Source organism: Prevotella sp. khp7 (assembly GCF_900109055.1).
Taxonomy (GTDB): Bacteria; Bacteroidota; Bacteroidia; order Bacteroidales; family Bacteroidaceae; genus Prevotella.
Genome location: NZ_FOIV01000001.1, coordinates 288,357 through 346,027, shown reverse-complemented (window position 1 = coordinate 346,027; position 57,671 = coordinate 288,357). Strand labels below are relative to the sequence as shown.

The 57,671-nt window shown below is 46.0% G+C and carries 49 protein-coding genes, 8 tRNA genes, 1 other RNA gene and 1 pseudogene (2 of these 59 cut by a window edge); 45 read left to right on the top strand and 14 right to left on the bottom strand.

Annotated features, from left to right (window positions below; all coding sequences use genetic code 11):
• The 15 genes from BMX82_RS01480 to BMX82_RS01410 all read left to right on the top strand — a co-directional run.
• Positions 1 to 1,233, top strand: the 3' portion of a protein-coding gene (locus BMX82_RS01480) for a hypothetical protein (protein ID WP_255396523.1). It extends 1,005 nt beyond the left edge of the window; the window shows 1,233 of its 2,238 coding nt (coding positions 1,006-2,238); the start codon falls outside the window, past its left edge; its stop codon occupies positions 1,231 to 1,233.
• Positions 1,230 to 1,739 (top strand): D-Ala-D-Ala carboxypeptidase family metallohydrolase, encoded by a 510-nt coding sequence (locus BMX82_RS01475; protein ID WP_091765448.1) that lies wholly within the window; start codon positions 1,230 to 1,232, stop codon positions 1,737 to 1,739. Before BMX82_RS01480 ends, BMX82_RS01475 begins: the two co-directional genes overlap by 4 nt.
• A 119-nt stretch (positions 1,740 to 1,858) precedes the next feature.
• Complete coding sequence (locus BMX82_RS01470; protein ID WP_091765445.1) at positions 1,859 to 2,071, top strand: hypothetical protein; 213 nt, start codon at positions 1,859 to 1,861, stop codon at positions 2,069 to 2,071.
• A gap of 426 nt (positions 2,072 to 2,497) precedes the next feature.
• Entirely contained in the window at positions 2,498 to 4,516 is a 2,019-nt protein-coding gene (locus BMX82_RS01465) for an AIPR family protein (protein WP_091765442.1), read from the top strand.
• A 7-nt stretch (positions 4,517 to 4,523) separates the two neighbouring features.
• On the top strand, positions 4,524 to 5,678 hold the full coding sequence (locus tag BMX82_RS01460) for a DNA cytosine methyltransferase (protein ID WP_091765439.1): 1,155 nt from the start codon (positions 4,524 to 4,526) through the stop codon (positions 5,676 to 5,678).
• Entirely contained in the window at positions 5,679 to 6,860 is a 1,182-nt protein-coding gene (locus BMX82_RS01455; protein ID WP_091765436.1) for a DNA cytosine methyltransferase, read from the top strand.
• Complete coding sequence (locus BMX82_RS01450) at positions 6,857 to 7,831, top strand: HNH endonuclease (protein ID WP_091765434.1); 975 nt, start codon at positions 6,857 to 6,859, stop codon at positions 7,829 to 7,831. Before BMX82_RS01455 ends, BMX82_RS01450 begins: the two co-directional genes overlap by 4 nt.
• A 7-nt stretch (positions 7,832 to 7,838) precedes the next feature.
• A complete protein-coding gene (locus tag BMX82_RS01445) occupies positions 7,839 to 9,896 on the top strand; it encodes an AAA family ATPase (protein WP_255396522.1) in 2,058 nt (685 codons plus the stop codon).
• A 3-nt stretch (positions 9,897 to 9,899) separates the two neighbouring features.
• Positions 9,900 to 12,032 (top strand): LlaJI family restriction endonuclease, encoded by a 2,133-nt coding sequence (locus tag BMX82_RS01440; RefSeq protein ID WP_091765431.1) that lies wholly within the window; start codon positions 9,900 to 9,902, stop codon positions 12,030 to 12,032.
• 2 nt (positions 12,033 to 12,034) lie between these two features.
• Entirely contained in the window at positions 12,035 to 12,697 is a 663-nt protein-coding gene (locus tag BMX82_RS01435; RefSeq protein WP_091765428.1) for a hypothetical protein, read from the top strand.
• An 8-nt stretch (positions 12,698 to 12,705) separates the two neighbouring features.
• Positions 12,706 to 13,239 (top strand): very short patch repair endonuclease, encoded by a 534-nt coding sequence (locus BMX82_RS01430; protein ID WP_091765425.1) that lies wholly within the window; start codon positions 12,706 to 12,708, stop codon positions 13,237 to 13,239.
• Between the two features lie 13 nt (positions 13,240 to 13,252).
• Positions 13,253 to 13,507 carry a hypothetical protein gene (locus BMX82_RS12845; RefSeq protein ID WP_143058288.1) on the top strand — a complete coding sequence of 85 codons (255 nt, stop codon included), beginning with the start codon at positions 13,253 to 13,255 and terminating at the stop codon, positions 13,505 to 13,507.
• Entirely contained in the window at positions 13,508 to 13,900 is a 393-nt protein-coding gene (locus BMX82_RS01425) for a (deoxy)nucleoside triphosphate pyrophosphohydrolase (RefSeq protein WP_091765422.1), read from the top strand.
• Positions 13,901 to 14,196: 296 nt separating this feature from the next.
• Positions 14,197 to 14,571 carry an A1S_2505 family phage non-structural protein gene (locus BMX82_RS01415; RefSeq protein ID WP_036912413.1) on the top strand — a complete coding sequence of 125 codons (375 nt, stop codon included), beginning with the start codon at positions 14,197 to 14,199 and terminating at the stop codon, positions 14,569 to 14,571.
• Positions 14,572 to 14,672: 101 nt separating this feature from the next.
• Complete coding sequence (locus BMX82_RS01410; protein ID WP_143058287.1) at positions 14,673 to 15,374, top strand: hypothetical protein; 702 nt, start codon at positions 14,673 to 14,675, stop codon at positions 15,372 to 15,374.
• Between the two features lie 53 nt (positions 15,375 to 15,427).
• On the opposite strand, the gene rho is transcribed toward BMX82_RS01410, so the two are convergent.
• The gene (gene rho, locus BMX82_RS01405) at positions 15,428 to 17,395 is read right to left on the bottom strand and encodes a transcription termination factor Rho (RefSeq protein ID WP_091765413.1); all 1,968 of its coding nucleotides are present in this window, start codon (positions 17,393 to 17,395) and stop codon (positions 15,428 to 15,430) included.
• 164 nt (positions 17,396 to 17,559) lie between these two features.
• Between rho and yihA the strand changes: the two genes are divergently transcribed.
• The 18 genes and pseudogenes from yihA to gldE all read left to right on the top strand — a co-directional run bounded on the left by yihA (position 17,560) and on the right by gldE (position 29,943).
• Positions 17,560 to 18,162, top strand: a complete 603-nt coding sequence (yihA, locus tag BMX82_RS01400) for a ribosome biogenesis GTP-binding protein YihA/YsxC (RefSeq protein WP_091765410.1) — start codon at positions 17,560 to 17,562, stop codon at positions 18,160 to 18,162.
• Positions 18,163 to 18,273: 111 nt separating this feature from the next.
• Complete coding sequence (abc-f, locus tag BMX82_RS01395) at positions 18,274 to 20,070, top strand: ribosomal protection-like ABC-F family protein (protein WP_091765407.1); 1,797 nt, start codon at positions 18,274 to 18,276, stop codon at positions 20,068 to 20,070.
• Positions 20,070 to 20,684, top strand: a complete 615-nt coding sequence (gene recR / locus BMX82_RS01390; RefSeq protein ID WP_091766206.1) for a recombination mediator RecR — start codon at positions 20,070 to 20,072, stop codon at positions 20,682 to 20,684. The genes abc-f and recR overlap by 1 nt, the downstream gene beginning before the upstream one ends.
• Positions 20,685 to 20,708: 24 nt before the next feature.
• Complete coding sequence (locus BMX82_RS01385) at positions 20,709 to 21,137, top strand: hypothetical protein (protein ID WP_255396521.1); 429 nt, start codon at positions 20,709 to 20,711, stop codon at positions 21,135 to 21,137.
• Positions 21,134 to 21,958, top strand: a pseudogene (locus BMX82_RS01380) (glycosyltransferase family 2 protein); the annotation flags it as partial. The gene BMX82_RS01385 and the pseudogene BMX82_RS01380, both read left to right, overlap by 4 nt.
• An 8-nt stretch (positions 21,959 to 21,966) precedes the next feature.
• Positions 21,967 to 22,482, top strand: a complete 516-nt coding sequence (locus BMX82_RS01375; protein ID WP_091765401.1) for a GNAT family N-acetyltransferase — start codon at positions 21,967 to 21,969, stop codon at positions 22,480 to 22,482.
• Between the two features lie 98 nt (positions 22,483 to 22,580).
• Positions 22,581 to 22,654, top strand: a tRNA-Asp gene (locus BMX82_RS01370).
• A 29-nt stretch (positions 22,655 to 22,683) separates the two neighbouring features.
• A tRNA-Asp gene (locus BMX82_RS01365) sits at positions 22,684 to 22,757 on the top strand.
• 151 nt (positions 22,758 to 22,908) lie between these two features.
• Complete coding sequence (gene glmS, locus BMX82_RS01360) at positions 22,909 to 24,753, top strand: glutamine--fructose-6-phosphate transaminase (isomerizing) (protein ID WP_091765398.1); 1,845 nt, start codon at positions 22,909 to 22,911, stop codon at positions 24,751 to 24,753.
• An 88-nt stretch (positions 24,754 to 24,841) separates the two neighbouring features.
• On the top strand, positions 24,842 to 25,984 hold the full coding sequence (locus tag BMX82_RS01355; protein WP_091765395.1) for a hybrid sensor histidine kinase/response regulator: 1,143 nt from the start codon (positions 24,842 to 24,844) through the stop codon (positions 25,982 to 25,984).
• A complete protein-coding gene (gene nspC, locus BMX82_RS01350; RefSeq protein WP_091765392.1) occupies positions 25,984 to 27,099 on the top strand; it encodes a carboxynorspermidine decarboxylase in 1,116 nt (371 codons plus the stop codon). The genes BMX82_RS01355 and nspC overlap by 1 nt, the downstream gene beginning before the upstream one ends.
• A gap of 135 nt (positions 27,100 to 27,234) precedes the next feature.
• Positions 27,235 to 27,307: transfer RNA gene (locus BMX82_RS01345), tRNA-Gly, on the top strand.
• A 52-nt stretch (positions 27,308 to 27,359) separates the two neighbouring features.
• Positions 27,360 to 27,441, top strand: a tRNA-Leu gene (locus BMX82_RS01340).
• Between the two features lie 24 nt (positions 27,442 to 27,465).
• A tRNA-Leu gene (locus BMX82_RS01335) sits at positions 27,466 to 27,549 on the top strand.
• Between the two features lie 14 nt (positions 27,550 to 27,563).
• Positions 27,564 to 27,636 (top strand) — tRNA-Gly (locus BMX82_RS01330).
• 31 nt (positions 27,637 to 27,667) lie between these two features.
• A complete protein-coding gene (locus BMX82_RS01325) occupies positions 27,668 to 28,210 on the top strand; it encodes a hypothetical protein (protein WP_036912385.1) in 543 nt (180 codons plus the stop codon).
• Between the two features lie 5 nt (positions 28,211 to 28,215).
• Positions 28,216 to 28,629, top strand: a complete 414-nt coding sequence (locus BMX82_RS01320) for a single-stranded DNA-binding protein (protein WP_091765388.1) — start codon at positions 28,216 to 28,218, stop codon at positions 28,627 to 28,629.
• 3 nt (positions 28,630 to 28,632) lie between these two features.
• The gene (gene gldE / locus BMX82_RS01315) at positions 28,633 to 29,943 is read left to right on the top strand and encodes a gliding motility-associated protein GldE (RefSeq protein ID WP_036912379.1); all 1,311 of its coding nucleotides are present in this window, start codon (positions 28,633 to 28,635) and stop codon (positions 29,941 to 29,943) included.
• Positions 29,944 to 29,954: 11 nt separating this feature from the next.
• Here the strand turns inward: gldE and prmA are convergent, their stop codons facing one another.
• Entirely contained in the window at positions 29,955 to 30,809 is an 855-nt protein-coding gene (gene prmA / locus BMX82_RS01310; protein WP_091765385.1) for a 50S ribosomal protein L11 methyltransferase, read from the bottom strand.
• A gap of 130 nt (positions 30,810 to 30,939) precedes the next feature.
• Between prmA and BMX82_RS01305 the strand changes: the two genes are divergently transcribed.
• The 5 genes from BMX82_RS01305 (at position 30,940) to BMX82_RS01285 (ending at position 37,258) form a co-directional block, all read left to right on the top strand.
• Entirely contained in the window at positions 30,940 to 31,917 is a 978-nt protein-coding gene (locus BMX82_RS01305) for a hypothetical protein (protein WP_051949797.1), read from the top strand.
• A gap of 41 nt (positions 31,918 to 31,958) precedes the next feature.
• Positions 31,959 to 33,515: an OmpP1/FadL family transporter gene (locus BMX82_RS01300; protein WP_091765382.1), complete on the top strand. Its 1,557-nt coding sequence runs from the start codon at positions 31,959 to 31,961 to the stop codon at positions 33,513 to 33,515.
• 133 nt (positions 33,516 to 33,648) lie between these two features.
• Entirely contained in the window at positions 33,649 to 35,259 is a 1,611-nt protein-coding gene (locus BMX82_RS01295; protein ID WP_091765380.1) for a thiamine pyrophosphate-dependent enzyme, read from the top strand.
• Complete coding sequence (locus tag BMX82_RS01290) at positions 35,256 to 35,828, top strand: indolepyruvate oxidoreductase subunit beta (RefSeq protein ID WP_036912369.1); 573 nt, start codon at positions 35,256 to 35,258, stop codon at positions 35,826 to 35,828. Before BMX82_RS01295 ends, BMX82_RS01290 begins: the two co-directional genes overlap by 4 nt.
• Positions 35,829 to 35,941: 113 nt before the next feature.
• On the top strand, positions 35,942 to 37,258 hold the full coding sequence (locus BMX82_RS01285; RefSeq protein WP_177172006.1) for an aminotransferase class I/II-fold pyridoxal phosphate-dependent enzyme: 1,317 nt from the start codon (positions 35,942 to 35,944) through the stop codon (positions 37,256 to 37,258).
• Between the two features lie 150 nt (positions 37,259 to 37,408).
• Here BMX82_RS01285 and BMX82_RS01280 read toward each other — a convergent pair whose 3' ends face one another.
• The 3 genes from BMX82_RS01280 to BMX82_RS01270 form a co-directional block, all read right to left on the bottom strand.
• Positions 37,409 to 37,828 (bottom strand): hypothetical protein, encoded by a 420-nt coding sequence (locus tag BMX82_RS01280; RefSeq protein WP_051949795.1) that lies wholly within the window; start codon positions 37,826 to 37,828, stop codon positions 37,409 to 37,411.
• Complete coding sequence (locus BMX82_RS01275) at positions 37,828 to 38,688, bottom strand: sigma-70 family RNA polymerase sigma factor (protein ID WP_036912365.1); 861 nt, start codon at positions 38,686 to 38,688, stop codon at positions 37,828 to 37,830. The genes BMX82_RS01280 and BMX82_RS01275 overlap by 1 nt, the downstream gene beginning before the upstream one ends.
• A 108-nt stretch (positions 38,689 to 38,796) precedes the next feature.
• Positions 38,797 to 40,284 carry a trypsin-like peptidase domain-containing protein gene (locus BMX82_RS01270; protein WP_091766200.1) on the bottom strand — a complete coding sequence of 496 codons (1,488 nt, stop codon included), beginning with the start codon at positions 40,282 to 40,284 and terminating at the stop codon, positions 38,797 to 38,799.
• Positions 40,285 to 40,600: 316 nt separating this feature from the next.
• Here BMX82_RS01270 and rnpB point away from each other — a divergent pair.
• Together rnpB and BMX82_RS01260 are read left to right on the top strand one after the other, a co-directional pair.
• Positions 40,601 to 40,969: RNase P RNA component class A (gene rnpB, locus BMX82_RS01265), an RNA gene on the top strand.
• A 30-nt stretch (positions 40,970 to 40,999) separates the two neighbouring features.
• On the top strand, positions 41,000 to 41,923 hold the full coding sequence (locus tag BMX82_RS01260; protein ID WP_081911119.1) for a YihY/virulence factor BrkB family protein: 924 nt from the start codon (positions 41,000 to 41,002) through the stop codon (positions 41,921 to 41,923).
• Between the two features lie 41 nt (positions 41,924 to 41,964).
• Here the strand turns inward: BMX82_RS01260 and thrC are convergent, their stop codons facing one another.
• The 3 genes from thrC to thrA are packed head-to-tail and all read right to left on the bottom strand — an operon-like array spanning position 41,965 to position 47,052.
• Positions 41,965 to 43,269 (bottom strand): threonine synthase, encoded by a 1,305-nt coding sequence (gene thrC / locus BMX82_RS01255; protein ID WP_091765373.1) that lies wholly within the window; start codon positions 43,267 to 43,269, stop codon positions 41,965 to 41,967.
• Between the two features lie 26 nt (positions 43,270 to 43,295).
• Positions 43,296 to 44,558, bottom strand: a complete 1,263-nt coding sequence (locus BMX82_RS01250; RefSeq protein ID WP_036912360.1) for a cofactor-independent phosphoglycerate mutase — start codon at positions 44,556 to 44,558, stop codon at positions 43,296 to 43,298.
• A gap of 31 nt (positions 44,559 to 44,589) precedes the next feature.
• Entirely contained in the window at positions 44,590 to 47,052 is a 2,463-nt protein-coding gene (gene thrA / locus BMX82_RS01245) for a bifunctional aspartate kinase/homoserine dehydrogenase I (RefSeq protein WP_091765370.1), read from the bottom strand.
• A 180-nt stretch (positions 47,053 to 47,232) separates the two neighbouring features.
• Between thrA and BMX82_RS01240 the strand changes: the two genes are divergently transcribed.
• On the top strand, positions 47,233 to 49,026 hold the full coding sequence (locus BMX82_RS01240; protein ID WP_091765367.1) for an ABC transporter ATP-binding protein: 1,794 nt from the start codon (positions 47,233 to 47,235) through the stop codon (positions 49,024 to 49,026).
• Here the strand turns inward: BMX82_RS01240 and BMX82_RS01235 are convergent.
• The 5 genes from BMX82_RS01235 to BMX82_RS01215 all read right to left on the bottom strand — a co-directional run bounded on the left by BMX82_RS01235 (position 49,023) and on the right by BMX82_RS01215 (position 53,367).
• On the bottom strand, positions 49,023 to 50,870 hold the full coding sequence (locus tag BMX82_RS01235) for a DUF4842 domain-containing protein (RefSeq protein WP_081911117.1): 1,848 nt from the start codon (positions 50,868 to 50,870) through the stop codon (positions 49,023 to 49,025). The genes BMX82_RS01240 and BMX82_RS01235 overlap by 4 nt on opposite strands.
• A gap of 365 nt (positions 50,871 to 51,235) precedes the next feature.
• A tRNA-Glu gene (locus BMX82_RS01230) sits at positions 51,236 to 51,307 on the bottom strand.
• Positions 51,308 to 51,348: 41 nt separating this feature from the next.
• Positions 51,349 to 51,435 (bottom strand) — tRNA-Ser (locus tag BMX82_RS01225).
• A gap of 109 nt (positions 51,436 to 51,544) precedes the next feature.
• Positions 51,545 to 51,910: a hypothetical protein gene (locus BMX82_RS01220; protein WP_091765364.1), complete on the bottom strand. Its 366-nt coding sequence runs from the start codon at positions 51,908 to 51,910 to the stop codon at positions 51,545 to 51,547.
• Positions 51,907 to 53,367 (bottom strand): aminoacyl-histidine dipeptidase, encoded by a 1,461-nt coding sequence (locus tag BMX82_RS01215; protein ID WP_036912346.1) that lies wholly within the window; start codon positions 53,365 to 53,367, stop codon positions 51,907 to 51,909. Before BMX82_RS01215 ends, BMX82_RS01220 begins: the two co-directional genes overlap by 4 nt.
• Positions 53,368 to 53,434: 67 nt before the next feature.
• Between BMX82_RS01215 and BMX82_RS01210 the strand changes: the two genes are divergently transcribed.
• From BMX82_RS01210 to BMX82_RS01195, 4 genes are all read left to right on the top strand, one after another.
• Positions 53,435 to 53,638, top strand: a complete 204-nt coding sequence (locus BMX82_RS01210; RefSeq protein WP_036912342.1) for a hypothetical protein — start codon at positions 53,435 to 53,437, stop codon at positions 53,636 to 53,638.
• A gap of 45 nt (positions 53,639 to 53,683) precedes the next feature.
• Entirely contained in the window at positions 53,684 to 54,295 is a 612-nt protein-coding gene (locus tag BMX82_RS01205; RefSeq protein WP_091765361.1) for an OmpH/Skp family outer membrane protein, read from the top strand.
• A 74-nt stretch (positions 54,296 to 54,369) separates the two neighbouring features.
• The gene (locus BMX82_RS01200) at positions 54,370 to 54,993 is read left to right on the top strand and encodes a xanthine phosphoribosyltransferase (protein ID WP_091765358.1); all 624 of its coding nucleotides are present in this window, start codon (positions 54,370 to 54,372) and stop codon (positions 54,991 to 54,993) included.
• Positions 54,994 to 55,004: 11 nt separating this feature from the next.
• Positions 55,005 to 56,315: a nucleobase:cation symporter-2 family protein gene (locus tag BMX82_RS01195; protein WP_091765355.1), complete on the top strand. Its 1,311-nt coding sequence runs from the start codon at positions 55,005 to 55,007 to the stop codon at positions 56,313 to 56,315.
• Positions 56,316 to 56,368: 53 nt separating this feature from the next.
• Here the strand turns inward: BMX82_RS01195 and BMX82_RS01190 are convergent, their stop codons facing one another.
• Positions 56,369 to 57,671, bottom strand: the 3' portion of a protein-coding gene (locus BMX82_RS01190; RefSeq protein WP_091765352.1) for an endo-1,4-beta-xylanase. It continues 596 nt past the right edge of the window; only the last 1,303 of its 1,899 coding nucleotides appear in the window; its start codon lies off the right edge, out of view; its stop codon occupies positions 56,369 to 56,371.

Genomic DNA, 57,671 nt, shown 5'->3' with positions numbered 1-57,671 from the left:
GTGCCCGACATCTACAAGCCCGCCGTGGCCAGCTGCGTGTTCCCCGCCCTGGGCGCCCATCTGCACGGCGTGAAGTTCCGCTACTGGGACAACGTCGACCACGAGGCCACGTTTATGAGCATCCTCATCGGCCGCCAGTCGATAGGCAAGGGCTCTATCAAGAAACCCATCGACTATATCATGGAGGACATCCGTCTGCGCGACCTGCCCAACCGTCAGCGAGAGAGCGACTGGAAACAGAGAAACCCCGGTGCCCGACAGAAGAAAGACGCCCGCCCGCAGGACATCTGCATCCAGATGCTCATCGACAACCTCACCGACGCGGTGTTCAACCAGCGCATCGTCGATGCCCACAACAACGGCCAGCGCTATATCTACACCATCGTCGACGAGATAGAAGCCCTGAAGAAAGTGACGTCGAGAGGGTCGGCCGACGAGGTGGGACTGCTCATCCGCAAGGCCTTCGACAACTCGCTCGCTGGTCAGGAGCGCGTGGGAGCCGACTCCGTGTCGGGCATCGCCCCGCTGAGGTGGAACTTCAACGCCTCGACCACGCCGCCCAACGCCCGCAAGTTCTTCTATAAGATGGTGAACGACGGCACGGTGAGCCGCCTCGACATCGCCACCATCATGCGCAGCGACGACGAAGACGACGAGGCACCCATACTGGGCATCTACGACCACAGCTTTGCCGAAGAGCTGAAACCCTACATCGACCGCCTCGACGCGGCGAGCGGACTGATAACCTGTCAGGCGGCGAAACGGCTGTCGCTGGAGATGCGGCGCGAGAACAGCGACACCGCCCGTCTCTACGAGAGCGAAGCCTACAGGGTGTTCTCCTACCGCGCCAACGTCATCGCCTGGCTGAAAGGCATGGTGCTCTACGTGGCCCACGGCTACAAATGGTCGAAAGAGATTGCCGAGTTCGTGCGCTGGTCGCAGCAGTACAACCTCTGGAACAAGATGCTCTATTTCGGCAAACAGCTCGAGCGCGAACTGCTCAGCGAAGAAGAGATCGAACGGCAGTCGGGCCCTCAGAACCTCCTCGACCTGCTGCCCGACGAGTTCACCACCGAACAGTATCTCCAGATGCGCCAGAGCCAGGGCCGCAGCGGCAGCGGCGAGTCGACCCTGCGCTGTTGGGCCAGCCGAGGCTATATCGTCTTCGACGACGTGAGCCGCACCTATTGCAAGACATCCGAATACAAAGTTAAAACCCACAAACCACAATGAACAAGACAAATCTCATCCGACTGTCGGAACATTTCACCCTCGCCGAACTGTGCAAGACCAGCCACACCACGGCCACGGGCAACACCCCGCCACCCGCGGCGATCAATAACCTGAAGAACCTCTGCGACAACTGGCTCGAGCCCCTGCGCCACAGCTATAACACCCGCTACGGCGACCCCGACGAGCCCCTGATCATCAGCTCAGGCTACCGCTCGCCCGAAGTGAACCGCAAGGCAGGCGGCTCGCCCACGAGCAACCACACCACAGGCTGCGCCGTCGACATCCGCTGCCTCGGCCTCGAACAAGCCATCCGCTACGCCGCCATCCTCCTCGACCTCGCCGACACACGAGGGCGTGAGTTTAAAGGCGCTCAGGCTTCCGAGGGCACCCTCGAGCCCGACTTCGACGAACTCTTCATCGAGCGCAGTTCCCGCGGCACCTACTGGCTCCACCTCGCCGTCCGTCCCACCGCCAACCGCCACAAAACCGCCTTCGTGCAGACCTAACCCCAGAGGGTGTGAAAGCACCCTCTTTTTTAATTTTTTCAAATCTAATGCCCAAATATTTGACGGTTTCAATAATAATCACTACCTTTGCAAGCATCAATAATTAAATTAAAAATAAAATGGAAAAGAAAAATTCAATCGACCGTCGCAATATCGACGAGCTGACAGAAGAATTGTCTAATAAGTACGGCGAGAAATGGAATAGTATTATGAACAAGAAGGTAAGCGAACTATCTCGTAGTGAGTTTGTAGATTTACTCAAAACCGTTCTTAAAGGCATAAAGGAAGTCCGCGCCAAGAAAGATCAAGCCGAGGAGAAGGAAGAAATGTAACACCGATGATGCCATAAAATGATTACAGGTATCGAGAACCATCATAAGTAACCCAGAAGGTGTGAAAACACCCTCTTTTTACATTTTTCAAATCCAATGCCCAAATATTTGGCGGTTTCAATAATAATCGCTACCTTTGCAAGCATCAATAATTAAATTAAGAAAAAACAAATATGAGGAATTAGAAAAATCGAGTCTTGAGCATCCTTGACTAGGCTGAAGAAGCAGAACTACCACCTCAGCAAATAGCATCAGTCAGACAAGGCAACGGGTGTTCGCGCTCTCCATAATGGGCGTGGACTGAATGGTTGTTGTCTGTTGCGGCTGTGGTAGGCCCTGCTTCTCATCAATCTATCTTTTCACGCCCTTCTAAGAGAAATCTTGGGAGGGTGTTTTTTCTCTGAGCAATAATTAAGAACTAATGATATGGATATAAAAGAGTTTGCGCAAGAGCTAATCGATAATGTAAACATGTCAGTGGAGATGACTGGCAGTGATTACGACCAAGAGCTAGCAACAAGTATCTTGGAATATATGGAAGACAATGGTGAGGTGAATGCCCCAGAGATTTGTTCATTCCAGAAAACCCGTAGTAGAATCACTGCTTACGATTATAATGATGAGGCTGAATCGCTCGATTTGTTTTATCTTATAAAAGCCAATACCTTGTTAGGCAAAGTAAATAATAACGAGATACATAAAGGCTTTAACTATCTGATGTCATTTTATCGCGAAGCGATGAACGGACAGTTGTTTAAGAACGATGATGTTGCTCCAAGTGACGAAATAGTAGAAGTCGCAAAACTGGTTCAAAGTACAAAAGGTCAGATTAATCAATTGCGTATTTACGTAATTACAGATGGACTTACTGACCCTTCTGCTGTGCCTGCAGCCGTAGAGAGTGACGACCTGGATTATGTGATTGAGTATAATGTTTGGGATATGCAGCGTGTTTACCAGCAGCACAATATTCGCGCTGGTAAGGAGAAAGTTGAGATTGATTTCCCAACTACATACAACACAGAGTTACAATGCTTAAAGATGAGCGAGCAGAATTTGTTTGTTGATGCCTACCTTGCCATTATCCCTGGTATTACTTTGGCTAAGATATACAAGCAATATCAGCAGGTTTTACTTGAAAAGAATGTGCGAACCTTCCTTCAGTTTAAGGGTAAGGTTAATAAGGAGATACGTAAAACATTACGTGAAAAACCAGATATGTTCTTCTCGTATAACAATGGTATTTCTACCACAGCTAGTGATATAGAGACAAAAGAAAGAGACGGTATGTTATATATAACCCGTCTTTTTGACTGGCAGATAGTAAACGGGGGACAGACAACAGCCTCAATAGCTGCATCCTTAAATGATAAGGAAGTGGATCTTAGCAAGGTTTTTGTTCCTATGAAAATCAGTGTTATTCGCGATTCAGAGCATGATTCAGAACTTATAAAATCAATCTCTATTTCGGCTAATAGTCAGACTGCAATTAAAAACTCTGATTTCTCCGCAAACGATCCGTATTTGGTTGACCTTGAGAGATTCAGTCGCTCAGAGTGGGTTCCTAATGGTAATAACAAACCATTCTGCAAGTGGTATTTTGAGCGTACCCGTGGTCAGTATCTTGACCAACTGGCTCAGCTTAATGGCTTTGATGAGAAGAGCTTTAAGATAGAATATCCCAAGAAGCAGAAGATAACTAAAACTGATATTGCTAAATACGAAGTAGCATGGAAGCAAAGACCTTATGAAGTTTGTTGGGGAGCTGAAAAGAATTACAAGTCATTCGTGGCAGAGATAAAGCGCGAGAAGCCAACAATCTCTGCAGTTTATTACAAAAAAATAATTGCGAAAGGTATTCTTTTTAATGCCATTGATAGTATTGTAAAGGCTCAGAACCTTGGTGGTTATAAGGCTAATATGAATGCTTATCTTATGTCTGCAATCTCTTTTCTATCGAAAGGTAATCTTGATTTAACTTATATTTGGGAGAATCAGAAGATACAGAACGAGGTGCTTTCAAAAGTTGAATCATTAATTCCAATGGTATGGGAGCATATTACAGGAGGAGCAACTGGCGGTAACCAGTCGTCAAATGTGGGTGAATGGACTAAGAAAGCAGATTGCTGGAGCAAGCTAAAAGTCAAGTTGGGTGAGATTGACAAGTTTGATGATGATCTGATGCAGCCTGATACCAATGATGACGGATCTTATTTGAACGAAACCCAGCAGAGTCGTATAAAGGAAGCCGAAGCTATAGAACCCAATTATTGGTTTGAATTGGCTAATTGGGCGAAGAAAAACAATCAGCTTACACCTATAGAACGTAAAGCTGCATTTAATTTTGGTACAATGAAGTCGCGTAATCGTGGCATCACATCATTGAAACAAGCTCAAACTGCATTGAAAATTGTGGAGAAGGCTAAAGAATTAGGATTTGAATAATAGAATAATGACAGATTTAAATATACAGAATACAGAAGAGAATATTGATAAAGAAGGAATTTCATGGGTTGATCGTGAATTCTCTCGACCTGATGCTACAATACGCTTGGCTACTTCATTTAGTGGCATAGGAGCAATTGAGTATGCACTAAAAAGGTTAGGAATAAATACGAAGATTGTTTTTGCTGGAGATATAGATGCTAATTGTAAAAAGTCCTATTTTGCAAATTATACTATTAGGGAGAACCAATGGCATACGGATATTCACGAATTAGATGCAACCCAATATAAAGGTAAAGTTGATTTGTTTGTAGGTGGTGCGCCTTGTCAGGCGTTTTCTATTGTAGGTGAACAACGTGGTTTCGAAGATACGCGTGGTACTCTTTTTAGAGAGTTTGCTCGTATAGTTAAAGAATGCCAGCCCAAAGTGTTTATTTTTGAAAATGTACAAGGCTTGTTTAAGCATGACCAAGGCAGGACCTGGGAAGTAGTTTACAATACATTTAAAGATTATTGTGGCTATGACGTTCACTTTCAATTGCTTAATGCAAGAGATTATGGAATACCCCAAACGAGAGAGAGACTATATTGTATGGGTTTCCGTGAAGAGACGGAGTTTAAATATCCAGCCCCAATACCTCTGAAATATAAGATGTACGATTTCCTTGAAGACTATACTGACTCAGATTATTATGATTCAGATAAGAATGCAAAATATCTGAGTGGTGATAAAAAACACCTTAAAGAATTGCGGATACATCCAGAGAAGGAACGCTTTAATGATTTTGTATTCCCAGTCCGTGAAGTTGAGGATAAGTATTATCTTTCAGAGAAGGTTGCAAAGTACGTTTTGTGCCCAGGAACCAAAACGTTCAAAACTCCTATTAAGACAGACCTGGAAATTGCTAGACCACTGTTGCATTCAATGCATAAGATGCACAGAGCCGGTGTCGACAATTATGTCACCTATAATAAGGCTAAAGGTATTGATGGCTTGCGTAAATTAACTCCTAGAGAGTGTTTCCGTTTAATGGGATTTAAAGATGATTTCAAACAGGTGGTAAGTAATACCGCTGCATATATGGAGGCGGGTAATAGTATTGTAGTCGACGTTCTAATTGCTTTGTTAAAGCAGATGGACGTTACAAAGTATGGCATATAAATGGTAAATAAATATTCAGATATACAAAACACAAAGGCCAATATTGACGTTGCTAATGATTGGCGAACAATGAAATTCTCTCATCCAGAGAGAACCATAAGGCTTGGCACTTCATTTAGCGGAATTGGTGCAATTGAACAATCTTTCTGTCGTTTGGGCTTAAATTGCCAAATAAAATTTGCTGGAGATATTGATGCGAATTGTAAGGAGGCTTACTTCGCAAATTATCCTATTACGGAAGATAGATGGCATACAGATGTTCACGACTTTGATGCTAAAAAGTACAAAGGTGAAATTGATTTGTTTGTTGGCGGCGCGCCATGTCAGGCATTCTCACTTCGTGGGAAACATGGTGGCTTTGAAGATACTCGTGGTACGCTGTTTAGAGAGTTTGCTAGGATTGTTAAAGAGTGTCAACCCAAAGTTTTTATCTTCGAGAACGTGAAAGGTATGCTTAGCCACGATAAGGGTAGAACATGGCAGGTAATTAAGAATACTTTTGAAGAGTATTGTGGCTATGATGTATATTTCCAAGTTTTAAATGGAAAGGATTATGGTATACCACAGAGTCGTGAGAGGCTTTATTGTATAGGGTTTAGAGAAGAAACTGATTTTAAATATCCAGCACCTATTGCATTGAAAAAATCAGTATATGACTTCCTGCAGAAATCATTTGATCCAAAATATCTGTTGAAGCAAAAAGGGGTTAATTTCATTACGCGTAGCGTAAACCACCAAAAAAGTTATACACAGGTGAATGGTGATATTATGCTTTGCCAAAAGAGAAATCAACAGTTTAACTGGCATGGTGATTTTGTTTTTCATCCAAAATTGAAGTCAGATACATTGACTCCTGAACAGGATGAACACTTGTATAGAGTAGCAGATTACGAAGAGAATTATTATATAATGCATAGACCTGAATTGTATGCTTTAAAGAGCCTCACTAAAAATGAGGCATGTATGGAAAAAATGTCATTAAGTGATATTGATGTTAACTACGGAAGATTTAGAAAGTTCACACCGAGGGAATGTCTGAGGATGATGGGCTTTGACGATTCTTTCAAAATTGTAGTCTCTGATACTGAAACCTATAAACAGGCAGGCAATAGTATTATTGTCGATGTTTTAATGGCAATTCTAAAAAAAATGGATATAACTAAATATGGTGTAATGTCATGATTATTGATGGTAGAACTTATAAAGTTGTTGATGTCTACGATTTGTCAGTAACGGTCCCTGATTCTTATGTCGTGCCTGCTAATAAAACATGTCGTGGAAACGGCGAAGCGAAACTATATATGGGATCGAAAGATCATATGAGAGAGTTTTTTACGGGTGCTAGTGAAAAAGCAGGCTTTGAAGTTGAGTGCGTCATTATGAAGGATGATCTGTTGAAGTATATGGAGACAATTAAACATGAATATACGCATCCTTCAATAAAATATCGGGGCATTTGTAAAAAAGGTAATATGTTTCCATTGTGGAGAAGTAGGTTGGATATGATAAATAAATTGCCGTCAGTTTTGAAATTCGTTGTAAAAGACCAAGATCAAATTGAAGGTAATAGGGGATATGTAAAAACAACGTCTAGTGCATTGAAGGGTGGATATGGGATAATAAGAAATATTTCATTGCCATTTGTGTCATATATTTCTGTAATGAAGCTATTGGATGAGGAAAAGGAGGAATATCTATTTTATTGGAAACTTTTTACTGATTTTACTCAAATGGCAGAGCAGCAATATGCGGCAAAAAATTATGGTAAAAAAATAAAATCTAAAATTAAAGGCACAAAAAGAGACGGTCAAACAAAGTATCGTCAAGATCTTTATGCCTTATTTGGACATTGCCCCTTTACTCAAATTGATGATGCAAAATTGTTAATTGCTAGCCATATTAAGCCTTGGTCAATATCTGAACCGAAAGAAAAAATTGATTCGAATAATGGACTACTATTGTCTCCTTTATATGATAAGTTGTTTGATAGAGGATTGATCTCGTTTGATAATAACGGTATGTTGATAGTTTCGGATTGGCTATCAACTGCGAATAGGAAAAGAATTGATTTCTCGTATAAAGTTGAAGACTTGCATTTGACGCCTAAGCGGCAATCATATTTGGAGTATCATCGTAAATATGTTTTAAAATAGTAAATGTATGGCTGATGCAATATGTAGATGGAGAAATGGAACTCCTCAAACAGTGGTGGAATTGGCTAATTCACTTCCTCACATTAAGATGCCAATAGATAGGTTTCGCAGTTATATGGCAAAAAAGTGGGGCGGAGACTTTTTTAGAACTCCATATCAACTCGCATGTCAACTCGGGTTGTATTGTGAATCTGAAGATGGCTTATATTATCCACGTTTTGATCATGATATTAATGAAAGAGAAGCCGAAGAGTATTTGTTCTTTTGGCTTCCGAGATACTATATCCCCAATCCTTATACTAGAAAAGATGGCTTTAAGGATTTAAACTGCCCTACATATTTCCTTAAAGAACTGTATGAGTATACACTGAAAAACCCGGCATGTACTTATAAAGATGCTTATGAATATTGTTTTCATGAGTCTGCTAAAAATAATGATGATATAATTCGAAATTATATTAATAATTATTCTCGTGTTTTATCTTTTGCAAAAGATGGTACTTTAAATGTTACAAACGTAAATCCTAATATAGTGTTTAAGAATATGGACAGAAGTGACAGAAAGGCATTCTTTGATAACTTTAATAATGAAAAGTTACCAATTCAAGGAATACAAAAGCCTCTACAGCAGATTTTCTACGGTGCTCCAGGAACTGGTAAGTCATTCGAGATTAATCGGTTAACTAAGAATAAGGAGGTTATTCGTACAACGTTCCATCCAGATAGTGATTATTCTACTTTTGTTGGAGCTTATAAACCAACATCGGTAGAAGTTCCTGTAAGAGATGTAACTGGTAAGGTTATCATAGAGAATGGTAAGCAGGTTACAGAAAACAGAATAGTATATGAGTTTGTAGAACAGGCTTTCTTACAAGCATATATTAAGGCTTGGAAAGCATACGCAGCGGCAGAGTCTGGCGAACCTACTGAGCAATTCCTGGTAATTGAAGAGATTAATCGTGGCAATTGTGCGCAGATATTCGGTGATCTGTTCCAGTTGCTGGATAGAAATAGATTCGGATTCTCTGATTATCCTATCACTGCTGACAAGGATATGAAGAAGCAATTGGCTAAAGCCTTTAATGGTATAATTGTTTCTGATGCGGAGAGTATCAATGGCATCTACGACAGGGATGTTGTAAATGGTGTCATTAGTGGTGATATCTTGTTGCTGCCTAATAACCTCTATATATGGGCAACAATGAATACAAGCGACCAGAGCCTGTTCCCGATTGACTCCGCATTCAAGCGTCGCTGGGATTGGAAATATGTACCAATTTGCGAAGGCGTAAACGAAAATGGTGAAAAACTTGGTTACAAGTTGAAGGTAGTAGGAAAAGAATATGATTGGTGGACCTTCTTGGAGAAAATAAATCACGAAATTGATGAGCAGACAAAGTCTGAGGATAAGAAGTTAGGTTACTTCTTCTGTAAGGCTCACGATGGCGTGATAGACGCTGAGACATTTGTTTCGAAGGTGGTGTTCTATCTTTGGAATGATGTGTTTAAGGATCAGGATGTGGCCAGCGTGTTTAGTGATGGTGATGAGGAACTGACTTTCAGCAAATTCTATGATACAGATGCTTTAGGTAAAGCTGTAATCAAGGAGGATAAGGTTGAAGTCTTTTTGAAGAACCTTGGTGTCCCCCCTTTGGCGATTGATTCTACTTTTGAAGGTGTAGAGGACGAAGCCGAAGGAGACGGAAACAATTATGACAGATATTCGTTTAATGGTTCTGACCCAAAAGGGAAGTCAGAATTGGGTTTAACTATAGTTTCAAAGTATCTAAAGGAACATCAGAATTTTACTTTCCAGGAGATAAAGAATACTTTCCCTGATAGTATGTTGGGAAACATAGGTAGCAGAGGATTGATTGTAGAAGCCGATAAAGCATTAGATAGTTATGAGCGTTATTACACACCAGACTTATATACATCATCTGACGGAGTTTCGTTCAGAATTTATAAGCAATGGACAGTTATTAATATTGGGAATATCATAAATTTTGCCAAAACTCAAGGATGGACTGTTGAGAAGTTTGATGTTTGGGACAGAAAAAGCTAACCTATGCGTATACTGATAGAGGAATATAGATATCAAGCCCAAGATGTGAGGGATACAATCCATGGCATTGATGCACTGGAAAACATTGAGGGTGAAGTAAGCGTCAATTACGTTGGTTATTATTTCAATAACCATCCTGACGTTTATGATTGTGTTTTTATTCTTCCTAAAGTGCTACTCGAAGTTAAAGACGGACGTGAGTTGGTATTTGGGCAATATCGTCCCGAGGACATTATCTGCATAAACGAGGATTCGCCGCTGACAGAGGAACAGAAGAACTTTATCTATGATTTCTCTGTGTGGATTTATCGCGCAGTGGTGGTGTTCTATAACGATAAGCGAAACGACTCTAGCATCGTGTATCATAGGAAAATGGCTCAGGTAAACAAGGGACGAAAACAGCGTAACAATACCTTCCTTGATATCCTGCTGTCTATGATCCAGTTTAATGAAGACAACCAGCAATTCTTTATGTATATAATCAAGAATATGCATGCTGGCTTCAATAAGATTAATTGGACTCGCACGATTGTTCGAACAAACGCCGTGGTGCAGGATAATAGTGCCATATATGTGAATCCTGTAAACAAGAAGCGTCAGATAAACTTTGACGAAGAGCTGCTTGTAATATTCTTCTCAATTCTGAATTATATTAATGAACGCTATGGATTCCCTGTCAACATCAATTGTAACTATGAGTTGATTAGGGGACGTAAGTTCTTAAACTATGTAAACGGGTATGGAAAAATAAGGCTTCAACAAATAAAGTATAAATATTTTTCTGATAAAGCTCTGCAATTGTGGCATCTTTGCTATGCTTTCTTTGATAGGGCCAAAAACGTTACGATTGATTTAGGACAGAAGGATTATTTGCTTGTTAAGAACTTCAATATTGTTTTCGAGGCTATTATAGATGAACTGATTGGTGAAACAGGTGAAGTTCCTGCTGGTTTGAAGAAGCAGGAAGATGGAAAAATGGTTGACCATATCTATACCTATAAAGGCTTGGCCACCCATGATGATATCCCTATATATTATATTGGCGATTCAAAGTATTATAAACGTAATCATCCTATAGGAAAAGAGTCAGTAGCTAAACAATTCACTTATGCCAGAAATGTGATTCAATGGAACTTGAACCTCTTTATGAAAGGCGACGAGAATGATGAGGATTGGAAAAGCGATTGGAATCATTTTAAAGAAGTGCCAAAGTTGCGTGATGATGTGACAGAAGGTTATAATGTCATTCCGAATTTCTTTATTAGTGCCACGATGGAAGAAGATTTGAGCTATCGTGATACAATCAGGTTAACAGAAAAGAAAAATAAGTATTTCACATCTGATCAGTTCAGTAATCGTCTGTTTGACAGGGATACGCTTTTGGTATGTCATTATGATGTGAATTTTCTTTATGTGGTTTCGCTTTATGCTTTGAATAATCGTAGTAAGAAGGAAACATGGAAGAAGAAAGTAAGGGGGATATTCCGCGAAGAGATTCAAAAGATGCTGCAAGAGCGCTATCAGTTCTATGCTATGACTGCTCGTCCAAATGAGGATGGATTGAAATATATAAGAACTCACTTCCAAGATATTCTTGGAAAGATGTATACGCCGTTTGAGAATACAAACTATTACTCTTTGGCTCTTGATAAGACGGATGTGGCTAATAATGAACAGCTTCTGGAAGAGCTGCGTAAGCATTTCTATGTGGTAGAATGTTCGCTTGGCGATAATCCGCATAAAGTAATATCTAAGGCTATCAGTGATGCACCAAGACTCATCAAGGAGAAGCCTGAGGAGAAGAATATTCTTACAGGATTTGTTAGAAGAACAGATTTTTACTACAAGAAATACATGGATCACAATGCTACCTCCTACATAATGGAAAAGATACCAAACATCAACCTGATGAATATTCGTTATTTCCTTCCTATGGTAGCTGGATCAATAGACGGGTATTACGAGGTTGATCGTGTGGGGACAACTTCTGTAGACGGAAAGCCAGCTCTCAGGTTACGACTTAAGCGTTACATACCAATAGGGGCTAATATGGTGGATATTTACAAAGCCAAGATGCAGCCTGGTGAGTTGATATCATACGAATATACTCTAAAAATGTATAAAGGAGAAATATAATAATGGACGAAAACCTAAGACAAAGAGCCAAGAAAAAACTGCTAAGAGTTACACTACCTGACGGAAGCGTAATTTGTCATCAGAGTGCAACAATGACTTTTATTGATACACTAAAAGCTATAGGCTCAGAGTATTTTGACAAGATAACAACAGAAAATTGTCATTTGCCTTTATTAAGCAAAGAAAGATATCCTCGTTTTAAAGACTGTATGAAACCTGTTTGCGATGGATGGTATGTTAATACTCAAAGTGACACTGGTCAGAAATTTATGCAATTAACCTCTATCAAAGCGCAATTGGGGATTAATATGGAAGTGGAATTAGGATCGGATTTCATAACTAGTGATGAGAAAGCAGTTCAAAAGTCCAAGAAGAACTGCGATAAGCTTCTTGTGAAATTCCCAAATGGCGAATATGCAGCAGGCGAGAATCCTATTGACACTCTCATTGATGCTATCTGGCAAATAGGACCAGAAAATGTGTTGCGCAAGGAACTTATGTTTAAGGGTAAGCCCATAATAACACTATCCAAGAAATATAATAATCAGATTCAAGTGGGACGGAATTATTGGCTTACAGTTCCAGGTCAGACGAAGGACAAATACAAGATGCTGTGCATTATTGATGTTATGATGAAATTGGGACTTGAAGTGATTATTATTTAAGTATTCCTATGGACAAACTAACCCCGCAACAACGGCATAAGAACATGGCGGCGATTCGTGCGAAGGACACGAAGCCTGAATGGATTGTGAGGCGGGGGCTGTGGAAGAGGGGATTCCGCTACAGGCTGAACCACAAAGGACTGCCAGGACATCCGGACCTGGTGCTGAGGAAATACAGAACGTGCATATTCGTGAACGGCTGCTTCTGGCACGGACATCATGTGGACACGGAGGTGATGGAGAGTTCGGAGTGCTGTAAGATTCCGAAGTCGAACCGTGAGTTCTGGGTGGAGAAAATCAGAAGGAACAAACAAAGGGATAGGGAACAGCAGCGCAGACTGGCGGAGATGGGCTGGCACTCGATCAGCGTATGGGAGTGTGAGCTGAAACCGTCGCAACGGGAGGCTACGCTCGAGTCGCTGGCGTTTACTTTGAACAGGATATGGCTCCAGGATCATACTACCGCAGAAAAGCGGTATCCCGTGACAGAAGAGGAGCGCGGGAGCCTGAAAGCCGCCGAGGAAAGGAATAGAAACGATTAAACTGAAAGAGGATATGGTAGGTTGTCTGGTTTATCTGATTATGTATGTCTTTATCGTGGGTATACTGCTGTGCATTACTCCATGGTGGGATGTGCTTCTGATGCATATAGTGGCGGTCGTGTTTCTGCTGATATACAAAGGGGACGCTATATTTCGTGGCAGATATACGGAGAAACAGAAGGGGGAGCATGACGACGATGCTAACAGGGCGGCACGAGAGGAACGGGACGCTTATGACGACTTTATAGCTTCGATGGATGATAAATAGATGAAACGGATAGAGGTAGTAGCGGCCATCATACATGATGACGAGGGACGGGTCTTCGCCACACAGCGGGGATATGGCGACATGAAGGATGGCTGGGAGTTTCCCGGGGGGAAGATGGAGCCCGGGGAGAGCGCTGAGGAGGCGCTGAAACGGGAAATATGGGAGGAACTGGAAACGAGAATAGTGGTGGAACGACTCGTGAAAACGGTGGAGTGGGACTACCCGAAGTTTCACCTGACGATGCATTGCTTCTGGTGCAGCGTGGAGAGCGGATGTCTGACGCTGAAGGAGCATGAGGCGGCACGGTGGCTGAGCAAAGACTTGCTGGAAAGTGTGGACTGGTTGCCTGCTGACTGGGTCGTAGTAAAGGAGATTCAAAAATCTAATAACTGAAATAATAACTGAAAAAGTAACCGAAATAAATGACGGAATAAATGACGGAATAAATGACGGAATAAATGACGGAATAAATGACGGAATAAATGACGGAATAAATGACGGGATAATTCTGACGTTTTTTCTTTAAATTGAAATCTTTTTGTATCTTTGCAGCAGAAATGTATAGAGTGATATGGGAAAGGATGAATGGAGCAAACAGCCGAACTTGGGGGAGACCCCCACAAGTACCCCCACAAGCTCGGATTATACAATTAATTATCAGAAACTTTTGCAGAAATAAAAATATCATTATGGAACAGCAGAGGGTGACGCCAGAGGGGATTACGCATCTGGAGAAAAATGAGATTTTTGTGTTTGGTAGTAACTTGGAGGGGGCGCACGGCGGTGGTGCGGCGCTCATGGCTTATAGGAAGTTCGGCGCTGTCTGGGGACAGGGCGTTGGACTGCAGGGACAGAGTTACGGCATACCTACGATGCAGGGCAGCGTGGAGACGATCAGGCCTTATGTGGACGAGTTTATCGACTTCGCTCGACAGCATCCTGAGCTGACGTTCCTGGTGACGCGCGTGGGATGCGGCATCGCGGGCTTCCTCGACGAGGAGATAGCTCCGCTCTTTGCCGAGGCTCACAAGGTGGAGAACATCGTGCTGCCTCTGGGCTGGTAAGGGTTTGTAGGGATTTTCCTCCGGGCTTTTAGGGAAAATCCTTTTCTGCTGCGGGCTGTTTGGCTTATCTTTGCAGCAGAATTATAAACTTTATACCAATTATGAGATTTTTACTATCACTATTCCTGATGGCGACAATGGGCCATCTGAACCTCATGGCTGAAACGGACGCCAAGGAGTACAAGACTTACGTGAAGAACAACTATAAGGTGTTCTACTGTACGCACGAGGGCGTGAGCGTGGTCGTGGATCCTACGGAGGGCGGGCTGTTTGAGCCTCGCATCTCGATTATCAACAAAAGCGGACACGAGATTATGTTTGAGCCCAAGGACATCAGGGCTTATGCGTATGCGATTCCCGGGAACACGGTGAAGAGTACGCGCTATCGTGTGGGGACTTATCTGGACCACGGGGGCGACGCCTCGCGTCTGGAGACGGACTCGCTGAAGATCTATACACCAAAGCAGTATCGCAAGAAGCAGAGCAGGACAAACTGGTGGGCGATGGTGCTGACGGAGGTGGTCGTAGCGGGCGTTGAGCAGCTGGGGCCTCAGGACGATGTGACGATGATGGAGAACGCGCTGTACAGACGGGATCGTACCAACGAGTTCGAGAAGGCGCACGACGAGGCGCTGAAGCGTATCGACGAGGGCTACTGGAAGGCGAACACGATATTCGACGGCTCGGAGCATCAGGGCTTTATCGCCATAAAACCTGTGAAGACGACGTATCTGATTCTCGACATTCCTGTGGACGGGGAGATGTTCCACTTCGTGGTGGACTCGAAGAAATATGATGAATAAAAAAAGGGAGGCTCGAACTTGAGTCTCCCTCTTTTTTTTGTTATCATCGGGGGTTATCCGTTCATGGACAACAGGAATTCTTCGTTGGTGCGCGTGTTTACCAAGCGGTCGCGGATGGTGTTCATGGCCTCGATAGGATTCATCTCGGCGATGAACTTGCGGATGATCCACATGCGGTTGAGCGTGGTGTCGTCGTGCAGCAGATCGTCGCGACGAGTAGACGACTGAACCAGGTCGATAGCTGGGAAGATGCGCTTGTTGGAGAGCGAACGGTTGAGCTGGATTTCTGAGTTACCAGTACCCTTGAACTCCTCGAAGATCACCTCGTCCATCTTAGAACCTGTGTCGACCAGAGCGGTGGCGATGATGGTGAGCGAACCGCCTCCCTCGATGTTACGGGCTGCACCGAAGAAGCGCTTGGGCTTCTGAAGGGCGTTGGCGTCGACACCACCAGTGAGCACCTTACCTGATGCGGGGGCTACGGTGTTATAGGCACGGGCCAGACGGGTGATGGAGTCGAGGAAGATGACTACATCGTGGCCGCACTCTACCATGCGCTTGGCTTTCTCGAGCACGATGCCTGCAATCTTCACGTGGCGGTCGGCGGGCTCGTCGAAGGTAGAGGCGATGACCTCGGCGTCGACGGTGCGGGCCATATCCGTTACTTCCTCAGGGCGCTCGTCGATGAGCAGCATCATGATATAAGCCTCGGGGTGGTTGGCAGCGATGGCGTTGGCGATATCCTTCATCAGGATGGTCTTACCCGTCTTGGGCTGTGCCACGATGAGCGCACGCTGACCCTTACCGATTGGCGAGAAGAGGTCGACCACGCGAACTGAGGGGTTCGAGGTGGCACGGTCGCCACAGAGGTTGAACTTCTCGTCGGGGAAGAGGGGCGTCAGGTGCTCGAAGGATACGCGGTCGCGCACTTCCGAAGGGTTGCGGCCGTTGATAGACTTGACTGTAGAGAGGGCGAAGTACTTCTCGTTCTCGTGGGGAGGACGGACGGTGCACTCTACGACGTCGCCAGTCTTCAGACCGTATTTCTTTATCTGCTGCGGTGATACGTAGATATCGTCGGGCGACGACAGATAGTTGTAGTCTGAGCTGCGCAGGAAGCCGTAGCCGTCTGTGAGGCACTCGAGTACACCGTTGCCTGTGATGAGGTCGCCAAAGTCGTACTTGGGAGCCTCGCCAGGACGGACGTACTTGTCTTCCATGGGCAGTGTGGGCTGTGCCATGGGGCGATCGAAAATGTCGAGGGTGGGCAGGGCCGACTGGTCCTCGATGGGGATATCGATCATGGTGATGAAATCGGTGCCGTCGCCTGGGTCGCCCAGCCATACGCCGTTCTCATCGACTTCGTCGGTATCTGCTGAGGGCTTGACCTCCTGCTCTTTGTTGCGGTTCGACATCTTCTCGCGGAGCTGTGCGATAGCGTTGCTGGCCTCTTCGTCGGTCTCTGCTGACTCGAAGTCGGCTGCCTCGGGGATGATGTCTGAGAAGTCGGGGGCTGCTGCCTCGGGAACTTCTGCAGGAGCCTCGGGGGCTGCTGCCTGAGCTGCTGCTGCCTCCTCCTCGGCCTTCTTCTGTGCCTCAGCTGCTGCGAGGGCTGCCTTCTCGGCTTCGATCTCGGCCTTGGTGCGGCGACCACGGCGCTTTGGAGCGGGAGCGGCTTCTTCTGCGGGAGCCTTCTCTTCCTCAGCTACGGGAGCTGCTGCGGGAGCGTCGCTGAAGAGCGAGGGAGCCTCGTCCTTCTTTCTGCGTGGAGGATTGGCGTCGAGGTTGGCACCGTTGTTGCCCTTGACTGTATAAACCTTACTGGTATCTTTTTTTGCGATACGTGTACGCTTGCGTTTGGGAGCATCGCCTTCTGCTGCGCTTACTTCTGCAGCCTTGTCGAGGATGGCGTAGACTACGTCTTCCATCTGGTCATCCTGCGACACTTTGATGCCCAACTGGTCTGCTATACCCACCAACTGGGGTATATCCATAGATTCTAATTCTTCTTTTGTATACATAAAATGAGTGTATAATTTCTGATTTGAAACCCAAAAAATTGATTGGAAACGCTTCTCGAACGGAAGCGCTGTTTTGAAAAACGATGCAAAGGTAAGGATTATTTTGGTAACTACCAAATAAATTCGCTTTTTTTTATTAACTTTGCACCCAAAACAAGGAAGATATGGAAATTAAGAAAGCTGAATTCACGCTGAGCGCCCCCAGGGAGTCGATGTGCCCTCAGGACAACAAGCCCGAATATGCCTTTATCGGAAGGTCGAACGTGGGCAAGTCGAGCCTCATCAATATGCTGACCAACAACAAGAAGCTGGCCAAGACCTCGGCCACGCCTGGTAAGACGCTGCTCATCAACCACTTCATCATCAACAACGAATGGTATCTCGTGGACCTTCCGGGCTACGGATTCGCCAAGCGCTCGAAGAAGGAGGTTCAGAAGCTGGAGCAGATGATAAACGGCTATATCCTGCAGCGACAGCAGCTGGTGAACGTGTTCCTGCTGATCGACATACGTCTGGAGGCGCAGAAGATAGACCTCGACTTCATCCAGTGGCTGGGAGCCAGCAGCGTGCCCTTCGCCATCGTGTTTACGAAGGCCGACAAGCTGAGCGCGACGAAGGCCATGCAGAACGTAGAGGCGTATAAGAAGGTGCTGAGCGAGACGTGGGAGGAGATGCCTCCGATGTTCGTAACCTCGGCTGAGAAGAAGCAGGGGCGCGACGAGGTGCTGGATTACATAGAACAAATTAATAAAGAACTGAAAAAGTAATATCAGGCACAGGTTACACGGCTCTCTTTAAGAGAAACACAGCTTTTCTCTGAAAAAAATAAGCCGTGTCTTTTTTATAAAAAGCCGTGTAATCCGTGCCATAAAAAAGAAATGGCGAAGGAAAATCCATATTTAGACGTGCAGCATCTGACGAAGTCGTTCGGCTCGCTGGTGCTGTTTCGCGATATCTGTTTCTCGATTGCCGAGGGACAGAAAGTGGGACTGATAGCCAAGAACGGTACGGGTAAGTCGACGCTGCTGTCTGTGCTCTCGGGCAAGGAGGGCTATGATTCGGGGGATATCATCTTCAGAAGAGACCTGAAGGTGGGCATGCTTGAGCAGAGTCCGGCCTTCGACCCCAACGAGAGCGTGCTCGACGCTTGTTTCCATCATGAGGGCGACCCTGAGAAGGTGCTGAAGGCAAAGCAGATTCTGACACAGCTGAAGATTCGCGACCTGGACCAGCCTATGGGACAGCTGAGCGGAGGACAGCAGAAGCGTGTGGCGCTGGCCAACGTGCTGATTACGGACCCCGACCTGCTGATTCTCGACGAGCCTACGAACCACCTGGATCTGGAGATGATCGAGTGGCTGGAGGGTTTCCTGAACAGGGGCAACAAGACGTTGCTGATGGTGACCCACGACCGTTTCTTCCTCGACCGTGTGTGCTCGGTGATTCTGGAACTCGACGACCAGACCATCTATACCTATCGCGGCAACTACAGCTATTATCTGGAGAAGCGTCAGGAGCGTATCGACAACCGCAGGGCTGAGATAGCAAGGGCCAACAACCTGTATCGCACGGAGCTCGAGTGGATGAGAAGGATGCCTCAGGCGCGTGGACATAAGGCCAGGTATCGCGAGGAGGCTTTCTACGAACTGGAGAAGGTGGCCAAGCAGCGCATCGAGGAGCGACAGATAAGACTGAAATCGAGAAACGTATATATCGGGTCGAAGATCTTCGAGTGTCAGTATGTGAACAAGGCGTTTGAGCGCCCGGGGGCTGAGCCGCTCACGATTCTCAAGGACTTCTACTATAACTTCTCGCGATTCGAGAAGATGGGTATCGTGGGCAACAACGGTACGGGAAAGTCGACGTTTATCAAGATGCTGCTCGGACAAGTGCCGCCTGACAGCGGAAAGTTCGATATCGGAGACACGGTGAGGTTCGGCTACTTCTCGCAGGAGGGACTGCAGTTCGACGAACAGCAGAAGGTGATTGACGTGGTGAAGGACTTTGCCGAGTATATTGACATGGGAGGCGGAAAACATCTCTCGGCCTCGCAGTTCCTGCAGCACTTCCTCTTCACGCCTGAGCAGCAGCACAACTATGTGTACAAGCTGAGCGGCGGCGAACGGAGGAAACTCTACCTTTGTACGGTGCTGATGAGGAATCCGAACTTCCTGGTGCTCGACGAGCCTACGAACGACCTCGACATCGTGACGCTGCAGATTCTGGAGGAATACTTGCAGGACTTCCCGGGGTGTGTGATCGTGGTGAGCCACGACCGCTACTTCATGGATAAGGTGGTTGACCATCTGCTGGTGTTCAACGGGAACGGCGACATCAAGGACTTCCCGGGCAACTATACGCAGTATCGACAATGGAGTCAGCTGCAGCCCAGAGAGCCTAAGGAACCAAAGGCTGAGAAGACTGAGAAACAGCCCAAGCAGACCACGGGCGCTCAGCCACAGAAGCGTAAGCTCAGCTTTAAGGAGAAGCGCGAACTGGAGCAGCTGGAGAAAGACATAGAAGCCCTGGAGGCTGAAAAGAAACAGATTGAGGAACAACTCTGCGGAGGAACGACTTCGGTGGAGGAGATTACAAGAATGAGCAAACGCCTGCCTCTGTTGAACGATGAGCTCGACGAGAAATCAATGCGTTGGCTGGAACTGAGTGAGATATGATTCAACAACAATATCCGTCACAATTACTGGAGAAGGCGGTAGCCGAATTCTCCAAGTTGCCAGGCATCGGGCGCAAGACGGCGCTGAGACTGGTTCTGTGGATGCTGCGTCAGGAGGATTCTGACGTGGAGCAGTTTTCCGAAGCTATCAGCAAGCTGAAGCACGAGGTGAAGTACTGCAGCGTGTGCCACAATATCAGCGATGCTGACGTTTGTCCTATTTGCGCTGATCACAGAAGGGACAAGGCTACGGTGTGTGTGGTAGAGAACATCCAGGACGTGATGGCGGTAGAGAACACACAACAGTTTCATGGACTCTATCATGTGCTGGGGGGCGTGATCTCGCCTATGGATGGCATCGGGCCCGGAGATATCGAGATCGACTCGCTGATCAGGCGTGTGGCTGAGGGTGAGGTGAAGGAGGTGATTCTGGCGCTCAGTCCTACGATGGAGGGCGACACGACCAACTTCTACATCTATCGTAAGCTGGCGGCTTTCGGCGTCAAGGTGAGCGTGATTGCCAGAGGCGTGTCTGTGGGCAACGAGCTGGAGTATACCGACGAGGTGACGCTGGGGCGCTCGATCATGAACCGCACGCTGTTTGAAGAAAGATAAAGTAAAAACAAAAACAAAAGGGATATGAAGAATGTAAGTAAGCGTCTGACTTTGGTTTATGCGGGCATCGCGGCTTTGGTGCTGCTGCTCATTGTGCTCTTCGAGACTGAGGTGCTCGAGAGCGGCGTGATGGCTGAAGACAAGCAGTCGGAGTTTCTGCTGACGTTTGTGATGGAACTGGTGTCGCTGGGCGCTGCCTTCCTGGGGCTCAGGCTGTTTAAGTTTAAGACGGTTCACGACGACCTGGTGACGCGCAAGGAGGCGGCCATGATGAAGTGGGGACTGATTCGTCTGCTGATCATCGAAGTGCCTATGCTCGCGGATACATTATTATATTATATATATATGAACACTACTTTCGGCTATCTGGGCATCATGCTGCTGCTCTGTATGCCGTTTGTGTATCCGAGTATGAACCGCTGTATCGCCGAGACTACTGAGGAGGAGAAATGAAACTGAGCATCGTCGTCGTCAGCTATAACGTCAGCACATATCTGAAGCAGTGTCTGCAGAGTGTGGAGAAGGCGCTCGAGGGAATCGAGGCGGAAGTGTTCGTGGTCGACAACTGTTCGACTGACGATAGCGTGTCGATGGTGAAGAGGTCTTTCCCCTGGGTGAGACTGATCGAGAACAAGAAGAACGTGGGCTTCGCCAGAGCCAACAATATCGCCATCAGGCAGGCCTCGGGCGAGTATGTGCTGCTGCTGAATCCTGACACGGTGGTGGGTGAGGATACGCTGCGAAAGGCGACAGACTTTATGGACGTCCACACGAAAGCGGGTGGGGCTGGCGTGATGATGCATAATGAAGACGGGACCCGTGCCCCGGAATCGAGAAGGGCTTTGCCCACACCCTGGGTGTCGTTTCTGAAAATGATGGGCTGCACCAGGCGTTACTATATGAGTCACCTCTCGTGGGACGAGCCTGGGAGAATAGAGGTCATCAGCGGGGCGTTCTGTCTGCTGCGCAGAAAGGCGCTCGACGAGGTGGGCCTGCTCGACGAGGACTTCTTTATGTATGGCGAGGATATCGACTTGTCGTATCGACTGATGAAAGGCGGTTGGGAAAACTGGTATCTGCCTTATCCCATCACGCACTATAAAGGGCGCTCGACACAGAAGACGGATTACAGATATGTACACATCTTCTATCAGGCCATGCTCATCTTCTTCAGAAAGCATTATAGTCATCTGAGCGTGTTCTATACCATCCCCATCAAGACGGCCATCTATTTCAGGGCTGGTATCGCGCTGATGGATATCTTACGTAAAAAACTGCATTTATGAACAATAATAAAGCCAAAGTAAGGCTGAGAGCCATCGAGCCAGAGGATCTGGATCTGCTCTACAGGATTGAGAACGACATGAAGTTGTGGAACGTGGGCGCCAGCAACGTGCCTTATTCGCGCTATACGCTTCACGACTATATTGCCAACGCTGCTGACGATATCTATGTGGACCGCCAGGTAAGGATGATGGTGGAGAACGAGGAAGGCGAGATCGTGGGCATCGTGGATGTGGTGAACTTCGATCCGGGGAACTGTCGCGCTGAGGTGGGACTCATCATTCTCGACGCGTATCGGAGAAGAGGCTATGGTAGCAGCACTTTGCAACAAATAGCCGACTATGCGCTGAATGTGCTCCATCTCCATCAGCTGTTCGCGTTCGTGGATATGCGCAACGAAGGGTCGATGAGTCTGTTCGGGAAGATGGGCTACGTGGCAGCAGTAAAGATCAAAGATTGGCTCTATGATGGCCGCGAATATCGTGATGCAGCCCTTATGCAACTGGTATTTTGAAAAAAATGAGGGTTTCATTCAAAAAAATCCCGAAAATGTTTTGCCAGTTCCGAAAAAAGCATTACCTTTGCACCCGCTAATAAGGAAGAGTGCTTTCTGGTGCGTTAGTTCAGTAGGTTAGAATGCCTGCCTGTCACGCAGGAGGTCACGAGTTCGAATCTCGTACGCACCGCAGTTTTTTTTCATTCGTTCCATAGGTTTGGTGCGTTAGTTCAGTAGGTTAGAATGCCTGCCTGTCACGCAGGAGGTCACGAGTTCGAATCTCGTACGCACCGCGGAAGGCCCGTCAGAGAGATTCTGATGGGTCTTTTGTTTTTATGTCACCTTTTTCTTAAATTTTTATGCAAAATGCTTGGTGAATAAATGGCTTTTTAGTAATTTTGCACCCAAAATACAATTATAAACGACAAAAAGTAAATTGCCATTATGTGTGGAATTGTAGGTTATATTGGAAAGAAGGAAGCATTCCCGATTCTTATTAAAGGTCTTCGCAGATTGGAGTATCGCGGCTATGACAGTGCTGGCGTGGCGTTGATTAACAGCGATGCGGCTCTGAATGTATATAAGACCAAAGGAAAGGTGGACAACCTGGTCGAGTACTGCAGCGATAAAAACGTCAGCGGTACGGTGGGTATCGCTCATACACGTTGGGCTACTCATGGTGAACCTTCTTCTGTGAATGCCCATCCGCATTATTCTGAATCCCACAATCTGGCCATTATCCATAACGGTATCATTGAGAACTATGCCGACCTGAAGGCTAACTTACAGGCTAAGGGCGTGAAATTCGTCTCAGATACTGATACGGAGGTATTGGTGCAGCTGATAGAATATATCAAGGAGCACAAGCAGCTCGACTTGTTGACTGCTGTCCAGGTGGCTCTCTATCAGGTAATCGGTGCCTACGCTATTGCTGTGCTTGATAAGCGCGATCCCGATCAGATTATTGCAGCCCGTAAGCAGAGTCCGCTGGTGGTTGGTATCGGTGAGGATGAGTTCTTCCTGGGTTCCGACGCCAGTCCTATCGTGGAATATACCGATAAAGTGGTGTATCTGGAGGATGGTAACATCGCTGTCATCCGTCGCGGTGAGGAACTGAAGGTTGTAAGTATTCTTGGTGAAGAGCAGGAGCTGACGGTGAAGACCGTAGACCTCGATCTGGGACAGATTGAGAAAGGCGGTTATCCGCACTTCATGCTGAAGGAAATCTTTGAGCAGCCCGAGTGCCTGACCAACTGTATGCGTGGTCGCGTGAATGTTGAAGCTAATCACGTAACGCTTTCTGCATTAATCGATTATCGCAGACAACTTCTGAATGCTAAGCGCGTCGTTATCGTGGCTTGTGGTACCTCTTGGCATGCTGGTCTGATAGGTAAGCAGATTATAGAGAGTCTCTGTCGTATTCCTGTGGAAGTGGAGTATGCCAGCGAGTTCAGATATAGAAACCCGGTTGTAACAAAAGATGATATCGTGATTGCCATCTCCCAGAGTGGTGAAACCGCAGATACGCTGGCTGCCGTTCAGCTGGCTAAATCGAAGGGTGCATTTATCTATGGTATCTGTAATGCAATCGGTAGCAGTATCCCAAGAGCAACAGATACGGGTACTTATATTCACGTAGGACCTGAGATCGGTGTGGCTTCGACAAAAGCGTTTACTGGTCAGGTGACTGTGTTGACGATGATCGCGTTGGCGATGGGTGAAGCTAAGGGTACTATCCACAGAGATGAGTATCTGAAGATTGTCAAGGAACTGAGTGAAATTCCCGATAAGATCCGTGAGGTTCTGAAGACTAACGAGAAAGTGGCTGATCTGGCGCGTACCTTCACCTATGCTCACAACTTCCTGTATCTCGGACGAGGCTATTCTTATCCTGTGGCACTTGAGGGAGCCTTGAAGCTGAAAGAAATCTCGTATATTCATGCTGAAGGCTATCCCGCTGCTGAGATGAAGCATGGTCCGATTGCGCTGATTGATTCGGATATGCCTGTAGTCGTGATTGCTACTCATAATGCGATGTACGAAAAAGTTCTCTCGAACATTCAGGAAATCAAGGCCCGTCAGGGTAGGGTGATTGCTTTGGTATCGAAAGGCGACGACACGATCTCGAAGATTGTTGATGAAGTGATAGAGTTGCCTGATGTGCTGGAGTGTCTGGAGCCTTTGGTGGCCACGATTCCGCTACAGCTGTTGGCTTATCATGTGGCTGTATGTAAAGGAAAGAACGTGGATCAGCCCAGAAATCTAGCAAAATCGGTGACTGTAGAATAAAAAATCCGTTAAAAAATAGTGCGATAATTTGGTGGTTCAAATTAATTGCACTATTTTTGCATCCGTTAATGCACTATTACTGACCGGAATGGAAACAGAAGAAACGCTTGAATCAAAAATAAATCGTAGTGAGTATAAGATATTGATTGTCGACGATGTCGTCAGCAATGTGTTGTTGCTGAAGATTCTGTTGACAAATGAAAAGTTCCAAGTTTGTACGGCTAATAATGGTAATACGGCTATTGAGCAGGCTCGTAAGGAACGTCCTGATCTGATACTGCTCGATGTAATGATGCCGGATATGAGCGGTTTCGATGTTGCCGTGGTGCTGAAGAAGGACCCTGAAACAAAAGATATTCCTATTATTTTCCTGACAGCTCTGAATACACCGCAGGATCTGGTTCACGGTTTTAAGGTGGGCGCAAGCGACTTCTTGACAAAGCCGTTCAACAAGGAGGAACTGGTGATGCGTGTGATGCAACAGATATCACTGGTTGCCGCAAAACGTATTATTGAACAGCAGAACAACGAGCTCCGTACGACACTGAGCAATCGTGATAAGATGTATTCGGTAATTGCTCATGATCTCCGTTCGCCAATGGCCAGCATCCGTATGGTGCTTAATCTGGTAGTTGCCTCTACAACACCAGAACAGGTTGGCCCGGAACTCTTCGAACTGCTTGATAAGGCAAACAAAGAGTCGGAGGAGGTTCACGATCTGCTTGATAACCTGTTGAAATGGACTAAGAGTCAGACGGGACGTTTGAGCGTCGTTGTGCAAGACCTGGATCTGAACGATATTATTCCTGGTGTCGTAGATGTGTATGAGATGATTGCTGCTACAAAGCGTATCAAACTTGAGTTAAAGATGCCTTCATCTCCCATCATGGTTGTTGCTGACAACGATATGGTAAAAACGGTACTCCGAAACTTCCTCTCAAATGCCATCAAGTTCTCGCCAGAAGATTCTTCAATAGAGATTGCCGCAAACTCTGAGGGCGATTTCGCGAAAGTGAGCGTTTGCGATCATGGCGTCGGAATTGCTGCAGACCGTATCGGCTCTATCTTCCATAAGGGAGAGACTACTTATGGTACTGGCGGTGAAGAAGGGTCAGGACTCGGTCTTCAGCTATGTCAGGATTTTGCCCGCAAAAACGGCGGCGACTGCTATGTGGAGTCTGTCGAAGGAGAGGGCAGTACATTCAGTTTTACCATTCCATTAAAGAAATGATGTCTACACCTATTTATATTATAGAAGAGAAGAAACTTCGCCGCAACCTCACACTCATTGCTGATGTTGCGGCGAAAGCCGATATAGAGATTATACTTGCTTTCAAGGCTTTCGCCTTATGGAAGACGTTTCCCATTTTCAGAGAGTACATCAACAGCACGACGGCAAGCTCGCTCTCCGAAGCCCGTCTGGCTTTTGAGGAGTTTGGTGCTCTGGCACATACTTATTCTCCAGCTTATACGGATGATGAGTTTGATGAGATAGTGCGCTGTTCGTCGCATCTGACGTTTAACTCACTGTCGCAGTATGAGCGTTTTCACGATCGTGCTAAGAATTGCTCGCTGGGATTGCGTATAAATCCCGAATATTCTGAGGTGGAGACATTATTATATAATCCTTGTGCGCCAGGAACCCGTTTTGGCGTGTCTGCGGATAAGTTGCCGGAAATACTTCCTGATGCTATCGAAGGATTCCATTGTCATTGTCATTGTGAGAGTGGGGCGGATGTGTTCCAGCGCTCTTTGGCGCATATCGAAGAGAAGTTCTCGCGGTGGTTCCCTCAGCTGAAGTGGATTAATTTCGGAGGCGGACATCTGATGACCCGTAAAGATTATGATGTCGATTTGCTGATTCAGATGATGAAGCAGTTTCATGAGCGTTATCCTTGGCTGAAGATTATTCTTGAACCAGGGAGTGCTTTTGCGTGGCAAACGGGACCGCTGGTTTCTCACGTTGTTGATGTAGTAGAAGATAAAGGTATCCGTACCGCCATATTAGATGTAAGTTTCACATGCCATATGCCGGATTGCCTGGAAATGCCATATTATCCGGAAGTGCGTTTTGCCAACCATATAGATTCTGAATCGGGTGAGCATGTTTACCGACTTGGTGGTAACAGTTGCCTGAGTGGTGATTTTATGAGCAGTTGGCAGTTTGATCACGAATTGGAAATTGGTGAAGAAGTGATTTTTGAGGATATGATTCACTATACAACTGTTAAAACGAACACTTTTAACGGAATTTCACATCCCGCAATCGGTATGCTTCGTGAAGACGGAACATTGGAGATTTTGAGACGTTTTTGCTATGAAGACTACCGTAATCGTATGGATTAGGCCTCGAAAACGGCCTTTTTTCGATAAAATGGCACTTTTTTCGAAAAAAAGTCTCTAAAAAATTTGCCAGTTCCGAAAAAAGCATTACCTTTGCACTCGCATTTAGAGAAATGCCTTCCACAAGGATGAAAAAACGCGGAAATAGCTCAGTTGGTAGAGCACAACCTTGCCAAGGTTGGGGTCGCGGGTCCGAGTCCCGTTTTCCGCTCACTTGTTGAACAAAAAAGAGACATTAAGGATTGGCCTTAATGATTAAAAATGCCCAGGTGGCGGAATTGGTAGACGCGCACGTTTCAGGTGCGTGTGCCGCGAGGCGTGCAGGTTCGAGTCCTGTTCTGGGCACTCTTTTTTATTCAGCGTTTTGTTGGAGAGGTGGCGGAATTGGTAGACGCGCTACTTTGAGGGGGTAGTGTCAATTGCGACGTGGGAGTTCGAGTCTCCTCCTCTTCACTTTTTGGAATAATGCGGAAATAGCTCAGTTGGTAGAGCACAACCTTGCCAAGGTTGGGGTCGCGGGTCCGAGTCCCGTTTTCCGCTCTTTTATTAGGAAAACAACAATCTTTTTCAAATGAATTTATATTTAAGATATTTTGACCGTGAAACGTTAGTTTCTACAGTTGATGATGCTATTGAGTTTCTTAGCTCAATTGAGGAAATCGAGATGAACCCGCTTTTGGAGGAAGATATCCGTGCATATGTAGCCAGTGATATTTTCTATCCAAAACGTTATAAGATACATCCAAGAGTATATTTCATAATCATTAAGACCGACGCTGCTACTATGCAGGATTTTAAGGAGAAGAAAGCTTTGCATCCTGCTGAAGAAAACAAAGCCAAGCCTGTTGCTCCGGCACTTGTCCGTCTTACTGAAGAGTGTTATGGATGGTATGAAGGTATGCTTGAATTTAAACGTGTACTTCTGGTTCCCGGAACTGGGAAATTCCAGTATCGTGACACTCAGTTCTCTGCTCGTGTAAAGGCTATTTCGGGTATGGACTGCTATCAGCGGATTGTTGATTATTTAAGAGAACGTGTTGATGATCGCAGTCAGTTCCCTTCTGCTAAAGGAAAGAACTTCAAATTCCGTTATTTAGGTAAAGTTAAACAGTAACGACTATGAATAAGGTAATGCTCATTGGTAATGTCGGCCAGGATCCTGAGATTCGTTATGTTGACCAGGGAGTGGCTGTAGCACGTGTTCGTTTGGCCACAACAGAGCGTGGCTATACATTGCAGAATGGTACGCAGGTACCTGATCATACAGACTGGCATAATGTGATTCTTTGGCGTAGGCTTGCTGAGATTGTTGAGAAATATGTCCATAAAGGTGATAAACTCTATATTGAAGGACGTATTCGCTATACATCATACGATGATAAGCAGGGACAGCGACGCTATATGACGGAAATATGGGCTGACAATATGGAACTGCTTACGCCGAAGTCTTCTACGAATGCACAGGTGGCCCCTGAGCCCGTTGCTGAGCAGCCACAGGTTGATTCAAAGACTGACGAGGATCTTCCCTTCTAATCTATGGATTATCTTCAACAACTCTTTAGCGAAGTACAACTGTTAGTACCGACAACAGGTGCTATTGTGGCAGGTGTGCTCGCTTGTTTGTTATTGATCTTCTCTGGTTATGCATCTGGCTCTGAAATTGCTTTCTTCTCGTTATCTCCTCATGATTTGAATGAATTAGAGGAGGAAAAGAATGAGGCTGACAGTAAAATCCAGAATCTAAGAGAGGATTCAGAACGCACGTTGGCTACGATATTGATTACCAATAATCTGGTGAACGTGACAATTATCATGCTCTGCAATTATTTCTTTGCCCATGTCGTGGATTTCGGTATGGCTTATTGGTTGCAGTTTATTGTTGTTACCATATTACTTACATTCCTGCTTCTTCTTTTCGGAGAGATAATGCCGAAAGTATATGCTGGTCAACATGCGCTTGCGTTTTGCCGTATGTCAGCAGGCGGTATTCAAGTACTTAGTAAATTGTTCTATCCGCTTAGTTCGGTATTGATTCGTTCTGGAATGCTTGCAGAGAAGGTGGTGCAGAAAGAAAATCGTGTGCTTAGTGTGGATGATTTGGAACAGGCTCTGGAACTGACGGATGAAGATGAACTCAAAGAAGAGAAGAATATGCTTGAGGGCATTGTTCGTTTTGGTGATGAGACTGCTAAGGAGGTAATGACATCGCGTCAGGATGTTGTAGACCTTGATTTCAGTCTTCCATTTCCAGAAGTGTTGAAGTGTATTGTTGAAAATAACTATTCGCGTATTCCTGTTTACCAGAACACGATAGATAATATCCGTGGTATTCTTTATATTAAGGATTTACTGCCTCATCTTTCTAAACCTGCTAATTTCCGTTGGCAGTCACTGATTCGTCCTCCTTATTTTGTTCCTGAGACAAAGAAGATTGATGATTTGTTACGCGACTTCCAGGAAAACAAAGTTCATATTGCCATCGTGGTGGATGAATATGGTGGTACCAGTGGTATCATTACGCTTGAAGACATCTTGGAAGAGATTGTCGGTGAGATTAATGATGAATATGATGAGGAAGAGAAAACGTATACACGAATCAATGCCAATACATATGTCTTTGAGGGAAAGACATTGCTCTCTGACTTTTTTAAGATTCTTGATCTCGATGATGAAACCTTTGAGGAAGTGGAGGGTGATGCGGACTCTTTGGCGGGATTATTGCTTGAGATAAAAGGCGATTTCCCTGAACTTCACGAGCGTATAGATTATCAGAACTTCACGTTTGAAGTTACTGAACTTGATGGCCATCGAATATCAAAAATCAAGGTCGTCATTCACGAAAAGTAGAATCTGAAAATTTAGCAAATAAACATCAGGCAGGCCCAGTCGTGGTCTGCTTTTTGTTGTTTCAGAGTGAGCCCCAATGATTTCGCTTTCTCAATCAGTTGTTCACAATCGTTTGTATAGAAACCACTCAGAATCAGTGTTGAGCCTTTAGTCATCTTTTTGCGGAACTGGGGTAAGTCAGCCATAAGAATATTACGGTTGATATTTGCCGTAATAAGTCCGAACGTGCCATCTATTTTATCTAAAACAGAAGCGTCGCCAAGTAATGATGTAAAGCGGTCGTCTACCTGATTGATGATGGCATTATGGCGTGCGTTATCAACAGACCACTCGTCAATATCATAGCCAACAGCCTCGCTAGCTCCGAATTTCAAAGCGCAGATAGACAGAATACCTGTTCCTGTACCACAATCCAACACTTTCGTGCCTTTGAGCGGAAGTGATTGAATGGTATTGCAAATCATACGTGTTGTTTCATGAGTGCCAGTGCCGAAAGCCAGATGTGCATCTATCTCTATCTGGGTACATTCGGATGAGACAGAACTTGGCAGATGACGCCCGTCGTGAATAATGAGGTTTTCTGAAACAACGATAGGTTCGAATCCTTCTTGTTCCCATTGTTCGTTCCAGTCACGGTCTTCTGCTTCTTTTATTTCATAGGTAATAGTGGTCTCTTCAAAAGGAAAGTCTTTGAGAGCCTCATTAAGAGAGGCTTCGTTGAATAGTTGTTGCTGGATATATCCTTTAAGCCCGGTAACTGTTTCTTCAAAAGTCTCAAAACCCACTTCTCCTGCGATAGCTGCGAGGATATCAGAGGCATCAGCAGAGTAGGGCGAAATGGTGAATGTTGCTTCGAAATACTTCATAAGTGTGTTAATTTTTAATGCAAAATTACAAAAAATAGGGAAAATCCTACTATAAGTTAGGGTTTTTCCCTAAATTTGCACTAAAAATCATTGTATTTTTGCATCGTAAACCAATAAATAAAGGAAGAAAATGAAGAAACTGTTACTAATTTCCATGCTTATCGGAGCCATGCCGTTGGCTATGATGGCTCAGGATGATGATCTCTACTTCGTTCCTAAGAAGAAAGACAAAAAGGTTACGAAGATAGAGGTAGTGACGGACGATAAAGTTCAGAGTTCATATGAGGACATCGTTGGTGACTCTACGAAGATGGATATCATCGATTTCAGTGAGACAAAAGGTGTCTATCCGGATTCTGTTCTATCTGAAGATTATAAGTATACAAAAAGAATGACACGCTTCGATGATTATGATCTGAGCGATAATGAAGCTTTCTGGGCTGGTTATCGGGCAGGCGCGAGCACTTGGGCGTGGCATTCACCATGGTATTATAACCGTTATGGTTATAGCTGGTATGATCCTTGGTATTTCGGACCGTCGTGGTATTACGGACCGTCGTGGTATTCTGCCTGGTATGATCCTTGGTATATGAGCCCTTATGGTTGGTATGATCCTTGGTATTACTCTTGGTATGGCTGGGGGTATCCATACTACTATGGTTATTATGGCTGGGGATATCCCTATTACTATTATGGTGGAGGCGGCAGCGGTCACTATTATGGCCATACCGGTAACTCTGGTACTATAGATCGTCGTGGTTCTAGTCATGGTTCGTACTATAGTGGAAGAGGTCCGGTTGCGGGTAACAGCCAGAGGATGGGAAGTCTGAGAGATCGTGCGGCATCGATGGGTGGTGGACGCGTCTATACCAGTGGCAACTCAGAGCGTAGTCGTAGCGGTAATTTTAGCGGGCGTCGCGGCGGTGATAGTGGCTATAGTAATTCTACTAACAGCTCTCGAAGCAACTATGGCAGCTATAGTGGAAACAGCAACACTCGCAGCAGCAGTAGTGGCAGCTTTGGCGGCGGCGGTGGCTCACGCAATAGTGGCGGCGGTAGCTCTGGTGGCGGCCGAAGTGGCGGCGGTAGCCTTGGCGGACGCAGATAAAGTAATGAAAATGTAGTCAATGACATAAATTCTATCAGATTATGAAGAAAATTGTTTTCACAGCCATCGCTATGGCAGTATTCCTGCCTGCAATTGCACAGGATACATATGAAAGTGCTCGTCTGTTGGGCAATGATCTTAATGGTACAGCACGCTATGTAGGTATGGGTGGTGCAATGGAAGCTTTGGGTGCTGACATCTCAACCATTTCTACCAACCCTGCAGGTATTGGTCTCTTCCGTCATTCAACAGCCAGTATCAGTTTGGGCTTAGTGTCTCAACAGGATGCTGTTAAGTTTGATGGACTGAATAAGACAAACATGAGTTTTGATCAGGTTGGTATTGTCTATTCTGCTCGTCCAAGTCAGTCCACGTTCATTAACTTCGCCTTCAACTATCATAAGAGCCGTAACTTCGACCAGATTCTGTCGGCGGCTAATTCTTTGAGGGGTTGTTCACAAAACGGCCTTACTTATTATAAGGCAAAAGAACACTTTTATGAATTTGATTTTAATAAGGATGATGAAGTGATGGGATGGGAGAATGGCACCGATTATCGTGCCCAGAACTTCTCGCAGGCAGACTATCTGAATGCCAATGTGCTCTTGCTTGATCCTAAAGATAATAACTTCTATTATAATGATGCCAATTCATACTCCTTTGACAGAGCTCATCGCGGTTGGATAGCTGACTATGATTTCAATATCAGTGGTAATCATAATGACCGCTTTTACTGGGGCCTTACTATCGGGGTTAAGGACGTCAACTATAAAGGATATTCTGAATATGCAGAACAACTTTTAGATTCTAAGGGCGTTTGTGGCTCAGTGGCTTATGGTGATCAGCGTAAGATAGATGGAACAGGTATCGACATCAAGGCTGGTATCATTGTTCGTCCTGTTGAGGAATCACCTTTCCGCTTCGGACTTTCTATTGCTACACCGACGTGGTATGAACTTACTTCAAGCAATAGCACATATATGATAAATAATACAGCCTCATATGGTTCTTGGGATAATGGCTCAAGTGATGAGAGTTATGATTTCCATTTCTATACTCCTTGGAAATTCGGAGCCAGTCTTGGACATACGGTTGGTTCTGACTTGGCTCTTGGACTTAGCTATGAGTATAGCGACTATGGCGCTAGCCAGAACCGTATCATCGATGGATATGATTATTACGACAATGCTGACAGTTCTACCGATGAAGTTATGAAGCGTAATACAGAACGTTCATTAAAGGGTGTTCATACCCTGAAGGCAGGCCTTGAGTATAAGCCCGATCCGTCATTAGCCATCCGTTTTGGATATAACTACGTTTCTGCTGCTTATGATAAAGCAGGTGTTCGTGATATGACGCTCGACTCTCCTGGTGTGATGTATTCGTCAACCACCGACTATACTAATTGGAAGGACACCCATCGCCTGACGGTAGGTATGGGCTATAGAACCAATAATTTTAATATTGATTTGGCATATCAGTATAGTGCTACGAATGGTGAGTTCCATCCCTTCCAGTCTTATGAAGGCACACAGGGCGTTTCTGATGTCAGTAATAAGCGCCATCAGTTGTTGCTAACGCTTGGTTATACCTTCTAGGATTTTTAAATCTGAATAGCGATTGAATATAAATGCGGCTTTAGAAAATAAGGCCGCATTTATTTGTTTATTCGATTGAAAAGTAGTACCTTTGCGCACTATAAAACGTAAATCATCTAAAGTAATATTATCAATGAAAAAGCTTTTATTGGGAGACGAGGCGATTGCTCAGGGCGCTATCGACGCAGGCTTGAGTGGTGTGTATGCCTATCCGGGTACTCCTTCTACGGAAATCACCGAGTATATCCAAGAGTCCCCCATTGCCAAAGAGAGAAACATCCATCGTCGCTGGTCTACGAATGAGAAGACTGCGATGGAAGCAGCACTCGGTATGTCGTATATGGGCAAACGAGCACTGGTGTGTATGAAACATGTAGGTCTGAACGTATGTGCCGACCCTTTTGTAAACTCTGCTATGACAGGAACCAATGGCGGACTTATTGTGCTGGTGGCCGACGATCCCTCAATGCACTCTTCGCAGGACGAACAAGACTCGCGTTTCTATGCAAAGTTTGCCATGATTCCTACACTTGAGCCTAGCTCTCAGCAGGAAGCTTATGATATGATGGGAGAGGCTTTCGAACTCTCAGAGCAGCTTCATCTTCCAATTCTGATGCGTGTTACAACTCGTATGGCACATAGCCGTGCCGTTGTAGAGGTGAAAGAAGAGGCACGTCCTCAGAACGAACTCAACTACGATGCCCAGGCAAGCAACTGGGTTCTCTTGCCTGCATTTGCCCGTAAGCGTAATGTTGTCGTAACAGGTCAGCAGCCCGTTCTCGAGCAGATGGCGGTAGATTCAAAATATAATAAGTATATCGATGCTCCAGATCATAAGTTGGGTATCATAGCCAGCGGTATTGCGTACAACTATCTTATGGAATGTTATCCCAATGGTTGTCCTTTCCCCGTACTGAAAATCTCTCAGTATCCTATTCCTAAGAAACTCATTCGTCGCATGACTGACGACTGTGAATTCGTGCTGATTGCCGAAGAGGGTCAACCGTTTATTGAGGACCAAGTGCGAGGCGTGATGCCTGGCAATGCTGTTATCAAAGGTCGCCTTACGGGAGAACTCCCTCGTACAGGTGAGCTCAATCCCGATTTTCTGAAGAAGGCCCTCGGTATTGAGAGCTCAGAAAGCTATGCGCCATGTGAAGACGTTACACCACGTCCGCCTGCACTCTGTCAGGGCTGTGGCCATCGTGATGTATATACTGCATTGAATGAGGTGTTGAAGGAATATCCCAATGCTCGTGTGTTTGGCGATATTGGTTGTTATACCCTTGGTTTCCTGCCTCCTTACAAAGCCATCCATTCTTGTGTTGACATGGGTGCTTCAATTACGATGGCTAAGGGCGCATCAGATGCAGGACAATGGCCAGCTGTAGCCATCATTGGTGATTCTACCTTTACCCATTCAGGTATGACTGGCTTACTCGATGCCATCAATGAGAATGCTGACATAACGGTGATTATATCAGACAATCTGACTACGGCTATGACTGGAGGACAGGACTCTGCTGGAACCAATAAGTTCGAGGCTATCTGTAAGGGCTTAGGCCTTTCGGAGGATCACCTCAAGGTTGTTAACCCCATCCCCAAGAACATGCCAGAGATTACAGCAGCTATTCGCGATGAGATTAACTATCATGGCGTGAGTGTGATTATTCCTCGTCGTGAATGTATGCAGACATTACAACGTCATTTGAAACAAAAGAAAGCAAAGGAGGCAAAGAAATGAAAACAGATATTATCTTATGCGGTGTAGGAGGGCAGGGTATCCTTTCTATTGCCACTATTATCGGTGAGGCTGCCATGAAGGAGAACCTCTATATCAAGCAGGCCGAAGTGCATGGCATGTCTCAGCGTGGAGGCGATGTACAGTCAAATTTGCGTATCTCAAGCAATCCTATTAGTAGCGATTTAATTCCTTTAGGTGGCGCTGATGTAATTATATCTATGGAGCCAATGGAGGCGCTGCGTTATCTGCCGTTCCTCTCAAAAGACGGATGGATTATCACCTCAAGCACTCCTTTTGTTAATATTCCAAATTACCCTGATATAGAGACGATTAAGAGCGATCTGAATAAGATAAAGAATGTAATCGTGCTCGACATTGAGCAGGCTGCTAAGGATAATGGTGTTCCTCGCTCAGCCAATGTGATTCTTTTGGGTGCTGCCCAGAAGGCACTGGGTATCGAGTACGATAAGTTAGAGGATGCCATCCGTCGTGTATTCGCACGCAAAGGCGATGCCATCGTAGATGCCAACATCAAAGCCCTCGCCATAGGCCGAGCCGCTCAAAAGTAGTAATTTTCGGCACGGATTAACACGGCTTTAAAATAAAGACACGGCTGCTAAGCCCCAAAATAGCAGTGTTTCTCTAAAAAGAGAGCCGCGTTAATCCGCGCCAAATAAATATCATTATGGAAACTCCGATTAAAAGAGAAATAGTAGACTCGCTGGTGGCTGAGTTGGGAATCGAGGATTTTGCCAAGGCAACCATCCGTGAGGTAAAACAAGTAGCCGCCAAAGCAGAGAAGACCAGTGGCGTAGAGTTTATTAAGATGGAGATGGGCATCCCTGGACTGCCTGCTGCTCAGGTGGGTGTCGATGCCCAGATTAAGGCCCTACAAGACGGCATTGCCCATTCTTATCCTGATATTCAAGGTGCCCCCGTATTGAAAGAAGCTGCTTCTCAGTTTGTCAAGGCATTCATTGGCGTAGATATAAAACCTGAAGGATGTATTCCTGTGAGTGGCTCTATGCAAGGCACCTTTGCTTCGTTCCTTACATGCTCACAGCGAGATAAGACAAAGGACACCGTGCTTTTTATCGATCCGGGATTCCCTGTTCAGAAGATGCAGCTGCAGGTTATGGGGGTGAAGTATGAGACCTTCGACGTGTACGACTACCGTGGTGATAAACTCGGTAGTAAGTTGGAGAGCTATCTTTCAAAGGGGAATATCTGTGCCATTGTCTATTCAAATCCTAACAACCCCTCGTGGATTTGCCTGCGTGAGGAAGAGCTAAAGACTATCGGCGAACTGGCCACCAAGTACGATGTCATTGTGATGGAAGACCTTGCCTATTTCGCCATGGACTTCCGTAAAGACCTCTCTACGCCTTTCCAGCCGCCATATCAGGCCACGGTAGCTCGCTATACAGACAACTATATGTTGCTTATCAGCGGCTCCAAGGCATTCAGCTATGCTGGCGAGCGCATTGGTGTCACTTGTATCTCCGACGCATTGTTCCATCGCCATTTCGATGACCTCTCAGAGCGCTATCAGGGACTGCCTTTTGGCCCTGTGTTCTCTACCCGTATGCTCTATGCCTTGTCTTCCGGTACTAGTCACAGTGCCCAGTATGCGATGGCAGCCATGCTGAAGGCCGCATACGAAGGGAGGTATGATTTCAGAAAGGAGATCAGCGTGTATGGTGAACGTGCCAGGAAGTTGAAGGAGATTTTCTGTCGCCATAATTTCTATGTGGTATATGATAAAGACCTCGACGAGCCCATTGCCGATGGTTTCTACTTCACGATAGGTTATCCTGGTATGACGAGTGGGGAATTGGCCCATGAGCTGATGTACTATGGTGTATCGGCCATTTGCCTCATAACCTGTGGCTCAGAGCAAGAAGGGCTTCGTGTTTGTACCTCGTTTATCGAAGATCATCAGTATGCTCTCCTCGAAGAGCGCATGAAGATATTCGAGATAAACAATCCCTGCAAATAATTATTTTCTTGAGGATACGTGTGCGTTGGTCGTAATACAACTCCTACTTAGTCGTAATGAAACTCATAGTTTCATTACGACAAACCTATAGTTTCATTACGACTAAGTAGAGGTTTACTCGGAGTAAAATATAAGGGGAGAATATATCGCTTACTCTTCCAGATTTACCATTTTAAATTTGAAATCGCTTTGCGGGATATAGCGTACATCATACTTGTCTTTGTTCTTATAGATGTACTGGTTCTTCATCTTTGCGTATTTCTTCTCTATTTTCTTGCGATTCAGTGAGCCAACTATCACAACAGTCCTATTGGGTAAGTTGCGCTCCTGAGCGAAATAGTTGCGCAACTGATATGAGTAGTTGCTCTTGCCCGCAATCATCTTTTTCTTCTTGGTCACCCAGATACTGTCCATTTCCTGAATATCAGTAAAGTATACTGTTGAGTCATTGAATGAAGCTACGAAACCAAACAGGTATCCTTTGGGTTCTTTTATGTTCTGCGCTTTCAGCGTTTGGCTTCCGGCGGCCATCAGCAGGATGGCGAGTGAGATGTTTCTGAGAAGTCTCATTATCCTAAAAATGTCTTTAATATTTTGTTCTTACTACAATTTCTGAGTTTACGTATAGCTTTTTCCTTTATCTGTCTTACTCGTTCGCGTGTGAGTCCGAATTTGCTGCCTATTTCCTCAAGCGTCAGTTCTGGACGGTTAATGCCGTAGGATGCTTCAATCACATTGCGCTCACGCTCATTCAGTACTGCCAGAGCTTCCTGTATTTCAGATCTTAACGATTCTTCCACCAACTCGTTGTCGGCCATTGGGGAGTTGTCGTTAGCCATCACATCGAGCAGACTATTGTCTTCGCCTTCCACAAAAGGAGCGTCAACCGATATGTGGTGACCGTTGATACTCATGGCTTCATCGATTTTCTCCTGAGGGAGGTCTATCTTGTCTGCAATCTCATCTGCTGATGGTCTGCGCTCATTTATCTGCTCAAAGCGGTTTATCTCACGAGCAATCTTGTTGACACTACCTACTTGATTCAAGGGTAGCCTAACAATACGGCTTTGCTCAGATATAGCTTGCAATATGCTCTGTCTGATCCACCATACGGCGTAAGATATGAACTTGAAGCCTCTTGTCTCATCAAAGCGCTCGGCAGCTTTAAGTAATCCCAGATTACCCTCGTTGATGAGGTCGGGGAGGGAAAGTCCTTGATTCTGGTATTGCTTGGCTACGCTGACCACAAATCTGAGATTAGCCCTTGTCAGTCTTTCCAGAGCTTTCTTGTCGCCGTGTTTGATACGCTGCGCAAGTTCCACTTCTTCTTCTGCCGAAATCATGTCCTCCTTTCCTATCTCTTGCAGATATTTCTCTAAGGCGGCACTCTCTCGGTTGGTTATAGATTTAGTGATCTTTAGTTGTCTCATCTTGTGGTCTATGTTTTAAGCCATTTGCAAAAGTATGGGTTTTTCCTGAAATGACCAAAAAAAAGCCGCAATTTTTTACAATCGCGGCCTTTTTTTATGTTTTTTACCTTATTCGTTCTCAAGAGGAACAGCGAAATAGCCTTTCTTTCCTGTTGGATAGATACCCTGAATGTAGAGTACAGGCTCCTTGCTTGTCGAGGCCTCTTTCACTGCATTCTGCAGATCATCGATGCTCTTAATGGTCTGATCGTTCACACGCTGGATGATGAATCCCTTAGGAACACCGGCATCCTTCAGTTTGCCACCGCTTATTTTGATTACCTCCAGACCGTAGCCGATGTTGAGCTGCTCCTTCTGGCCATCTGTCAGAGCCTTGAAGCTTCCACCCAGCACGTCGAGGTCGGCATTCTTCACAACCTTGGTGTTACCCTGTTCGTTCTTCAGCGTGAGCGTTACCGTCTTTGCCTTTTTGTCGCGCAGATACTTCACGGTAACCTTATCGCCAGGACGCTTCTGGGCAATGATACCTTGTAGGTCGCCCATCGTGGCCACCTTCTTGCCATCGACCTCGGTAATGATGTCTTCGGATTTGAGGCCTGCATCAGCTGCAGCACCTTCTTCTACAACTTTATCTATGCGCACACCTTCCATCGTACCGTAATCCTTCACATCCTTATCCTGATCCTTCATGGCGTCAACATAATCCTTCAAACTGCCGCCTTGAATGCCAATCATGGCGCGTTGGTAGGTGCCGTACTTCTTGAAGTCGTCGATAGCCTTGCTGACAATGCTGGTAGGAATGGCAAAACCATAGCCGATGTTTGAACCAGTTGGTGAAGCAAGCATAGCGTTGATGCCTATGAGTTCACCACGGGTGTTCACCAGCGCACCACCAGAGTTTCCCTGATTGATAGCGGCATCGGTCTGAATCATAGAACTGACACCCGAGCCCATAGAACGGGCTTTGGCGCTGACGATACCTGCCGTAACAGTGTTGTTCAGTCCAAGAGGATTACCTACTGCGAGCACCCATTCACCCACACGAACATCGTCGCTATTGGCAATTACGATGGCAGGCAAATTCTTGGCGTCTATCTTGATCAGGGCCAGGTCTGTGGTTTTGTCGGCACCAATCACGCGAGCTGAATATTCCTTAGAGTTTTCGTTGAGAGTCACTGTCAACTCGTCAGCTCCATCAACTACGTGGTTATTAGTCACGATATATCCGTCAGCAGAGATGATGACGCCAGAACCTGCAGCAGCACGCTTTGGAGTCTGCACTTGACGCTGACGTTTGCCGTTATTGCCTTGTCCACGTCCGAAGAATCCACCGAAGGGATCACTGAAGAACTCCTCAAACGGGTCGCTATACTCTACAGTCTGAAGTTTTGAGTTTTGTACCGATTTGATGTAGACCACCGATGGCAGAGCCTTTTCGGCAGCGTAGGTTAGGTCTACAGGTTGTCCTGCTGGAGCCGAAGCTACAATTGGAGCAGAGGAGGTAGTAGCAGCATTGGTTTTTGTGAAGGCTGCTACTGAAAGAGCCAAAGCAACAACGCATATTGCTGGTGTTGCTACGTTTACGATCTTTTTCATATTTTCAGTCATTTTGTTATGTATTAAAATTCAACTTATGCAACTCCGAATTTGTTGCGTTAACACTCTCGAAGTATTCGGGTGCAAAAATAAGTGCATTTTTCCATATACTGACAAAATGTCGTCAATATTTGTCCCATTTTAACAATTCTAATAAAGCCCTTAACGAGCATTTGCGATTAATACTTTAAATCTTAAATAACTGACAAAATTAAGAAATCTCTGCTTTTTTAGTTTCATATATTTAACTTGGTGATTATTTTTCTTTAATTTATTCCTCTATTTAGATTTTTCTCTGTACCTTTGCAGTCAGAAAGCACTGTCGCGGTTTGTCGCTGGTGTCATTTTGGCACGAGAGGAAAGTCCGGGCAGCATAGGGCGCTCCACTTCCGAAAGTAGAAGCTATTGGTGACAGTAGGTGACGGCAGAAGAGAATGACCGCCTTCGCTTCGGTGAGGGTAAGGGTGAGAAGGTGGTGTAAGAGACCACCAGCCGATGGGTGATCATCGGGCTGTGTCGACTGGAGGCTGCAAGTTCATGTATACCGTCGTCTGAGGGTAGCCCGCTCGAGTTATACGACGGAGGGTAGAACGCTTGAGCCATGGGGTGACTTGTGGACTAGATAAATGACAGACAGCCACACTTGTTGTGGATACAGAACCCGGCTTATAGCGACAGTGCTTTTTTTAAAAATGAAATTTCAAATGTCATTATAATGAAAGGATTTTTGGGACAGATTTACCGTAAACTATATCTTACCGTCCGCTTCTTTACAACTAAGCGGGTAATGACACAAGCTGCAGCCTTGACTTACTCCACTTTATTAGCAATTGTCCCCATTCTTGCTGTTGTGTTTGCCATTGCTCGTGGCTTTGGTTACAATAAGTATATTGAGATATGGTTTCGCCAAGCCCTGTCAACCCAGCCTCAGGCTGCTGATGCCATTGTAGGGTTTGTCAACAGCTATCTTATTCATACAAAGAGTGGTATCTTTTTGGGGGTAGGCTTGATATTCATGCTCTATACGGTACTGATGCTGGTTAATAATATTGAAGAGACTTTCAATCAGATATGGCAAGTGAGTAATTCGCGCCCCATTATTCGTTCGTTTACAAACTATCTTGCCATGTTCTTCCTCTTTCCTATCATTATTGTGGTTTCGATGGGTCTGTCTATTTTTATGGAGACAATGGCAAGTACAATGGATGGTTTTGTACTTTTGGGACCAGCCATTCATCATTTGCTCGACCTTTCGCCCTATATTTTACTATCCCTGCTTTTCATCGTACTTTACGTCTATATGCCCAATACCGAGGTGAGTTTCTCAAGTGCTATCGTTCCTGGTATCCTGGCAGGTATTGCAATGCAAGTACTTCAGATTGTATATATCCACTCTCAGATATGGGTGACAGGCTATAATGCGATCTATGGCTCTTTTGCCGCTCTGCCTCTGTTCATGCTTTGGGTACAGATCTCGTGGACTATCTGTCTTTTTGGTGCGCAGCTTACCTATACCAATCAGAACCTCAAGACCTTTGGTATTAATCTGGAACCTATTGATATCCATCCTCATGTTGAGATGACGGATGAAGAGCGGAACGATGCCGAGTTCTATGCTGGCAACATTGACAATCTCTAAATAAAGAATCCCTGCCGCAGTAGCAGGGATTCTTCTTTTTGTTATTGTTTCATTAAGTATTTCTTGAAGTCGGCGAAATCCTTCGTCATGGGAACGCTTTGTTTCTCGCCCTTCATGAAGGCTGCCAAGCGGTCAGGTATCTCAACGTCGATACCTAAGATGTCGTCCACCTTCTCCTTGAACTTAGCAGGGTGAGCTGTCTCGCAGAACACACCAACCTCGCCATCCTTCAGTCCATCTACGAGCGCCTGATAGCCACAAGCACCGTGAGGATCAAGCACATACTTTGTTTCTTCGTAGCATTGCTTCATCGTTTCACAGATGTCTTCATCGCTATATGTGGCACCGCTAATGAGCGATGTTATTTTTTCGTGACTCTTGCCGTAGAGATCGTAGATACGTGCGAAGTTCGAGGGATCGCCCACGTCCATTGCGTTGGCCAGTGTCTGCTTCGAGGGCTTGGGCTCATATTTGCCAGTCTGCAGATACTTATAGAAAATATCGTTGGCATTGTTGGCAGCGATGAAGCGCTTGATGGGCAGCCCCATCTCATGGCCAAAGAGGGCAGCGCAGATATTACCAAAGTTTCCGCTTGGAACGCACATAACCAGATTGTCGGCCTTGCCCTGAGCCTTCATTCTCGCATACGCATTGAAATAGTAGAATGCCTGGGGCAGGAAGCGGGCCACGTTGATGCTATTGGCCGATGTCAGTTTCATGTGCTGGTTCAGTTCTGCGTCCATGAAGGCGTTCTTCACCAGCGCCTGACAATCGTCGAACACACCATCTACTTCGATGGCTGTGATGTTCTTGCCCAATGTGGTAAACTGGCACTCTTGAATAGGACTCACCTTACCCTTGGGATAGAGTACATATACATGGATGCCGTCAACGCCCAAGAAACCGTTGGCTACTGCTGACCCTGTATCGCCAGAGGTTGCCACCAGCACGTTTACCTGTTCGCCCTTGCCCTCCTGTTTGATGAAGTATTGGAGCAGTCGTGCCATAAACCTTGCGCCCACATCCTTGAAGGCGAGGGTAGGACCATGAAAGAGTTCCAACGTGTATATGTTTTCCTTCACTTTCTCTACAGGACAATCGAACGACAGCGTGTCGTAGACGATGTCCTTCAGAGCGTCGAGATCTACATCCTCGCCAAAGAAGGCACTTGCCACGTTGTAGGCTATCTCCTGAAACGTCATGTCCTGAATATTATCGAAGAATTCCTTTGGCAACTTCTGGATTCTCTCAGGCATATATAGGCCTCTGTCTTCTGCCAGTCCTTTTACAACGGCCTTGTGAAGATCGGCTATGGGAGCATTCCCGTTGGTACTATAATATTTCATATTAATTTGGATTTTAGAATTTTGAATTAAGAGATGGCCATCAGAGCCTTCATAAACTCATCGAGTTTGAGAAGGCCATAGACGCCTGATACGCAGCTGACTTCATCGTACTGCTGCACCTCGTCGGGCTCAATGCCACGATGCCAAATCAGGAACGGAACTGGCTGACCTACATGGATGCGCATCTCTACTGGCGTCAGGTGGTCGGGCAATACGGCGATGCATACGGGCTCCTGCCATTTCTCTAGCTCTTTATAAATAGGGGCGATAAGTCGCTGGTCCAGATACTCGATAGTCTTCAGCTTCAGCTCCAAGTCACCATCATGTCCAGCCTCGTCGCTGGCCTCCACATGCACAAACACGAAGTCATCCTTCTCCAGCGCCTTGATGGCAGCCTGAGCCTTGCCTTCGTAGTTGGTATTGGCCAATCCTGTGGCACCTTCCACCTCTACAATCTTCAATCCAGCATAGTGGCCTATGCCACGAATCAGGTCAACAGCAGAAATCACAGTACCACTCTTTACCTGAGGATATTGCTGCATCAGTGTCTCCATCGACGGACGATAGCCGCCACTCCAAGGCCAGATGCTGTTAGCCTGGCGCTCACCACGCTTAGCACGCTCTTGGTTGAAAGGGTGCTGAGTTAGAAGGTCCTGAGATTTCAGAATCATCTCGTTGATGAGGTCAGCCGTTTGCTGTGCTGAGAGTCGTCCTGCTTCAACAGGCGCATTCTCCTCAGGCTTCACCAACAATCCTCGCCATTCTTCATTGGGATGATCGTGGGGTGGGGCGCACACGATGTGTTTTGAACCACCTTTAATAACTAAGAGATGACGATACTGAATACCAGTAATGAACTTCACACGCTCGCAACCCTCACGTTCGTTGATAGGTTTGGCCAGCGTCTCGTTCAGATAGTCAATCAGCACGCGAGCGTCCTCTGTCTCAAGGTTGCCACCATTGTGGGTGATAATCTTACCATCTTTGAGCGTGATGATATTGCAACGGATGGCGAAGTCGTTGTCAGCCATCTCATAGCCGATAGAAGCAGCCTCCAAGGGGCCGCGACCTTCATAGACCTTATTCAGATCATAACCCAGAATAGCTGTGTTAGCCACCTCAGAGCCTGGAGGAAATCCCTCAGGCACAGTCACCAGTCGTCCGCAGCGGCCTTCCTTGGCTAGCTGGTCCATCATGGGTTTATGGGCATATTGCAGCAAGGTCTTCCCGTTGAGTCGTTCAACAGGAAGATCTGCCATGCCATCACCTAATATTATGATGTGCTTCATAAAATCAGTGTTAATCCGTGTAATCCGTGCCTTAAATATTCGCAATACTCATGATGTTTGCGAAGACACCTGCTGCAGTTACTGCGGCACCGGCGCCGTAGCCCTGAATAAGCATCGGGTACTCCTTATAGCGCTCCGTGGTGAGCAGCACGATATTGTTCGAGCCCTCCAGTCCATAGAACGGATGTCCATAGGGAACCTCCTTCAGTGCCACGCTGGTCTTGAACGACGATGGGTTCTCCTCATCGGCCTCCATCGTAGCCACAAAGCGCCAGCGCTTGTTCTCTGCCTCGAGCACCTTACGACGTGCCTCGAAGTCGGCATCTAGTTCAGGCAGACGCTTCCAGAAGTCATCGATCGAGCCCTCGAAGTAGCTATCGGGCACGAAGAGATGCTTCTCTACATCGTCCTGCTCTACCTTGTAACCAGCCTCACGGGTCAGGATCACCAGCTTACGGATTACGTCGGTACCGCTCAGGTCGATACGTGGGTCGGGTTCTGAGTAGCGCTGCTCCTTGGCACGGCGAACGGTCTCTGAGAAGGGCACGTCGGCAGCGATCTCGTTGAAGATGAAGTTCAGCGTACCACTCAGGATAGCCTCAATCTTCAGAATCTTATCGCCTGAGTTGCACAGGTCGTTGATGGTGCCGATGATAGGCAGACCAGCACCTACGTTGGTCTCATAGCGGAACCATACGCCGCGGTCACGAGCCGTTTGTTTCAGTTTCATGTAACTGTCATAATCGCTTGAAGCAGCAATCTTGTTAGCAGCTACTACTGAGATATTATGTTCTAAGAATGTCTGATAAAGTTGAGCAATCTGTCGACTGGCTGTACAGTCTACAAACACAGAGTTGAAGATGTTCATCTTGACAATCTCCTCCTTCATGTGCTCAGTGTTGGCAGGGAATCCTGCACGCAGAATTTTCTCGTAGTTGTCGAGGTCGATACCGTCACGATCAAGTACAAAGTTATCAACATCGCTAATTCCAACCACGTTCAACTTAAGGCGTCTCGACTGCATCAGGAACTGCTGTTGGGTGCGAATCTGTTCGAGAAGCATGCCGCCTACGGTTCCGATACCACAGATAAAGATGTTGAGTACCTTGTATTCCGACAAGAAGAATGAGTCGTGCAGCACGTTGAGTGACTTTCGCAAGAATTTTCCGTCAACTACAAACGATATGTTTGTCTCGGATGCACCTTGAGCACAGGCGATGACTGAGATACCAGAGCGGCCTAGTGTACCAAACAGCTTACCTGCGATACCTGGAGTCTGCTTCATGTTCTCGCCCACGATGGCGATAGTTGCTAAGCCACTCTCTACCTGCATGGGGAACATGGCGCCCGTCTCAATCTCCTTGGCAAACTCAGCGTTCAATACCTCTGCTGCAGCCTCTGCATCCTCATCGCGCACACCGATAGAGGTTGAGTTCTCTGATGATGCCTGAGATACCATGAATACTGAGATACCCTTATTGGCGAGCGTGGTAAAGATACGACGATTTACACCAATCACACCCACCATCGACAGGCCTGTCACCGTGATGAGTGAGGTTCCTTTAATGCTAGAGATACCCTTAATGGGCTTGTTGTCGTCCTCAATCTTTGCTTTGATCAGGGTTCCCGGGTGCTCCGGGTTGAAGGTATTCTTTACCTTGATAGGTATATTCTTTACGCAGACAGGATAGATGGTTGGCGGATAGATTACCTTCGCGCCAAAGTTACAAAGCTCCATCGCTTCTACGTATGAAAGTTCATTGATGGTATAGGCACTCTTAATCACCTTGGGGTCGGCTGTCATGAATCCATCTACATCGGTCCAGATCTCCAACACCTCTGCATTGAGCACTGCAGCCAGAATCGAAGCTGTATAGTCAGATCCGCCACGACCCAGATTGGTGGTCTCATGAGTGTCACGATCGCGAGCGATAAAGCCAGGTACTACGTAGATGGCTTTGTCGTTCATATCCTTGAAAGCCTCCTTCACCAGCTGAGTTGTGAGGTCGGCGTCTATCACGTGTTTACCCTGTTTTTTCTCTGTGCGGATAAAGTCGCGTGAGTTCATGCGTACACCGTTCTTCACCATGGCGGCAACGATGTGTGAACTCAGTCGCTCACCATATGAAACGATGGTGTCTTCCGTCTTCTTCGATAGGTCGTGAATCAGGTATACACCATAGAAGATACTCTTCAACTGGTCGAAGAGCTGATCAACGTTATTGAATAAGTCTACGCGCTTTTTGTCATCTGTGATGATGGTGTCTATCATCTGGTGATGACGCTTTACCATCGCGTCGAATTCCTCGCGATAGTGCTCGTCGCCTTGTTTTGCCATCTTTGACGTTGCAATCAGTTTGTCTGTAATGCCGTCAAGTGCACTAACTACTACAATGACAGGTTGCGTCCGAGCCTCTGTCTCCACAATTTTCTTCAAGCTAAGAATGCTTTTTACGGAACCTACGGACGTTCCGCCGAATTTCATTACTTTCATATTTCTATGCAATTTATCTTACCGCCGGTACCCCTTCACAATGGGGGACTTCTCCAACGGCGCTGCAAAAATACTACTTTTTCCCGAAATGCCATAAAAAAAGTGTAAAATCTTTGCCTTTCCGATTCTTTTTCCTAACTTTGCACATAGTTTTTGTATATTTTATCACATTTTGCTCCTATGTCAATCAAACGCCTGTTGGGTAATCTCTTGCCCTTTGTCCTGCCTTATAAATGGCTTATTGCCATCACGCTGGTGCTAACCCTTGTAGGGTCGTTCATGGCTCAAGTCAATGCCGTAGTGCTTGATCGTGCTGTCGACGCCATCAATGCTTTGATACAGCAACCGGAGGGCTTCCAGTGGAGTGCAGCTGTGCGTATACTCACAGTCATAACCATTATATTATTGGGTAAGGAGGTTTTAGGTGCTTTAGTCACTTTCTTCCAACGATATTATGGCGAACGCATGCGTATTCTTGTGAGTCGTGACCTCTCTTTACGGGTCGTGGAACGTATGCTTTCTTTCCGTATGGCTTTTTTTACCAGTGAAGGCAATGAAACAGGAAAACTTCAGTCGCGTATCGATAGGGGTATTATGAGCCTCTCTAATACGGTAAATAATTTCTTCATTGAGATTCTTCCTCTTTTTACCAGCGCAGTACTGGCTTTGGGCCTTATGTTTGCAGCAAATTTTTACGTGGGTCTTGTCGCCCTCTGTATCGTGCCCCTCTATTTCTGGGTCACCTATATCCAGGCGGCTAAAATGAAGGGTGGTCGTCGTGGCATCTTTGGCGGCTTTCAGGCTGTGTCGCAGGGCATCCTGAACATCCTCGAAAGTATCACCGTCATCAAGTCGTTTAATCGTGAACAGATAGAGGCCGACCGCCAGGCCGCCATTCAGCGTGCAATGACCGACTTGCAGCTCTCTACCCGTAAGAAGGCTTATATTTTCAATGGTCTGAAGAGTTTTCTTGAGCAGATAGGCACCGTGCTAATCATTATACTTACGGCCTACCTCGTGCTTATCGACTATCCTGGTATGTCGATAGGTAAGATTATGTATCATGTCATGCTTTTCGCCAATGTCAGTGCGCCCATCCGCCAGCTTCATCGTATCTACGACGATATGAATGATGCCTTGATCTATGCTGAGGGCTTCTTTGGTATCCTTCAAGCTGACCATGAGATTGAGGCTACAGGTACTCATCATCCGCAAGAGGTGCATGGTGACTTTGAACTCAGCCACGTGGACTTTACCTACAGCAACGGCACACAGGCGCTCTTCGATGTGTCCATGCGCATCCCCAGCGGTAAGATTACAGCCCTTGTGGGATTGAGTGGGGCTGGCAAGAGCACCATCGTGAATCTGCTCGACAAATTCTATGAGCCGCAGCAGGGCTCCATCACTCTCGATGGCGTGAGTCTGGGCGAGTGGGATACCGAGTGGCTGCGCGAGAACGTAGGACTTGTGCTCCAGAAGAATCACATCTTCGATGGCTCCATCGAGGAGAATATCCGTTACGGCTGTCCTTCAGCCACGCACGATGATGTTATCCGTGCCGCAAAGCAAGCTTACCTCTACGACCAGGTGGCAGCTCTGCCGCAGGGTTTCGAAACGTCTGCGCTCCAACTTAGTGGTGGTCAGCAGCAGCGTGTGGCCATCGCCCGCATGTTTATCAAGAACCCGCCCATCATCTTCTTAGACGAGCCCACCGCCAGCCTTGATGCTATCGCTACTGAGCAGATAAAAGCCAGTATCGATGCCATCAAACAGGGACGCACGGTTATTATTATCTCACACAATATTGGTCAGATAATCGATGCCGACCAGATATATGTGCTTCAGCAGGGCAGGGTAGTACAAAATGGTACCCCCGACGAGGTGTATCGTCAAGGGGGTACCTATAAAGATATTTTCGATGCTTCAGCTCGCTCATTAAATGTCGACAAGATTGCATCTACTCTTAGCAACTAATATACTTTTCCTGCTACGGGCTTGGTATACCAGTCGGTAAAAGTAATGGTCTTCTCGCCCCAGTTGTTGAATTCCAAGTAGGCATCCTTGATGCACACACGCTCCAATGGATATTTGAAATCGTTTGGTATCATAATACCATGCGGATCCTCACCTTTTTTCGACAATCTTACTTCTATATTTGTGGTCATGTCGTAGATATACGGACAATTGTCGGCCACGAGGAAGCTGAATGTTTTGGGCACGGTCTTTGTCGCGGTAACAGGTGGACATACCTCACTGCCACCTTGTGTGTTAATGAATGTATTGGCGGTCTTTCCAAACAGAGCGTGAACTTCGGCATCGTTGGTAATCACTCCACAATTTATGTTCTTGATGCAAATCTCGTCATAAGCGCCACAGGCTATGATGGAATATTCCACGGTTGTCTCGTTCTTTCTTACGGCTTTTATCACGATATCGTTCATGTCATAGTCGCCAAGAGGTGTATCCTCGAAACAGAATGTGTATTTGTTGTATTCAGGCTCTATGGGGATGAAAGGTATCTCAATACCACCTTCTACTTCAAGTATCACATCGTTAAAGTCTGCATCGGTACCCGATTCGAAGCACATGATCTTCTTGCCGTTAAAAGTAAGCCAAGCCAGACGTGGACCGTCAGTGCCGAGGTGAGAACTACTGAAGTTTGGCCAACTGTTAATCTTATTATTAAGACGTCCGTCGCCATATAGTTCTCCTTGTTTCTTGGGAGCCTCCGATGATGTCTTAGCCCTTACCATGAAACCAATCTTATAGCCAACAGGGAAATAGTATGAACCTTTTGTGCCCAGCGAAGGTGTTCCGTCGCCGAAGTACATCAGAGCGTATGAATAGCGGCGATTAATCACATCATCTTCATGCTCTCCGAAACAATCTTTGAAGGGGATGGCTTTGTATTTTGGCAGACTCTGCAGATATGCAACAGGGTCGGAGGCACTATTCATGTCGTCCTCCTTAAAGTAATAATAGTAGAGGTCAGAATTCCATACCTCATTGCCATATTCTTCGCCTCGGTCGCACTTGTATACGGGCGATACAATGATTGGGTCCTCGCCTGTGGTTATCGGATAGGCGTTCTCGTTGTAGAAGCCGCTACTTTTCACCAATGGCAGGTTGTTATATGAACGGCCGTTTTTGAAATATGAGAATACCATTGCTCTGAATGCGGCAGTGAGTTCGTCAGAATAAGGTGTGGCGTTCATTCGCTGTGCGCTATAGTCGCTCAGTTCATATAGCAACTCATTGGTCCATCCGCGCTGTTTGGCATACGAGTCTTCTATCACTCCGATACTGTATTCGCCCGTAGGCAAGGTAAGTCCTGCTGGCAGGGCGCGGGTTTTGGCTGCATCATTGATATTTGCTTCGCCATTCACCACTTTCTTCAACACGTATTGGCTGTCGGAGATGAAGGCCACGAAGAGACCTTGATTGTCAATGGGCGCATCATAATAGAGTGTTACTGTGGTTTGTCCATTGAGGGTTGCCTCGTTAAGTACTCTCATTGATGTGACGGGTTCGTCTTGAAGACCTGGTTCGCTGACATAAACCAGCAACTGTACTGTTTGGATGGATGCGTTAGCTGTGATTTTAACTTCACCAGAAGTTGTTGTACACCAATCTTGGTTTGGGTCAAACGTTGTGCCAAACACTTTCTGTACATTGGCGCTAATCTCATCATTGGAATCTGGCGTTACTGGCCCAGGAGGTGAGGGTGGATCCACAGGGGTGTCAAACAAATCTTTACTTTTAGAGCAGCCCATAAATAATAACAAGCCGCAAATCGCGATAGGGAACAACTTTTTCATTATTGCGTTGGGTTAGTTTTTAATTGTTTTATAATTTTATTTTGCAAATATACTATTATTTTTAATATTTTGGGCTTTATCTGTGTGATAATTAAGTATATTTAACTGATTGACTGATAGTTACGACGTTATTAATGGTTCTTTCAGATAGCATACGAGATATAGGTGACGTTTACATGGCGGAAAGTCGGAGCTTGCTTCGGGTAGAGTCGGAGTTTACTTCGGGTAAAGTTCTAATATAATAGAGTGATAACAATAACAGGGCGTTATGTTGTAGCTCCTGTTACAAGACTTGTAATGTGGGTCTAATACGACTAAGCTCTATAAAACGAAAAAGCGCTGATCATTCAGCGCTTTAATTTTTGTAGTCGATAGGGGAATCGAACCCCTATGCCAAGATTGAGAATCTTGTATCCTAACCATTAGATGAATCGACCAACATTTCAAAGATGCGCTCGCAGAGAAATCCCCTCGGTTGCGGAAGGAGGGGGATTCGAACCCCCGGTACGGGAACCCGTACGGCAGTTTAGCAAACTGCTGGTTTCAGCCACTCACCCATCCTTCCAAAGGACCTCGGAGTCAGAAACCGTGGGGTTATCTCCTTGATTGCGGGTGCAAAGGTACGACTATTTTTTGAACCCACCAAATATTTAGCCAACTTTTTTCGAAAAAAGTTATTTAAACGCTACAACTTGATTCAGCTCACTATCGAGGTAGAAGGTGTTCTGAAGGGTGTCTCCTTGATGTATGTACTTCATCCTCAGGTAATAAAGGTCTCCAGAGGGAACCTGTGCATAGGAAATCTCTTTTTTGAAGCCTGGAGCACCGCGATGACGCATTAATTGAATTAAAGAGTCGTTTATGTGGCGTGTGGTGCCAATATCAGCAAAGTCGCGGCTGCTGATTTCGGCAGAATTCTCCATGTTTTCTTCGATAAAAGCTTTCACACGTTGCTCTGCCTTGTACTGCTGTCCGCACGAGGCGAACAGCAGCAGGCATGCAGATATACTAATTATAATAGGTACGCGCGAGATTTTCATTTCTGAGGAATGTTTTGAAGTACATCGAGCAGGTGATCCCATACCATCTGGACGGTTGGAATGTGAAGACGTTCATCGGGCGTGTGGACAAAACGGAGGGTGGGACCGAAGCTGACCATGTCGAGATTGGGATAGCGCTCGGAGAACAGACCGCACTCAAGACCGGCATGGATGCCACGGACTACGGGCTTGTGGCCAAAGAGCTTGACGTAGGAGTTGACAACAATCTCCTGAAGTTTTGAGTCGGCCTTCATCTTCCAAGCTGGATAACCATCGCTTGATAATACTTCGGCGCCAGCAAGTTCGAAGGCTGCCTGAATGGTGGCACACATATTGTCGAGGTTTGACATAACGTTAGAGCGTTGTGACGACAGTATGTCGATAGTGGTGTCAGAGCTGTGAACGCTGGCGATGTTGCTTGAAGTCTCGACCATGCCGCCTAGAGCTTCGTCCTGACAGATGGCGTAGATTCCGTTGTCGACAGCCTGAACGGCCCACACGAACTTCTTGGCAACAGCGGAATCTATTACGGATTCGGCATCAGTACTTTCCATTGAGAATTGCATAGTGGTATCAGTAACGTGGAATTCGTCTTCTACGTCAGCAGCAAAGACATTCCAGTCGGCACGTACATTCTCCTTGATATCGTTTGGTACGGCAATCACGAAGTAGCCGTCGCGGGGAATGGCGTTATGGAGCTTGCCTGAATGGAACTGTGCCAGAAGGACACCATCATAGCGATTCATAGTCTGGAAGATGAAACGGGCCAGCAACTTGATGGCGTTGGCACGCTTCTTGTTGATATCGTCGCCAGAGTGGCCGCCTACAAGACCTTTGAGTGAGCCTTTGATGAAGAAACTGCCTGTGGGGGCTTCCTGACGTGTAAAGGTGAACTTGGCTGTAGTGTTGCGACCGCCTGCGCATGATACGAAAATCTCACCCTCGTCCTCTGAGTCGAGATTGATGAGATAGTCGCCCGTCATGAAACCTGCTTTCATACCTTCTGCGCCTGTAAGACCGGTCTCTTCATCACGGGTGAAGACACACTCCAACGGACCATGCTTCACATTATCTGAGGCAAGGATAGCTAGCTCGATGGCACATCCGATACCGTCATCAGCTCCAAGGGTTGTTCCCTCGGCTGTGAGCCATTCGCCATCTACATAAGTGCGGATTGGGTCGTTGTCGAAATCAAACTCTACGTCAACGAGTTTGTCGCATACCATATCCATATGACTCTGGAGGATGACGGTCTGACGATTCTCCATACCGGGAGTGGCAGGTTTACGGATAATGACATTGCCAGTTTCGTCAACCTTGGTGTCGAGACCATGGCGCTCTCCCCAGTTCTTCAGGTAGTCAATCATCTTCTCCTCGCGCTTTGAAGGGCGGGGAATTTTGTTAATCTTCGCAAATTCTTCGAAGACAATAGCGGGTTTTAATTCGTTTTTATTCATTTTTAATGTTTAATCTGTAATGTTTCGTTATTTTATTATTAACTTTGCAGCCGCAAAGATATAAAAAATGATTGAGACTCTGCTCATATCGACGTTAATAATTGCTATCGCGATGGTATTTTTCCTCGTGAGAGTATTGTTGGTGAAACAGGGAGAGTTTAAGTCGCAGCATATTCACGACTCTGAAGCGATGAATGAGCGGGGTATTCACTGCGTGATGGACCAAGACCGCGAACTTAGAACCAAAAGCAAGTTTGCCGTGAAAGAGTAAACATTAACATTGAGACAATAAACGTTAAAACATTAAATATTAGAAATGAAAAAGTACATTTTCTCAGCACTGGCCATTGCAGCTATGATGGCTTCGTGTAACAATGCAAGTCCTAAGATGGACGAACAGCCCGTGGCCGCTTCTGGCGAGGGTATGAAGATTGCTTATGTAGAGGTTGATTCACTGATGACTCAGTATGATTTTGCCAAGGACTACAGTGTAACACTTCAGAAGAAGTCGAACAACGCCCGTACAACCCTGAACTCGAAGGGTACTGCACTGCAGGCTGCAATGAACAACTTCCAGCAGAAATTGAACAATAATGGTTTCCAGAGCCGTGAGCAGGCTGCTAGTGTACAGGCTGCTATTCAGCGCCAGCAGAATGACCTGCAGGAGCTGCAGGCACGACTGGAGAATGAGTTGGCTTCTGAGACTGCTAAGTTTAACGAGGCCCTGCGCGACTCACTTCAGCATTTCCTGAAGGATTATAATGCCGACAAGAAGTTTGACCTGATTCTCTCGAAAGCTGGCGACAATATTCTGCTGGGCGCTCAGAGACTCGATATTACTCAGGACGTGATCAACGGACTGAACAAGAGATACAAGCCTGCTCAAAAAAATGCAGAGGCGGCTAAGAAGACTGAGGATAAAAAGTAAGTTTTCGGTTAACACATGTAGAGAGGCGCTCCGTCCTGGAACGCCTCTCGTTTCTAAAAATCCCCTTTTGAACAATGAATTTCCTAGAAGAGAAAATACTTTGTGACGGTGTTATCAAACAAGGTAATATCCTGAAGATAGATAACTTCCTAAACCATCAGATTGACATTGACATCATGCGACAGATGGCCTACGAACTGAAGCGCAGGTTCAGAGGCGTTGAGGTCAATAAAGTTCTTACGATAGAGGCCAGTGGTATAGCCATTGCCACGATGCTGGGCGATCTGTATGATGTGCCTGTGGTGTTTGCTAAGAAAAGTGAGACGGCTAACAGTACCGATGACAAGTATGTGTCGAACGCCTATTCGTTTACCCATAAGAAGATGAATCAGGTGTTTGTATCCCGCCCATATCTGCACGCTACCGACAAAGTGTTGATTGTTGATGATTTTCTGGCCGATGGACAGGCTGTGCACGCGTTGATAGATTTAGTGCATCAGGCCGGCGGTGAGGTGATGGGTATAGGCATTGCCGTGGAGAAAGGTCAACAAATGGGGGGTAGCACCCTGCGTGATGAGGGCTATCATCTGGAGTCGATAGCTATTATAGAGGAAATGGACTGGGAGACGCAGACCATACGCTTCAGAGAACAACCCTTACGCGAGATAGAACAGACACAATTGAAACTTAAACAATAATATTAAAACTAATGACTGACAAAGCTAATCTTTATCAACTTGACGGGCGTGTGCCCGTACTGACAGCCATACCTTTTGGCTTGCAGCATGTGTTGGCAATGTTTGTAAGTAACATTACGCCTATTATTATTCTGGCCAACGTGGTTGGCATCGACTCGACAATCAGTGCGGCGCTGATACAGAACTGTATGGTGATTGCGGGCATCGGTACTTTGATTCAACTTTATCCCGTATGGCGTATAGGATCGCGGCTGCCTATCGTGATGGGTATTAGTTTCACTTTTCTCTCTGTAGCCATCTTCGTGGGTTCTACCTTTGGCATGGGTACATTGATTGGTGCTGTGATTATCGGTGGTATCATCGAAGGACTGTTGGGACTCTTTGCCCGTTATTGGATTGGCATCATCTCGCCTGTTGTTGCTGCAACAGTGGTGACTGCCATCGGTTTTTCTTTACTGCCTATTGGTGCAAACTCGTTTGCAGGAGGCCAGGGGGCTGCTGACTTCGGTGCAACCCATAACTGGATTGTAGGTTCTTTTACCTTGCTTGTATGTCTGGCATTTCAAGTATTTGCGAAGGGATTCCTGCGCTCACTTTCAGTGCTGATAGGTTTGATTGCAGGCTACATCCTTTCTGTTTGCATGGGAATGGTGAATTTTGCCGCTTTACAGGATGTTGGTGTTGTCGCATTGCCTGCAATATTGCCGTTTAAACCTGAATTCAATCTGGGTGCGGTGCTCTCGGTGTTGGCCATATTTCTTGTGTCGGCTACAGAGACGATTGGTGATACGAGTGCGCTCTGCGAAGGTGCACTGCATCGTGCACCAAAGGATAAGGAGTTGGGGGCAAGTATCTCGTGCGATGGCTTTGTAAGTAGTGTCGCCGGATGTTTTGGTTGTACACCTATTACATCGTTCAGTCAGAATGTTGGTTTGGCCGCAATGTCGGGTGTGGTAAACCGTTTCGCCATCGCCATGGGTGCGTGTATTATGATTCTTGGTGGTATTTTCCCTGCTGTGGGTACAATATTAACTACTATCCCTCAGGCAGTGCTGGGTGGTTGTACTATCATGATGTTTGGCTCGATCATGTTTGCCGGTATCCGTATGATGGCAAAATGTGGTTTCTCTGATCGTAATATGATTATTGTTGCTCTGTCGCTGAGCGTAGGATTAGGCTTTACACAGGTGAAGGATATCTTTGCAATTTTCCCACAGATGATTCAGACAGTGTTTGCTGAGAACTGCGTGGCCGTGGTATTCTTGCTGGCTGTGGTGCTTAACCTGGTGCTTCCGAAAGAAAAGAAGACAGCAGAGGTATAAACCTTGTTCGGATATATAAAAAAGGAGCATCCAAATGGGTGCTCCTTTTGATATTATTTAACTACCTTTTTCCCGTTAACGATGTAGAGACCGGAAGGTAGATCGCTGAGTGATTTCTCTGACATTCGTACACCATTGATTTTGTAGATGCCCTTCGAGGTGTCGATAGTTTTGTCGGCATTGATACCGTTGATAGCAGTTGGCTCTCCTCCAGCAAGTCCGCGTACGAATCCGGCATAGACATGCTTGCGGTAGAAATCGAGATCCCAGATACCAACAGGCTCGCTAGCGCGCCAGCCGCTGTTGGCGGGTGCATCGGTAGGACACCACTGACAGATACCCCACTGCTGGGCGGGCGGGATAATACGGAAATACTCCTTGACAATCCACTCATAGAACTCAGCCATTTTCTTATGCTGTGCCTCGGTAATCGTATTTGTGTAGACTTTATTCTCGTTAGGGTAAGTACCACTTATAACATAGCCCATATCCATCTCGCTGACGCGGACCAGCTTGCCCGAATTAGCCAATAGCTCGAACATCTTGGTGATGTGCTGTTTTCTGCTATTTAGTATACCACTATCTTCGTGGTAGGAAATGTGCATCTGAGTACCGATACCGTCGATCTTGGTCACACCATCTGCCTCCCATTTCTTGATCCAGTTGATGAGCGACTTCAACTTTTTATTGTCGTCCCAGTCTGACTCGAGGTTATAGTCGTTGATGAAGAGCTTGATGTCCTCGGGACCATACTTGCGGGCCAGTCGGCAAGCCTGACGAATGTAGTCGAGGTCGCCCAGATAGTCTTGCCAGAAGAAAGCGTCGCCGCCTACATCCCATGTGGCATCGGGATTACCATTGGGGCTGTAAGCAGTAGAGTGCTGCAACAGGTAGTTACCTTCGCCATCGTCGCCGCCGCCAGAGACGGCCTCGTTGACGAGATCCCAAGCCTTCACCTTTCCATTGCAGGCTTCCATCATACCTTTGATCCATTGATCCATTGCACCTACGAGTGCATCGTACATCTCTTGCTTGGTCTGAGGAATCATCTTACCCTGATTACCTTCGAACTTGATGTTCTTGATATAAACGTCACCGGTGAAGTCGACGGTGTTAACCTGCAAAAGCAAGAAGTTTCCGTCGATGGTGGGCTTTACGTCAATAGCGATATCCTGCCAATCGGTTGTGAAATCGTAGCTGATATTAAATCCTGTGGCGGGATCGCTGTCGTTGTTGGTGTTCCAGTCGCCTAAGTGACCAGTCATCTTTCCTGCCTTTGAACCTTTAACGGTGATGGTCATCTTGTAGGTCTTACCAGCAGTGAGGGGAATATCGGTCATAGCTTGGAACTGAACA

What these genes read in the sequence shown, in the direction of transcription:
- BMX82_RS01475 (WP_091765448.1), top strand. Translation starts at nt 1,230, where the DNA reads ATGAACAAGACAAATCTCATCCGACTGTCGGAACATTTCACCCTCGCC.
- BMX82_RS01470 (WP_091765445.1), top strand. Translation starts at nt 1,859, where the DNA reads ATGGAAAAGAAAAATTCAATCGACCGTCGCAATATCGACGAGCTGACA.
- BMX82_RS01465 (WP_091765442.1), top strand. Translation starts at nt 2,498, where the DNA reads ATGGATATAAAAGAGTTTGCGCAAGAGCTAATCGATAATGTAAACATG.
- BMX82_RS01460 (WP_091765439.1), top strand. Translation starts at nt 4,524, where the DNA reads ATGACAGATTTAAATATACAGAATACAGAAGAGAATATTGATAAAGAA.
- BMX82_RS01455 (WP_091765436.1), top strand. Translation starts at nt 5,679, where the DNA reads ATGGTAAATAAATATTCAGATATACAAAACACAAAGGCCAATATTGAC.
- BMX82_RS01450 (WP_091765434.1), top strand. Translation starts at nt 6,857, where the DNA reads ATGATTATTGATGGTAGAACTTATAAAGTTGTTGATGTCTACGATTTG.
- BMX82_RS01445 (WP_255396522.1), top strand. Translation starts at nt 7,839, where the DNA reads ATGGCTGATGCAATATGTAGATGGAGAAATGGAACTCCTCAAACAGTG.
- BMX82_RS01440 (WP_091765431.1), top strand. Translation starts at nt 9,900, where the DNA reads ATGCGTATACTGATAGAGGAATATAGATATCAAGCCCAAGATGTGAGG.
- BMX82_RS01435 (WP_091765428.1), top strand. Translation starts at nt 12,035, where the DNA reads ATGGACGAAAACCTAAGACAAAGAGCCAAGAAAAAACTGCTAAGAGTT.
- BMX82_RS01430 (WP_091765425.1), top strand. Translation starts at nt 12,706, where the DNA reads ATGGACAAACTAACCCCGCAACAACGGCATAAGAACATGGCGGCGATT.
- BMX82_RS12845 (WP_143058288.1), top strand. Translation starts at nt 13,253, where the DNA reads ATGGTAGGTTGTCTGGTTTATCTGATTATGTATGTCTTTATCGTGGGT.
- BMX82_RS01425 (WP_091765422.1), top strand. Translation starts at nt 13,508, where the DNA reads ATGAAACGGATAGAGGTAGTAGCGGCCATCATACATGATGACGAGGGA.
- BMX82_RS01415 (WP_036912413.1), top strand. Translation starts at nt 14,197, where the DNA reads ATGGAACAGCAGAGGGTGACGCCAGAGGGGATTACGCATCTGGAGAAA.
- BMX82_RS01410 (WP_143058287.1), top strand. Translation starts at nt 14,673, where the DNA reads ATGAGATTTTTACTATCACTATTCCTGATGGCGACAATGGGCCATCTG.
- rho (WP_091765413.1), bottom strand. Translation starts at nt 17,395, where the DNA reads ATGTATACAAAAGAAGAATTAGAATCTATGGATATACCCCAGTTGGTG.
- yihA (WP_091765410.1), top strand. Translation starts at nt 17,560, where the DNA reads ATGGAAATTAAGAAAGCTGAATTCACGCTGAGCGCCCCCAGGGAGTCG.
- abc-f (WP_091765407.1), top strand. Translation starts at nt 18,274, where the DNA reads ATGGCGAAGGAAAATCCATATTTAGACGTGCAGCATCTGACGAAGTCG.
- BMX82_RS01385 (WP_255396521.1), top strand. Translation starts at nt 20,709, where the DNA reads ATGAAGAATGTAAGTAAGCGTCTGACTTTGGTTTATGCGGGCATCGCG.
- BMX82_RS01375 (WP_091765401.1), top strand. Translation starts at nt 21,967, where the DNA reads ATGAACAATAATAAAGCCAAAGTAAGGCTGAGAGCCATCGAGCCAGAG.
- glmS (WP_091765398.1), top strand. Translation starts at nt 22,909, where the DNA reads ATGTGTGGAATTGTAGGTTATATTGGAAAGAAGGAAGCATTCCCGATT.
- BMX82_RS01355 (WP_091765395.1), top strand. Translation starts at nt 24,842, where the DNA reads ATGGAAACAGAAGAAACGCTTGAATCAAAAATAAATCGTAGTGAGTAT.
- nspC (WP_091765392.1), top strand. Translation starts at nt 25,984, where the DNA reads ATGTCTACACCTATTTATATTATAGAAGAGAAGAAACTTCGCCGCAAC.
- BMX82_RS01325 (WP_036912385.1), top strand. Translation starts at nt 27,668, where the DNA reads ATGAATTTATATTTAAGATATTTTGACCGTGAAACGTTAGTTTCTACA.
- BMX82_RS01320 (WP_091765388.1), top strand. Translation starts at nt 28,216, where the DNA reads ATGAATAAGGTAATGCTCATTGGTAATGTCGGCCAGGATCCTGAGATT.
- gldE (WP_036912379.1), top strand. Translation starts at nt 28,633, where the DNA reads ATGGATTATCTTCAACAACTCTTTAGCGAAGTACAACTGTTAGTACCG.
- prmA (WP_091765385.1), bottom strand. Translation starts at nt 30,809, where the DNA reads ATGAAGTATTTCGAAGCAACATTCACCATTTCGCCCTACTCTGCTGAT.
- BMX82_RS01305 (WP_051949797.1), top strand. Translation starts at nt 30,940, where the DNA reads ATGAAGAAACTGTTACTAATTTCCATGCTTATCGGAGCCATGCCGTTG.
- BMX82_RS01300 (WP_091765382.1), top strand. Translation starts at nt 31,959, where the DNA reads ATGAAGAAAATTGTTTTCACAGCCATCGCTATGGCAGTATTCCTGCCT.
- BMX82_RS01295 (WP_091765380.1), top strand. Translation starts at nt 33,649, where the DNA reads ATGAAAAAGCTTTTATTGGGAGACGAGGCGATTGCTCAGGGCGCTATC.
- BMX82_RS01290 (WP_036912369.1), top strand. Translation starts at nt 35,256, where the DNA reads ATGAAAACAGATATTATCTTATGCGGTGTAGGAGGGCAGGGTATCCTT.
- BMX82_RS01280 (WP_051949795.1), bottom strand. Translation starts at nt 37,828, where the DNA reads ATGAGACTTCTCAGAAACATCTCACTCGCCATCCTGCTGATGGCCGCC.
- BMX82_RS01275 (WP_036912365.1), bottom strand. Translation starts at nt 38,688, where the DNA reads ATGAGACAACTAAAGATCACTAAATCTATAACCAACCGAGAGAGTGCC.
- BMX82_RS01270 (WP_091766200.1), bottom strand. Translation starts at nt 40,284, where the DNA reads ATGAAAAAGATCGTAAACGTAGCAACACCAGCAATATGCGTTGTTGCT.
- BMX82_RS01260 (WP_081911119.1), top strand. Translation starts at nt 41,000, where the DNA reads ATGAAAGGATTTTTGGGACAGATTTACCGTAAACTATATCTTACCGTC.
- thrC (WP_091765373.1), bottom strand. Translation starts at nt 43,269, where the DNA reads ATGAAATATTATAGTACCAACGGGAATGCTCCCATAGCCGATCTTCAC.
- BMX82_RS01250 (WP_036912360.1), bottom strand. Translation starts at nt 44,558, where the DNA reads ATGAAGCACATCATAATATTAGGTGATGGCATGGCAGATCTTCCTGTT.
- thrA (WP_091765370.1), bottom strand. Translation starts at nt 47,052, where the DNA reads ATGAAAGTAATGAAATTCGGCGGAACGTCCGTAGGTTCCGTAAAAAGC.
- BMX82_RS01240 (WP_091765367.1), top strand. Translation starts at nt 47,233, where the DNA reads ATGTCAATCAAACGCCTGTTGGGTAATCTCTTGCCCTTTGTCCTGCCT.
- BMX82_RS01235 (WP_081911117.1), bottom strand. Translation starts at nt 50,870, where the DNA reads ATGAAAAAGTTGTTCCCTATCGCGATTTGCGGCTTGTTATTATTTATG.
- BMX82_RS01220 (WP_091765364.1), bottom strand. Translation starts at nt 51,910, where the DNA reads ATGAAAATCTCGCGCGTACCTATTATAATTAGTATATCTGCATGCCTG.
- BMX82_RS01215 (WP_036912346.1), bottom strand. Translation starts at nt 53,367, where the DNA reads ATGAATAAAAACGAATTAAAACCCGCTATTGTCTTCGAAGAATTTGCG.
- BMX82_RS01210 (WP_036912342.1), top strand. Translation starts at nt 53,435, where the DNA reads ATGATTGAGACTCTGCTCATATCGACGTTAATAATTGCTATCGCGATG.
- BMX82_RS01205 (WP_091765361.1), top strand. Translation starts at nt 53,684, where the DNA reads ATGAAAAAGTACATTTTCTCAGCACTGGCCATTGCAGCTATGATGGCT.
- BMX82_RS01200 (WP_091765358.1), top strand. Translation starts at nt 54,370, where the DNA reads ATGAATTTCCTAGAAGAGAAAATACTTTGTGACGGTGTTATCAAACAA.
- BMX82_RS01195 (WP_091765355.1), top strand. Translation starts at nt 55,005, where the DNA reads ATGACTGACAAAGCTAATCTTTATCAACTTGACGGGCGTGTGCCCGTA.